At 57.9% G+C, this 57,671-nt stretch carries 48 protein-coding genes and 2 pseudogenes (1 of these 50 running past the window's edge); 36 read left to right on the top strand and 14 right to left on the bottom strand.

Translation table 11 applies throughout. The features are described from left to right. Positions 1–898, bottom strand: a pseudogene (locus tag BUB54_RS12030) (IS5 family transposase); it reaches 268 nt to the left of the window's first position. 526 nt (positions 899–1,424) lie between these two features. Here BUB54_RS12030 and BUB54_RS12025 point away from each other — a divergent pair. The 10 genes from BUB54_RS12025 (at position 1,425) to BUB54_RS11980 (ending at position 13,558) form a co-directional block, all read left to right on the top strand. Beyond that, complete coding sequence (locus BUB54_RS12025) at positions 1,425–2,633, top strand: aminopeptidase P family protein (protein ID WP_048880062.1); 1,209 nt, start codon at positions 1,425–1,427, stop codon at positions 2,631–2,633. A gap of 84 nt (positions 2,634–2,717) precedes the next feature. Continuing rightward, positions 2,718–4,040, top strand: a complete 1,323-nt coding sequence (glyA, locus tag BUB54_RS12020) for a serine hydroxymethyltransferase (protein ID WP_139284887.1) — start codon at positions 2,718–2,720, stop codon at positions 4,038–4,040. Positions 4,041–4,110: 70 nt separating this feature from the next. Continuing rightward, positions 4,111–5,364 (top strand): sarcosine oxidase subunit beta family protein, encoded by a 1,254-nt coding sequence (locus BUB54_RS12015; RefSeq protein WP_048880061.1) that lies wholly within the window; start codon positions 4,111–4,113, stop codon positions 5,362–5,364. A 13-nt stretch (positions 5,365–5,377) separates the two neighbouring features. After that, positions 5,378–5,647, top strand: a complete 270-nt coding sequence (locus tag BUB54_RS12010) for a sarcosine oxidase subunit delta (RefSeq protein WP_048880060.1) — start codon at positions 5,378–5,380, stop codon at positions 5,645–5,647. Further along, a complete protein-coding gene (locus BUB54_RS12005; RefSeq protein WP_048880059.1) occupies positions 5,644–8,622 on the top strand; it encodes a sarcosine oxidase subunit alpha family protein in 2,979 nt (992 codons plus the stop codon). The genes BUB54_RS12010 and BUB54_RS12005 overlap by 4 nt, the downstream gene beginning before the upstream one ends. Next, entirely contained in the window at positions 8,615–9,181 is a 567-nt protein-coding gene (locus tag BUB54_RS12000; protein WP_048880058.1) for a sarcosine oxidase subunit gamma, read from the top strand. Before BUB54_RS12005 ends, BUB54_RS12000 begins: the two co-directional genes overlap by 8 nt. Before the next feature lie 3 nt (positions 9,182–9,184). Beyond that, positions 9,185–10,552, top strand: coding sequence for an L-serine ammonia-lyase (locus BUB54_RS11995; protein WP_048880057.1), 1,368 nt, complete (start codon positions 9,185–9,187; stop codon positions 10,550–10,552). Positions 10,553–10,593: 41 nt separating this feature from the next. Continuing rightward, the gene (locus BUB54_RS11990; RefSeq protein WP_199444740.1) at positions 10,594–11,481 is read left to right on the top strand and encodes a methylenetetrahydrofolate reductase; all 888 of its coding nucleotides are present in this window, start codon (positions 10,594–10,596) and stop codon (positions 11,479–11,481) included. Then, complete coding sequence (purU, locus tag BUB54_RS11985; RefSeq protein ID WP_048880056.1) at positions 11,478–12,329, top strand: formyltetrahydrofolate deformylase; 852 nt, start codon at positions 11,478–11,480, stop codon at positions 12,327–12,329. The genes BUB54_RS11990 and purU overlap by 4 nt, the downstream gene beginning before the upstream one ends. Before the next feature lie 32 nt (positions 12,330–12,361). Continuing rightward, entirely contained in the window at positions 12,362–13,558 is a 1,197-nt protein-coding gene (locus tag BUB54_RS11980; RefSeq protein WP_048880055.1) for a YbfB/YjiJ family MFS transporter, read from the top strand. On the opposite strand, the gene BUB54_RS11975 is transcribed toward BUB54_RS11980, so the two are convergent. The 3 genes and pseudogenes from BUB54_RS11975 to BUB54_RS11960 form a co-directional block, all read right to left on the bottom strand. After that, a complete protein-coding gene (locus BUB54_RS11975; protein WP_048880054.1) occupies positions 13,524–13,940 on the bottom strand; it encodes a DUF488 domain-containing protein in 417 nt (138 codons plus the stop codon). The two genes, BUB54_RS11980 and BUB54_RS11975, sit on opposite strands and share 35 nt — an antisense overlap. A 361-nt stretch (positions 13,941–14,301) precedes the next feature. Beyond that, positions 14,302–15,084 (bottom strand): annotated as a pseudogene (locus BUB54_RS11965) (IS5 family transposase); the annotation flags it as partial. A gap of 804 nt (positions 15,085–15,888) precedes the next feature. Next, the gene (locus tag BUB54_RS11960) at positions 15,889–16,644 is read right to left on the bottom strand and encodes a helix-turn-helix transcriptional regulator (RefSeq protein WP_048879972.1); all 756 of its coding nucleotides are present in this window, start codon (positions 16,642–16,644) and stop codon (positions 15,889–15,891) included. 82 nt (positions 16,645–16,726) lie between these two features. On the opposite strand from BUB54_RS11960, the gene BUB54_RS11955 reads away from it, so the two are divergent. The 4 genes from BUB54_RS11955 (at position 16,727) to BUB54_RS11940 (ending at position 20,146) form a co-directional block, all read left to right on the top strand. Continuing rightward, positions 16,727–17,482 (top strand): SDR family oxidoreductase, encoded by a 756-nt coding sequence (locus BUB54_RS11955; protein WP_048879977.1) that lies wholly within the window; start codon positions 16,727–16,729, stop codon positions 17,480–17,482. An 11-nt stretch (positions 17,483–17,493) separates the two neighbouring features. Then, positions 17,494–17,937, top strand: a complete 444-nt coding sequence (locus tag BUB54_RS11950; RefSeq protein ID WP_048879973.1) for a lipocalin-like domain-containing protein — start codon at positions 17,494–17,496, stop codon at positions 17,935–17,937. Between the two features lie 266 nt (positions 17,938–18,203). Next, positions 18,204–19,499, top strand: coding sequence for an amidohydrolase (locus tag BUB54_RS11945; protein WP_199444735.1), 1,296 nt, complete (start codon positions 18,204–18,206; stop codon positions 19,497–19,499). Between the two features lie 5 nt (positions 19,500–19,504). Next, positions 19,505–20,146 carry a trimeric intracellular cation channel family protein gene (locus BUB54_RS11940; protein ID WP_048879975.1) on the top strand — a complete coding sequence of 214 codons (642 nt, stop codon included), beginning with the start codon at positions 19,505–19,507 and terminating at the stop codon, positions 20,144–20,146. Between the two features lie 273 nt (positions 20,147–20,419). Here BUB54_RS11940 and BUB54_RS11935 read toward each other — a convergent pair whose 3' ends face one another. Genes BUB54_RS11935 through BUB54_RS11925 form a run of 3 tightly spaced genes read right to left on the bottom strand, consistent with a single transcriptional unit; the run spans position 20,420 to position 22,420 of the window. After that, complete coding sequence (locus tag BUB54_RS11935) at positions 20,420–20,854, bottom strand: hypothetical protein (RefSeq protein ID WP_244890778.1); 435 nt, start codon at positions 20,852–20,854, stop codon at positions 20,420–20,422. Continuing rightward, on the bottom strand, positions 20,829–21,533 hold the full coding sequence (locus BUB54_RS11930) for a hypothetical protein (protein WP_244890777.1): 705 nt from the start codon (positions 21,531–21,533) through the stop codon (positions 20,829–20,831). The genes BUB54_RS11935 and BUB54_RS11930 overlap by 26 nt, the downstream gene beginning before the upstream one ends. After that, positions 21,530–22,420 (bottom strand): P-loop NTPase family protein, encoded by an 891-nt coding sequence (locus tag BUB54_RS11925; protein ID WP_073211665.1) that lies wholly within the window; start codon positions 22,418–22,420, stop codon positions 21,530–21,532. Before BUB54_RS11925 ends, BUB54_RS11930 begins: the two co-directional genes overlap by 4 nt. 919 nt (positions 22,421–23,339) lie before the next feature. Between BUB54_RS11925 and kdpF the strand changes: the two genes are divergently transcribed. The 7 genes from kdpF (at position 23,340) to BUB54_RS11885 (ending at position 31,683) form a co-directional block, all read left to right on the top strand. Beyond that, positions 23,340–23,426, top strand: a complete 87-nt coding sequence (gene kdpF / locus BUB54_RS22090) for a K(+)-transporting ATPase subunit F (protein WP_073211661.1) — start codon at positions 23,340–23,342, stop codon at positions 23,424–23,426. Positions 23,427–23,430: 4 nt separating this feature from the next. After that, positions 23,431–25,125: a potassium-transporting ATPase subunit KdpA gene (gene kdpA / locus BUB54_RS11910; RefSeq protein ID WP_048879420.1), complete on the top strand. Its 1,695-nt coding sequence runs from the start codon at positions 23,431–23,433 to the stop codon at positions 25,123–25,125. Between the two features lies 1 nt (position 25,126). After that, entirely contained in the window at positions 25,127–27,160 is a 2,034-nt protein-coding gene (gene kdpB / locus BUB54_RS11905) for a potassium-transporting ATPase subunit KdpB (RefSeq protein ID WP_048879421.1), read from the top strand. Between the two features lie 12 nt (positions 27,161–27,172). Then, complete coding sequence (gene kdpC / locus BUB54_RS11900) at positions 27,173–27,748, top strand: potassium-transporting ATPase subunit KdpC (RefSeq protein WP_048879422.1); 576 nt, start codon at positions 27,173–27,175, stop codon at positions 27,746–27,748. A gap of 6 nt (positions 27,749–27,754) precedes the next feature. Then, positions 27,755–30,370 carry a sensor histidine kinase gene (locus BUB54_RS11895; protein WP_048879423.1) on the top strand — a complete coding sequence of 872 codons (2,616 nt, stop codon included), beginning with the start codon at positions 27,755–27,757 and terminating at the stop codon, positions 30,368–30,370. Further along, positions 30,367–31,044 carry a response regulator gene (locus BUB54_RS11890; protein ID WP_048879424.1) on the top strand — a complete coding sequence of 226 codons (678 nt, stop codon included), beginning with the start codon at positions 30,367–30,369 and terminating at the stop codon, positions 31,042–31,044. The genes BUB54_RS11895 and BUB54_RS11890 overlap by 4 nt, the downstream gene beginning before the upstream one ends. Positions 31,045–31,155: 111 nt before the next feature. Then, on the top strand, positions 31,156–31,683 hold the full coding sequence (locus BUB54_RS11885; protein ID WP_048879425.1) for a DUF1003 domain-containing protein: 528 nt from the start codon (positions 31,156–31,158) through the stop codon (positions 31,681–31,683). 212 nt (positions 31,684–31,895) lie between these two features. On the opposite strand, the gene BUB54_RS11880 is transcribed toward BUB54_RS11885, so the two are convergent. Further along, on the bottom strand, positions 31,896–32,621 hold the full coding sequence (locus tag BUB54_RS11880) for a hypothetical protein (protein ID WP_048879426.1): 726 nt from the start codon (positions 32,619–32,621) through the stop codon (positions 31,896–31,898). Positions 32,622–34,667: 2,046 nt separating this feature from the next. Between BUB54_RS11880 and BUB54_RS11870 the strand changes: the two genes are divergently transcribed. From BUB54_RS11870 to BUB54_RS11810, 13 genes are all read left to right on the top strand, one after another. Then, complete coding sequence (locus BUB54_RS11870) at positions 34,668–35,876, top strand: ABC transporter substrate-binding protein (protein ID WP_048879428.1); 1,209 nt, start codon at positions 34,668–34,670, stop codon at positions 35,874–35,876. A gap of 22 nt (positions 35,877–35,898) precedes the next feature. Then, positions 35,899–37,752: an ABC transporter permease gene (locus tag BUB54_RS11865; protein WP_048879429.1), complete on the top strand. Its 1,854-nt coding sequence runs from the start codon at positions 35,899–35,901 to the stop codon at positions 37,750–37,752. Between the two features lie 3 nt (positions 37,753–37,755). Further along, a complete protein-coding gene (locus BUB54_RS11860; RefSeq protein ID WP_456303989.1) occupies positions 37,756–38,541 on the top strand; it encodes an ABC transporter ATP-binding protein in 786 nt (261 codons plus the stop codon). Beyond that, positions 38,541–39,239: an ABC transporter ATP-binding protein gene (locus tag BUB54_RS11855; protein WP_048879430.1), complete on the top strand. Its 699-nt coding sequence runs from the start codon at positions 38,541–38,543 to the stop codon at positions 39,237–39,239. Before BUB54_RS11860 ends, BUB54_RS11855 begins: the two co-directional genes overlap by 1 nt. A 25-nt stretch (positions 39,240–39,264) precedes the next feature. Beyond that, positions 39,265–39,732 carry a MarR family winged helix-turn-helix transcriptional regulator gene (locus BUB54_RS11850; RefSeq protein ID WP_048879431.1) on the top strand — a complete coding sequence of 156 codons (468 nt, stop codon included), beginning with the start codon at positions 39,265–39,267 and terminating at the stop codon, positions 39,730–39,732. Positions 39,733–40,061: 329 nt separating this feature from the next. After that, positions 40,062–41,207 (top strand): FAD-dependent monooxygenase, encoded by a 1,146-nt coding sequence (locus BUB54_RS11845; protein ID WP_048879432.1) that lies wholly within the window; start codon positions 40,062–40,064, stop codon positions 41,205–41,207. Positions 41,208–41,249: 42 nt separating this feature from the next. Continuing rightward, positions 41,250–41,735: a (2Fe-2S)-binding protein gene (locus BUB54_RS11840; RefSeq protein WP_048879433.1), complete on the top strand. Its 486-nt coding sequence runs from the start codon at positions 41,250–41,252 to the stop codon at positions 41,733–41,735. Continuing rightward, a complete protein-coding gene (locus BUB54_RS11835; RefSeq protein WP_048879434.1) occupies positions 41,732–45,316 on the top strand; it encodes a molybdopterin cofactor-binding domain-containing protein in 3,585 nt (1,194 codons plus the stop codon). Before BUB54_RS11840 ends, BUB54_RS11835 begins: the two co-directional genes overlap by 4 nt. A gap of 21 nt (positions 45,317–45,337) precedes the next feature. Continuing rightward, entirely contained in the window at positions 45,338–46,387 is a 1,050-nt protein-coding gene (locus BUB54_RS11830) for a 2,5-dihydroxypyridine 5,6-dioxygenase (RefSeq protein ID WP_048879435.1), read from the top strand. 4 nt (positions 46,388–46,391) lie between these two features. After that, complete coding sequence (locus BUB54_RS11825) at positions 46,392–47,006, top strand: isochorismatase family protein (protein WP_048879436.1); 615 nt, start codon at positions 46,392–46,394, stop codon at positions 47,004–47,006. Positions 47,007–47,058: 52 nt separating this feature from the next. Further along, positions 47,059–47,811: a maleate cis-trans isomerase family protein gene (locus tag BUB54_RS11820; protein WP_048879437.1), complete on the top strand. Its 753-nt coding sequence runs from the start codon at positions 47,059–47,061 to the stop codon at positions 47,809–47,811. A 1-nt stretch (position 47,812) separates the two neighbouring features. Beyond that, positions 47,813–48,616, top strand: coding sequence for an alpha/beta fold hydrolase (locus tag BUB54_RS11815; RefSeq protein ID WP_048879438.1), 804 nt, complete (start codon positions 47,813–47,815; stop codon positions 48,614–48,616). A gap of 5 nt (positions 48,617–48,621) precedes the next feature. Continuing rightward, a complete protein-coding gene (locus BUB54_RS11810; protein ID WP_048879439.1) occupies positions 48,622–49,602 on the top strand; it encodes an XdhC family protein in 981 nt (326 codons plus the stop codon). 389 nt (positions 49,603–49,991) lie between these two features. On the opposite strand, the gene BUB54_RS11805 is transcribed toward BUB54_RS11810, so the two are convergent. The 5 genes from BUB54_RS11805 to BUB54_RS11785 all read right to left on the bottom strand — a co-directional run bounded on the left by BUB54_RS11805 (position 49,992) and on the right by BUB54_RS11785 (position 54,798). After that, positions 49,992–51,278, bottom strand: coding sequence for an NAD(P)/FAD-dependent oxidoreductase (locus tag BUB54_RS11805; protein ID WP_048879440.1), 1,287 nt, complete (start codon positions 51,276–51,278; stop codon positions 49,992–49,994). 68 nt (positions 51,279–51,346) lie between these two features. Then, complete coding sequence (locus BUB54_RS11800) at positions 51,347–52,051, bottom strand: gamma-glutamyl-gamma-aminobutyrate hydrolase family protein (RefSeq protein WP_048879441.1); 705 nt, start codon at positions 52,049–52,051, stop codon at positions 51,347–51,349. 31 nt (positions 52,052–52,082) lie between these two features. Then, positions 52,083–52,823: an amino acid ABC transporter ATP-binding protein gene (locus BUB54_RS11795; protein WP_048879442.1), complete on the bottom strand. Its 741-nt coding sequence runs from the start codon at positions 52,821–52,823 to the stop codon at positions 52,083–52,085. Positions 52,824–52,825: 2 nt separating this feature from the next. Continuing rightward, positions 52,826–53,932, bottom strand: coding sequence for an amino acid ABC transporter permease (locus BUB54_RS11790; RefSeq protein WP_199444715.1), 1,107 nt, complete (start codon positions 53,930–53,932; stop codon positions 52,826–52,828). After that, complete coding sequence (locus tag BUB54_RS11785; RefSeq protein WP_048879443.1) at positions 53,929–54,798, bottom strand: ABC transporter substrate-binding protein; 870 nt, start codon at positions 54,796–54,798, stop codon at positions 53,929–53,931. The genes BUB54_RS11790 and BUB54_RS11785 overlap by 4 nt, the downstream gene beginning before the upstream one ends. A 142-nt stretch (positions 54,799–54,940) precedes the next feature. Between BUB54_RS11785 and BUB54_RS11780 the strand changes: the two genes are divergently transcribed. Beyond that, positions 54,941–55,357 carry an Lrp/AsnC family transcriptional regulator gene (locus BUB54_RS11780; RefSeq protein ID WP_048879444.1) on the top strand — a complete coding sequence of 139 codons (417 nt, stop codon included), beginning with the start codon at positions 54,941–54,943 and terminating at the stop codon, positions 55,355–55,357. Between the two features lie 276 nt (positions 55,358–55,633). Here the strand turns inward: BUB54_RS11780 and BUB54_RS11775 are convergent, their stop codons facing one another. Next, the gene (locus BUB54_RS11775; RefSeq protein WP_048879445.1) at positions 55,634–57,109 is read right to left on the bottom strand and encodes a sensor domain-containing diguanylate cyclase; all 1,476 of its coding nucleotides are present in this window, start codon (positions 57,107–57,109) and stop codon (positions 55,634–55,636) included. A gap of 223 nt (positions 57,110–57,332) precedes the next feature. Between BUB54_RS11775 and BUB54_RS20295 the strand changes: the two genes are divergently transcribed. Continuing rightward, positions 57,333–57,671, top strand: a 339-nt coding sequence (locus BUB54_RS20295; protein ID WP_175556505.1) for a transposase, incomplete at its 3' end; no start/stop codon positions are given.

Raw genomic sequence — 57,671 nt, 5'->3', positions numbered from 1 at the left:
GGTGTCACCTTGCGGGTGCTTAGTTCACCCATGAAATCGGCAACATCATAGGCTTTATCGGCCCCCAGCGTGATGCGCTGGCGTGAGGTGCGGCGGTCCAGCATGGTCAGCGTGGCGTCGCGCTCGGCGGTGCCGGTTGCATGGGCGAAGCCTGCCAAGGTTCCAGCGATACGATATATCGCTGGAAAGCAGGCGTCGGGGAGCGTGCTGTCCAGCACCAGGTCGTTACGGTTCTCCATCAGCACATGCCCCATATAGCACAGCCCGGCGGGCTGGCCCTGGCTCTTGCGGTACAGCCTCGCGTCCGGGCCGGTGGTTGAGGCATGGGTCTCGTTCGAACGTGTCTCGCCCCGGAAATCACGCTCTGCATTGCGCCCTGCGGGCGGTGCCGGAGGCTCGTCCCCTTTGTTCTTGGGCACAAAGCTCTTCATGCTGCACCACGCATCGATCAGCGTGCCATCGACCGAAAAATGCTCAGACGAGAGCAGCCGCTTGACCTGCTTCAGCGCCAGCAAGCCCTGCAGAAACGCCCGCGCCACATCGGCCTGCAGCAGCCGGTCGCGGTTATGTGTGAAACCCGTCGAGTGCCACACGGACGCGTCCATCGAGAGCTCGACAAACCAGCGATACAGCAGGTTGTAGTTGATCTGCTCCATCAGCATCCGCTCTGAGCGCACAGAATACAGCGCTTGCAAAAGCGTCGCCCGCTACAGCATCTCAGGCGGGATCGAGGGCCGGCCGGTATGCGCATAAAGCTTGGAAAAACTGTAGCTCAAGCCCACCAGAACCTCATCCGCAAGCCCCGGATTACCCGCAGAGGATGATCCGAAGGCACACGCTCCTCAAGACGCACAAAACTGAAAAGCTCGTCACCAGAACCAGAACGACCACGCTTCACATCCCCCCATAAGGAGAAAAGAATCGGTCAATCCAGCCAAATGCAAGGGTTTTGCAGCGGCCTTTTAGCCGACTGTCTTTGGTGGAGATGGATAGATCTGCGAATGATCGTTCGTCTTTCATGGCAGAGATCGGCTGACTATAGACGATAATCAATCGTGCCCCGACACGGGGTATGAAAAGGTGATCGAGCAGTCGAGTCGTCGATATCAGCTTGATTTTTGCAGCCGGACACGGTGTGTTCGGCTGCTCTTTATTTGATCGCGGTAAAATGATCCGAAGATTAAAACGCAAACATTTCACGAGTTTGATCGCCTGGTAATGTAAAGACCAATCGAGATATTCAGAATTTAATCGTCATTTACTTGTGATTTCAGTGCTGAATGTCGTAGCGATTAATGTGCTCTGAAAAGAGAAAAACTCATCTTGTCGATGAGAACTTATCATTTGACGTTTTCCAGAATACCTAACAATTTAAGCCTAGGCGGATGCGCCAGAGATGAAAAAAACTAACGGAGAAAATGGTTATGGAACGGGAGCGTTTACAGGATTTCACGAATAATGGCGCGAAGGTGCAGCCAACCTTCTCGGCGGGTGAGATGACCAGGCGTCTGACCTCAATTCGCAACCATATGGCGGCGAATAAGATCGATGCGGCTTTGTTCACGTCGTATCACAATATCTGCTATTATTCCGATTTCACGTATTGCTATTTTGGCCGCCGTTATGGCCTGCTCGTCGATCACAATAAATCGACCAGCATCTCGGCAGGCATTGATGGTGGCCAGCCCTGGCGCCGCACCTTTGGCGGTAATGTCACCTATACGGACTGGCAGAAGGATAATTATTTCCATGCCGTTCGCCAGTTGGTTGGTGGCGCCAAGCGTCTCGGCATTGAATTCGACCACGTCAACATTGACCTGCTGAACCTGCTCAAGGTCGAGTTCCCGACCATCGAATTTGTTGACATTGCCTATCCTGCACAGCGTCTGCGTATGATCAAGTCGGCCGAGGAAATTGAGCACATCACCAAGATGGCGAAGATTGCTGATATCGGCGGTGCAGCTTGCGTTGAGGCGACCAAGGTTGGCGCGCCGGAGCATGAGGTGGCGCTGCACTCGACCGCGAAGATGGTGCGTGAAATCGCGAAGACCTGGCCGCATGCGGAATTGATGGACACCTGGACTTGGTTCCAGTCTGGCATCAACACCGACGGCGCGCATAATCCGGTCACGAGCCGTAAGATCAAGCGCGGCGACATCCTCAGCCTGAACTGCTTCCCGATGGTGGCTGGCTACTACGTGGCTCTGGAGCGCACGCTGTTCGCGGAGACGGCGACCGACGAGCATATCCGGCTGTGGGATTTCAACTGCCGTGTGCATGACCGCGGCAAAGAGCTTCTGGTGCCGGGCAACAAATGCTCTGATGTGGCGAAAGAACTGAATGAGATGTACGCCTCCGAGGGGCTGCTGCAATACCGCTCGTTCGGCTATGGCCACTCCTTCGGTGTGCTTTGCCACTACTACGGCCGCGAAGGCGCGCTGGAACTGCGCGAGGATTGCGACACCGTGCTGGAGCCGGGCATGGTCGTGTCGATGGAGCCGATGATCACCATCCCCGAGGATAAGCCGGGGGCTGGTGGTTATCGCGAGCACGACATTCTCGTGGTTACCGAGGATGGCAACCGTAACATCACGGGTTTCCCCTACGGTCCTGAGCACCTGATTGTGAAGTAATGTTCTGCTGCGTGGTGGGATTAAGGCTTCGTCGCGCAGCATTGCTTTAAGTTTAGAAAACGACGGATGGGAAGGGGCGGGCTCATGGATGTTGTTGCAAGCATCAAGACCGAGCAGGTTATCGCATCGCAGGATGTGCGAGATTTTTTTGACCTTGATTTGGCGCGCAGCGATGCTGCGATCGCGGATGCCCTTCGGCACGAGCTTGTGCGCCAGCGTCACGGGTTGGAGCTGATTGCGAGTGAGAACATCGTTTCGCGTGCGGTGTTGCAGGCGCAGGGCAGCATTCTGACGAACAAATACGCCGAGGGTTATCCGGGCAAGCGCTATTATGGCGGCTGCGAATATGTCGATGTCATCGAGCAGCTCGCGATTGACCGTGCCAAGCGACTGTTCGGTTGTGAATTCGCCAACGTGCAGCCGCATTCAGGGGCGCAGGCCAATGGCGCGGTGCTGTTCGCGCTGTTGCAGCCGGGCGACACCATCATGGGCATGAGCCTGGCCCATGGCGGGCATCTCACGCATGGCGCCGCGCCGACGCTTTCCGGCAAATGGCTGCATGCGGTGCAATATGGCGTGAGCGCGGAGACTCAGGCCATTGACTACGACCAGGTGGCGGCGCTGGCGCGCGAGCATCGGCCGCAGCTGATCATTGCCGGCGGCTCGGCGATTCCCCGCATCATTGATTTCGCCCGCTTCCGGGCGATTGCCGATGAGGTTGGCGCGTATCTGATGGTCGATATCGCCCATATCGCTGGCCTGGTGGCGGCGGGGGGGCACCCCAGCCCGTTCCCGCACGCGCATGTGGTGACCAGCACCACCCACAAAACGCTGCGCGGCCCGCGCGGCGGCCTCATCCTCACCAATGACGAGGCACTCGCCAAAAAATTGAACTCGGCGGTGTTTCCTGGCCTGCAGGGCGGGCCACTGGAGCATGTGATTGCGGCCAAGGCGGTGGCCTTTGGCGAGGCGCTGAGCCCCAAATTCAAGACCTACGCGAAGGCGGTGGTCGCCAACGCCGCCGTGCTGGCCGAGCGTCTGGCGGGCCATGGCTGCGGCATCGTCTCGGGCGGCACCGACACGCATCTCGTGCTGGTGGATTTGCGGCCCAAGAGGCTGACCGGTAAGGCGGCGGAGCAAGCGCTCGACCGCGCCGGCATCATCTGTAACAAGAACGGCATCCCGTTCGATCCGGAGAAGCCGATGGTCACCTCCGGCATCCGCCTTGGTACGCCGGCCTGCACCACGCGCGGCTTCGGCACGGCGGAGTTCGCGCAGGTGGCGGACCTGATCGTGGAAATGCTCGACGTGATCGGCAAACCCGACGAAGAGGCGGTAACCGCGGCGGTGCGGCGGAAGGTCAACACGCTGTGTGAAGCCTTCCCGCTTTATCCGTCGCTCAGCTGAGAGATCCCCGCGGCAGCGGGATTTCCAAAACCAACACAAACCAACCCGAAGCTTAAGGCGTCATCATCTCATGCAACGCTACTCCGCTCTCGCGCTGATCAAGCAGTCGCTGAACGGCCACAAAGGCTGGAAGCCTCAATGGCGCGATCCCGAACCCAAATCGTCTTACGACGTGATCATCATCGGTGGTGGTGGTCACGGCCTTGGCGCCGCCTATTACCTGGCCCAGAAGCATGGCATCCGCAATGTCGCGGTGCTGGAGAAAGGCTGGATCGGTGGCGGCAATACCGGCCGCAACACCACCATCATCCGTTCGAACTATCTGTTCGACGAGAGCGCCGCGCTCTACGATCACGCGCTGCAGATGTGGGAGGGCCTGTCTCAGGACCTCAACTACAACGTTATGTTCTCGCAGCGCGGCGTGCTAATGGTGGCGCATAATGTACACGACGAGCAGAGCTTCAAGCGCCATGTTTATGCCAACCGCCTGAACGGCGTTGACAATGAATGGCTGACGCCGGAGCAGGCCAAGGCCTTCTGCCCGCCGCTGAACATTGCGCCCGGCATGCGCCATGCCGTCACCGGCGCGGCGCTGCAGCGCCGCGCCGGCACGGCGCGCCACGACGCCGTGGCCTGGGGTTACGCCCGCGGCGCCGACGCGCTGGGGGTCGATATCATCCAGAATTGCGAGGTCACCGGCATTGAGCGCGACGCCACCGGCCGCGTGACGGGTGTGCAGACCACGCGCGGGCGCATCGGCGCGCGCAAGATCGGAGTCAGCGCCGCGGGCAGTACCTCGCTGGTGATGGAGATGGCCGGGCTGCGCATGCCGTTGGAGAGTTATCCGCTGCAGGCGCTGGTGTCGGAGCCGGTGAAGCCGATCTTCCCCTGCGTGGTGATGTCCAACACCATCCACGCCTATATCAGCCAGTCCGACAAGGGTGAGCTGGTGATCGGCGCGGGCACGGATTCCTATGTCTCCTACAGCCAGCGCGGCGCGCTGCATATTCCGATGCACACGCTGGAGGCGATCTGCGAGCTGTTCCCGATCTTCCGGCGCATGCGGATGATGCGCAACTGGGGCGGCATCGTCGATGTCACGCCGGACCGCTCGCCGATCCTGGGCAAGACCCCGGTGCCGGGCCTGTATGTAAATTGCGGTTGGGGCACGGGCGGCTTCAAGGCCACCCCTGGCGCGGCGGATCTGCTCGCCTACACCATCGCCAAGGACGAGCCGCACCCGATCAACGCCCCGTTCAACCTCGAGCGCTTTGGCGCTGGCCGGCTGATCGACGAAGCCGCCGCCGCCGCGGTCGCCCATTGAAGGACGCCAAGCAATGCTCCTGATTCCCTGCCCCTATTGCGGCAACCGGCCCGAGATCGAGTTCGCCTATGGCGGCGAGGCGCATGTTGTGCGCGCCGCCGACCCCCGTAAGGAGGACGACGCGGCCTGGACCGAGTTCCTCTACTTCCGGAAGAACCCGCGCGGCGACCATGCCGAGCGCTGGCGCCACGCGTTTGGCTGTGGCCGATTTTTCAACGTCAAGCGCAACACCTATACTGACCATATCGAGGCGAGTTATCGCATCGGGGAGATGCTCCCATGACGCAATCTTATCGGCTTTCCGCAGGCGGCCGGATAGACCGCACCCGCACGCTCACTTTCAGCTTCGACGGCAAGCTCTACCTTGGTCATCCCGGTGACACGCTGGCCTCGGCCCTACTCGCCAATGGCGTGCATCTCGTCGGCCGCTCGTTCAAATATCACCGCCCCCGCGGCATCCTCACCGCCGGCGGCGAGGAGCCCAATGCGCTGGTCGGCGTCGGGCGCGATGATGCGCATTTCACGCCCAATCTGCGCGCCACCCAGGTCGAACTCTATGACGGCCTGACCTCCGAGAGCCAGAACCGCGCGCCTTCGCTGGAGCGCGATTACGGCGCGATCAACGATGTGTTCTGGCGCTTCTTTCCGGCCGGGTTCTACTACAAGACCTTCATGTGGCCGCGGAAGGCGTGGACGAAATTCTTCGAGCCGCGCATCCGCGAGATGGCCGGCCTTGGCCGCTCGCCCCAAACCCCGGATGCCGCCCGCTACGCCCAGCGCTTCGCGCATTGCGACGTGCTGGTGGTCGGCGCTGGCCCGGCCGGCCTAGCTGCCGCCCTGGCCGCCGCCAAGACCGGCGCGCGGGTGATCCTGTGCGATGAGCAATCCGAGGCGGGCGGGTCGCTGCTGGCCGAACCCGATGCGCAGATCGACGGCCTGCCCGCCGCCGAATGGCTGAAGACCGCGCTGGCCCAGTTCGTCGCCTATCCGCAGGTAAAGCTGCTCACCCGTACCACCGCCTTCGGCTACTTCCCGCACAACATGATCGGCCTGGCTCAGGCGCTTACCGACCATGAGGGCGAGCGCAACGACGCGCAGCCGCGCGGCCGACTGTGGCAGGTACGCGCCAAGCGCGTGGTCATCGCCGCGGGCGCCATCGAGCGGCCTCTGGTGTTCCCGGATAATGACCGGCCCGGCATCATGCTGGCCGAGGCTGCGCGCCTCTACCTGGAGCGCTACGGCGTGCTGCCCGGCCGCCGGGCGCTGATCTTCACCGCGCATGACGGCGCCTACCGCACGGCGCTGGCGCTGCAACGCGCCGGCTGCGCGATCGCCGGCATCGTCGATCTGCGGCCGAATGCGGGCGGGCCCTGGGTGGCCGCCGCGCAAAAGGCGGGGCTGGCCATATACCCGGCCTCGACCATCGCTACCACGGATGGGCGCCTGCGCATCACCGGCGCTACCGTCAAGCCGATCGCCGGCGGCAGCGGGCAGCGCCTTAGCTGCGACACGCTGCTGATGTCTGGAGGCTTCACCCCGAGCGTGCATCTGTTCTCGCAGAGCCGCGGCAAGCTGGTGTTCGATGCCACGCTGGACGCCTTCCTTCCCGGCGCGCCGGCCGAGGCGTGCAGCGTCGCCGGCAGCGCCGCGGGCGTGGCCGCCCTGGCCGAAGTGATGGCTTCGGGCGCCGAGGCGGGGGCCGAAGCCGCGGGTGGCAGCGCTTTCAGCTATCAGGTGACCAACGCGCCGGAGGCGCAAGGCGGCTTCATCGGAGCCGTGCCCTATCATGGCGATCCCGGTTCGGTCCGCGCCTTCCTCGACTACCAGAACGATGTCACCGCCAAGGATATCGCGCTGGCGATGCGTGAGGGCATGAAGTCGGTCGAGCATGTCAAGCGCTTCACCACCAACGGCATGGCCACTGATCAGGGCAAGCTGTCGAACATGAACGCGCTCGGCATCATGTCGCCGGTGCTGGGCAAGCCGGTCCCCGCTATCGGCACCACCACCTTCCGCATGCCCTACACGCCGGTGCCGTTCGGCTATTTCGCGGGCTATGCGCGCGGAGAGCTGTTCGATCCCGAGCGCCACACCGCGATCCATGGCTGGGCCGAGGCCCAGGGCGCGGTGTTCGAGGATGTCAGCCTGTGGAAGCGCGCGCGTTACTTCCCGCGCGGCTCCGAGGACATGCACAAGGCGGTGGCGCGCGAATGCCGCGCCGTGCGCAACGGGGTTGGCATTTTCGATGCCTCTACCCTAGGCAAGATCGAGGTCGTCGGCCCGGATGCGGCGGAGTTCCTCAACCGCATGTACATCAACGCCTGGACCAAGCTGCAGCCTGGCAAGCTGCGCTACGGCATCCTGCTGCGCGAGGACGGCTTCGTCATCGATGACGGCGTCATCGGCCGCATCACCGATACGCGGTTCCACGTCACCACCACCACCGGCGGCGCGGCGCGCGTGCTGACGATGATGGAGGATTACCTGCAGACCGAGTTCCCCGAACTCAATGTCTGGCTGACCTCGACCACCGAGCAATACGCGGTGATTGCGGTGCAGGGGCCGATGGCGCGCAAGGTCGTAGCGCCGCTGATCACGGGGGCGGATATCTCCGCCGAGGCGCTGCCGCATATGAGCATGGTGGAATGCAAGATCGCCGGTGTCCCGGCACGCCTGTTCCGCGTCAGCTTCACCGGCGAGCTCGGCTTCGAGATCAACGTGCCCGCCGATTACGGCCGCGCCGTGTGGGAGGCGCTGATGGCCAGCGGCAAGCCGTATGACATCACGCCCTATGGCACCGAGACCATGCACGTGCTGCGCGCCGAGAAGGGCTACATCATCGTCGGCCAGGAGACCGACGGCACGGTGACTCCGGATGATGTCGGCTATGCTGGCATGATCGGCAAGGCCAAGCCGGACTTCGTCGGCAAACGCGCTCTGGCCCGCAAGGCCTTTGCCGAGCAGACCAACCGCAAGCAGCTCGTTGGCCTGCTCACCGACGACCCCGCGCTGGTGCTCGACGAGGGCGCGCATATCGTCGCCGATCCCGCGCAGCCCAAGCCGATGACCATGCTTGGCCATATCACCTCCTCGTATTGGAGCGAGACGCTTGGCCGCTCCGTCGCGCTGGCCCTGCTGCGCGATGGCCGGGCGCGCACCGGCGAGCAGCTCTACGTACCGCTCGCCACCGGCAATGCCCGCGTCAGCGTCGTCGCGCCCGTCTTCTATGATCCGGAAGGAACCAGGCTCAATGGATAATCTTGCAGAGACGACCTCGCTGTCGCGGCTGTTTGCGCTCAGCGGCCAGGCCGGAGACAGGCATTGCCGCCCCGTTACCGGCGGCGCCCGCTTCTCGCTGCGCGTGCCGCAGGCATCGCTCGGCGCGGCGGGCGAGGCCCTGGGCCTCGACCTCACCGGCCCGATCAACCGCGCGGTCAGTGCGGGCCAGCGCACCGCGCTGCGCCTCGGCCCCGATGAGTGGCTGCTGCTGCTCGCAGAGACCGATGCCGCCACCGTCGCCGCCAGCCTCTCGCAACGGCTGACGGACGGGCTGTATTCGCTCGCCGATATCAGCCACCGGCAGACGGGCATCGCGCTTGAAGGCGTAGCGGTCACCGACATCCTCAACGGTGGTTGCCCGCTCGATTTCGACCCCGCCGCCTTTCCGGTCGGCATGGCCACGCGCACCATCTTCTTCAAGGCCGAGATCGTGCTGTGGCGTCAGGATTTGACACGCTTCCACATGGAAGTCTGGCGTTCCTTCGCGCCCTATGTGTGGTCGCTGTTGGCCAATGTCGGCTGTGAATACGCGGATTAACCGATGATCAGCGCCTTTGATCTGTTCAAAATCGGCATCGGCCCCTCCTCATCGCATACCGTCGGGCCGATGCGCGCCGCCCATCTCTTCACCGGCGGAATGAAGCAGGCGGGGCAGTTGTCCAGCGTTGCCCGGCTGCGGGTGACGCTGTATGGCTCCCTGGCCTGGACAGGCAAAGGCCACGCCACGGATAAAGCCGTGGTCCTCGGCCTGGCGGGTGAGTTGCCGGAGACGGTCGATCCCGACCACGCCGACACCCTGGTCGCCGAGATTTCCACGTGCGGCGCGCTTAAGCTGGAGGGCAGGAACATCGCCTTTGCCCCAGCCGAAGACATCGTGTTCGACCGTGAGACCGCGCCGCCGCGCCACCCCAACACCCTGGCCTTCGAGGCTTTCAATGCCGTCGGCGCCCTGGTGGCCGCCGAGCGCTGGTGCTCGGTCGGCGGCGGCTTCGTCACCCGCGAGGATGAACCCGCCGCGCTCGGCGCAATCACCACGCAAGTGCCCTATCTATTCGCCAACGCGGTCGATCTGCTGCGCATCAGCCAGGAGACCGGGCTAACCATCGCCGAGATCGTGCGCGCGAACGAGGTGGCGTTGCGCCCGGCTGCCGAGGTGCTGGCGCATGTCGACCGCGTGATCGCCACCATGATGGCGGCGATCGACCGCGGCCTGCAGGGCGAAGGCGTGCTCCCCGGCGCGCTCAAAGTACCCCGCCGAGCGCGCGCGTTGCGTAAGCGGCTGGAGGCCGATACCAGCCGCAACGACCTCGCCCCGCATGAGAAGATGGACTGGGTCAGCCTGTTCGCCATGGCGGTGAACGAGGAGAACGCCGCTGGCGGGCGCGTCGTCACCGCGCCGACTAACGGCGCAGCCGGCGTCATTCCCGCGGTGCTGCGGTATTACAGCGACATGTGCCCCGGTGCCTCACATGAGGGCATGCGCAATTTCATCTTCACCGCCACCGCCATTGGCGGCCTATTCAAAACCAATGCCTCGATTTCCGGCGCCGAGGTCGGCTGCCAGGGCGAGGTCGGCGTCGCCTCCTCGATGGCGGCGGCGGGGCTGGCGGCGGCGCGCGGCTGCACCAACGCGCAGGTCGAAAACGCCGCCGAAATCGCCATGGAACACCACCTCGGCATGACCTGCGACCCCGTCGGCGGGCTGGTGCAAATTCCTTGCATTGAGCGCAACGCCTTCGGCGCGATCAAGGCGATCAGCGCCGCTTCGCTCGCTCGCCGCGGCGATGGCTCGCACATCGTCTCGCTTGACCAGGTGATCGCCACCATGCGCCAGACCGGCGCCGATATGAACACCAAGTACAAGGAAACCTCGCTCGGCGGCCTCGCCGCCAATTTCATCGAGTGCTGAGCACTCCGGCCCGCCCGCAACCGCAAACGGATTTGAACGAGATGCACGAGGAGATGACGGCGGCGATGCAATGGAACTGTCTGGACGGGTGGTCGATGGAGGCCACGGCCCGCGATATCCCGAACCTCGCGGCGATGGCGTCCCGCTTCGCGCCCGGCACCATCATCGCCATTCCCTACCTGGCCAGTGAGTCCGATGCCGACCGGCTCGACGCCGCCGCCGCCATCCGCGAATTGGGTTTCACGCCTATGCCCCACATCGCCGCGCGCCGCCTGAGCAGCTGCGGCGCGTTAGAGCGCCTGCTGGAAGGTTGGGCGGCGCGGGCCAAGGTCGAGCGGATGTTGGTGCTGGCGGGCGATTGCGCGCGTCCGGCGGGCCCGTTCGAGGATGCGCTGGCGTTGCTGCAAACCGGCCTGCTCCGCCGCCATGGCGTGCATACCGCCGTGATCTCCGGCTACCCGGAAGGCCACCCCAAAATCCCCGACCCGCGCCTCGCGCGCGCCATGCGCGACAAACTCGCCGCCATCGCCGATCAGGGACTCACGGCCGAAATCGCCACCCAATTCTGCTTCTCCGCCACGCCGCTGCTGGACTGGCTGGAGGAACTGCGCGCCGGGGGCATACTGGTCCCGGTCCGCCTGGGCGTGCCGGGACCCGCCAATTTGCGCACTCTGCTGCGCTACGCCGCCCTGTGCGGCGTCAGCGCCTCCGCCGCCGTACTCGCCCGCTACGGCTTCTCCCTGACCAAGCTGCGCAGCCATGCCGGCCCTGACCAACTCGTGCACGCGCTGGTCAGCGGCCTCGCGCTAGAGCGCCACGGCCAGGTCTTCGCGCATTTCTATCCATACGGCGGCATGTCGAGCCTCGGCGCCTGGCTCGAGCGCCAGCGCTTCGTGCATGCGCCTCTCGTCAAGGTGAGAATTTCATGACCGTCTCCTACACGCTCAGCTTCTCCTGTCCCGACCGCGCGGGCATCATCGCCCAGGTCAGCGGCGCCATCTTCGAGCATCGCGGTAATATCCGCGTGCTCAACCAGTTCAACGACCCCGATACCGGCCTGTTCTTCATGCGCATGGCGTTCGTCACCGATTGCACGCGGGCCGAGCTGGAGCGCACCCTGGGCGCTCTCGCCCAGAGCCTGCAGATGAAATGGGAGCTGCGCTCGAAAGACGAGCGCCAGCGCGTGCTGCTGCTGGTCTCCAAATTCGACCATTGCCTCGCCGATCTGCTCTACCGGACCCGCATCGGCGAGCTGGACATGGAGATTTGCGGCATCGTCTCCAACCATCCCAAAACCGCGCTCAAGGTCACCGAACTCGGCGCCGTTCCGTTCCACCATTTGTCGGTGGGGGCGGAGAACAGAGCGGCGCAGGAAGCGCAAATCCTCGGCCTGGTCAAAGACCTCAACATCGATCTCGTGATCCTCGCCCGCTACATGCAGATCTTGTCGGATTCCTTCGCAGCGGCGCTCAGCGGGCGCTGCATCAACATTCATCACAGTTTCTTGCCCAGCTTCAAGGGCGCCAAACCCTATCACCAGGCCTATGCCAATGGCGTGAAGATGATCGGCGCCACCGCCCATTACGTCACCGCCGATCTCGATGAAGGCCCGATCATCTACCAGGATGTGGAAGCCGTCAGCCATGCTGACATGCCGGACGACCTCGTGCGCAAGGGCCGCAATATCGAACAGCGCGTGCTCTCCCGCGCCGTCTCTTGGCACCTCGCCCAGCGTGTGCTGATGAATGGCAATAAAACCGTCGTATTCTGGAGTTAAGGGGATGATCCTGGCATGAGGACCGGAGCGCCATGGGCGCGACCATGACGCCAAGCCGCGTCGTGGCGCACAGGATGCCGGGGTTTCCGGTCATCCGCACGGCTCTCAGCGGCTTGCTGGCTATGTTTGTGGGCATTGGCGTGGCGCGTTTCAGCTTCGCCCCCTTGGTGCCGGCGCTGGTCAAGGCGCAATGGTATAGCGCGTCCAGCGCCTTCTGGTTCGCAACGGTCAATCTCGCGGGTTATTTCATCGGCGTCGCCGCCATCCGCGCGTGGCGCGGCGCTTATCCGGCCAAACCGGCGATGGTGCTGGCCATGGGCCTCACCGCCGCCGCCACCCTGTGCTGCGCGCTGAACTGGGGGACAGCCTGGTTCGGGTTCTGGCGGCTGGTGTCGGGGCTCACCGGCGGGGTGCTGATGGTCCTCATGGCCTCAGCCGTCGTCGGGCGCGCACCGCCCGCTTCCCGCGGACGGGTCAGTGGGTTCGCCTTTTCAGGGATGGGCGCGGGCATGACCTTCAGCTCCCTGGCGATCCCGCATCTGCTGCTCTACGGGCTGGTGTTCACCTGGGCGGCGCTCGGCGCGCTCTGCGCGGGCGCCACGCTGATTGTGGCGCTGATCATGCCGCCCGCGCGCATCGAGCCGCCGCAACGGCATGCGGCCAAGGGCTCGCCGCCGCTCGTGGTGCTGTTGCTGATCTCAGCCTATGCGTTTTCGGCCCTTGGTTTCATGCCGCATATGTTGTTCTGGTCGAGCTTCATCGCGATCGGGCTGGGGCGCGGCGTCGCCGCTGGCGCGGTGATGGCTGCCTGGATCGGGCTGGCCGCCACGCTGGGGCCGCCATTATTGGGCCGCGCGGCCGATCGCTTCGGCTTTCTGCCAACGCTGGCGGCGGGGTTTGTGGTCATGGGCGGGGCCGTCGCCATCCCCCTGTTCACCGATGCCGTTCCGGCCCTGGTTGTTTCGGCCCTCTGCGTGGGGGCGGTGGCATTGGGCACGGTCATGCTGGTCGCCGGCGCTATTGCCGGGATGGTGCCGCCCGCGCGTCTCTCCACGGATTGGGGTTTGGCGGCGATGACTTACGCGATCACGCAGATCTCCGCCGCCGCCTTGCTCTCGCATTTATTCCGGCTGACGGGGAGTTACGGCATTCTGTTCCGGTTCGGTGTCGGCGCGCAGGCGCTGGGCTTGCTGTTCATCTCGCTGGCCGCGTGGATGGCGCGGCGCTGAGGGCTGAGCCACGCCGGTGCTGCGCGTCTGCGATGAATGAGGCCAGAACTAGCGCGTGATTATGCGCTGTGTCACGGGCGCCATAGAGCAATGTCACGCGGCCTTGCCGCAGCAGCGCCGCCAGCGCCTTCAACGGTTCGTCCTTCGTTTTGAGTTCCTCGCGGTAAAGCGCCTGGAATTCCGCCCAGCGCGCCGGATCATGGCCAAACCACTGGCGCAGCGCCGTGCTGGCCGCGATCTCCTTCAGCCAAAGCGTCAGCGCCGCATCCTCCTTGCGCAAGCCGCGCGGCCATAGCCGGTCCACCAGCACGCGCGCGCCGTCGCTGGTTGCGGGCGGGTCATAGACCCGTTTGACGTGCAGATCGGGAGTCGCGTTTGTCATTCTCACGCCGCCTCATGTGGCTGAAATCATGAACAATATGGAGATAGGCGACCATGTCAGGATTGCGAGCCCAGCACCCGCCGGAGATTGACATGTAAAAGGAAAAATTGATTAAATATGCGTTCAATATGAAGGTTTTTTGGCTCAAAGCCAAGGCGGCCGCGTGTCGGCCTGCGCAAGGGGGATGGTTTGGATATCAACGCGGTGCGGACATTTCTGTAAATCGTGAAGACCGGCAGCTTTGTTAGCGCGGCGGCCAATCTCAACCTCACCCAGACCGCGGTAAGCGCGCGGGTGCGCTGCTCACACGCGAGGGGCAGGAGTTCTAGCGTTACGCCGCGGCACTGGTGCAGGTGTGGGAGCGCGCGTTCCTGGCTTTCTCGGCCTCGTCGACGACGCCCTTGACCTTGCAGCACCGGTTGGTGAAGTCCTTGGCGCGCGGCGCATGTTCGCGAACGACATCGCGCTGGCCGCGATAAGCCTGGTCGCCCCAGACGCGGGTTTCCTTTCCATGCAGCAGATCGCCCAGAACTGCGCTGTCATGCACATTCGCCGCCGTCGCCACCACCGCGTGAATGATCTTGGTTTTGCTGTCCACGCCCACATGCGCCTTCATGCCGAAATACCATTGCTGCCCTTTGCGGGTCTGGTACATCTCCGGATCGCGCCGGCCAGACGCATTCTTGGTCGAAGATGGTGCCGCGATAATCGTCGCGTCCACGATCGTGCCCGTGGATATCTTGATCCCGCGCGCTTCAAGGTGCGCATGAACCTGCTCAAACAGCACCCGCCCGAAATCGTGCGCCTCAAGCAAGTGGCGGAATTTGCAGACGGTCGTCTCGTCAGGGACCGGCTCCTGACCCAGGTCAATGCCAACAAAACGGCGCATCGAGGCTGATTCGTAAAGCGCTTCCTCAACCGCGGGGTCAGACAGGTTGAACCCGTGCTGGAGAAAGTGAATGCGCAACATCCGCTCAAGCCCAACAGGCCGGTGGCCCCTCCCGGCCTTCGGGTACACAGGCTCAATCAACGCGTGGAGATCGCCCCAGGGGATGACCTGCTCCATCTCCGCCAAAAATGCCGCGCGCCGCGTCGTCTAGCCGTAACGCTCAAAGCCAACTCCGGCAAAGCTCGACTGACGCATGCAAACGCCCCCCGCAAAAAACAGAGTTTAAGAAATGCCGTCGTTGCCATTCAAGGCGACTTATTCAGAGATGCCTTAACTGAGACAGGTGTGTGTAGCGTTTGGAGCAGATCCGTAGCTATTCTCAGTTGAGCTGCGGCCCCCCGAGGGGAGGCGTCGAACATTGCCGGGTGGCTAGCATGCACTAGATGATCGAGATCAGAAAAAATGATCCAGATCCACTCGCGCGAAATAATAAGTTAATTTTTATTTCGGATTTATTTATGTTACGATATATTTATGACGACGAAAACAAAGCTATTCAATGTGGACGACCTTTACTTGGAATATAGGCTCCTTAGGTCAGGAAAAATTATCCCCGACACGGGAACCCGTGAAGCCCGCATTCAGCAGATAGAATTAGATTTGTTTCCAGACGATAAGGAAAAAATCAAATTGCCAAAAATAAAATAGTTCAACTCGAATCGGTCTGTTACTAAAATAATCGATTCTAGTAGGGTCGCTGAACGTTACCTTCTTCGCTTAATCAGGTAATGCGTTGGTCTTTACCACGCACTCTGCTAGTGCTGCGTCCAATTCCAAGTTCTCGGGTGTGCTTTTGCTAACATGATGCTTTTGCAATTTCGGACAGTCGTTTGCAAAAAAGAGGTTGCGTGGGGCATTAGAAACCTCTGAAAAAACTCATTTTAGCAAGGCAAACCAATTTAATTTAATGGGTTAATTGTGGGTCGGGAGACTTAATCAGAGACTCACTAAGTCCCGAAGCGTGAGGCAAAACTTACCTTCAGCGACTCAGACCCGGCGCTACCTTGACGGGTCTGAACGGATGATACCGGCCATGACAGCTCTCAGCACAAGCTGTGCACGGGAGTTCGCATCCAGCTTGTACTTGGCGGACTCAACATGCCCGTGGACCGTGTTGGCGGAGAGCCCAAGGATCATACCAATTTGCTGGTCGCTGCGGCCGACGGCAACCCAGTTCAGGCATTCGACCTCTCGTCGGGTTAGCGCGCGCGGCTCTGGCTCGGCTGGCACCAGCGCCAAGCCCGCCCGAGCATAGGTTTCGCACATACCGTGAATCAGGAAGCGCTCCCGGTCGCTCGGTTCGATGGAGGTCGCAGAGCTAAGCAGGACGAAGCCTACCTCATCATAGCCCGCGCGGATTGGAGAAACGAAGCCGTCAAAGAGGCCGAGAGTTCTGCTTTCAGAAAGAATCCGTATGCCTTTGTCCGAACGTCCAGCAACTTCGATCAGGGTAAACGCGGCTGTGCTTCGGCAGCACTGCGCAAAAACGGGGTCGTCAACCCAGAAGCGCTGCTGTTGATAGCGTTCCGACCATCCTGGTGTCGTTCCGCCGAACAGATATTTCGCTCCGTGGAACTGCCGCGCGCCGAAAATGCGAAGGTAGCCTGCATTCAGAAAGCCCAGAGGCGAGATACGGGCGGCGAACATCTCGCCAAGTGAGGCAAGGTCCTTCGCTCGGGCAAGTTCTTCTACAATGCCAGTGGCTGAGGCATTTACGGCATCAACCCTGGCTTTAGTACCCGCAGAGGTTGTCATGCTCATTCCTCCCCTAATTAGGTCGGTTGCATGGCGCATTAGTAGAGCAGACATTCATCTTACAAGCAAACACGAGGATGACATGCGCAAAGTATTGGTAACAGCCGGTGCCAGCGGAATTGGCAAGGAGATCGCAGCCGCTTTCATCTCGGCCGGCGACACCGTATATGTGTGCGACATCGACGAGAAGGCTCTCGCAGCGGCAACCAACGAACTCCCCGGCCTTAAAACCGGTCGGTATGACGTGGGTGATCGCGCACAGGTCGTGGCGATGGTCGAAGAGGCTACATCGCAGCTTGGTGGCCTCGACATTCTCGTGAATAACGCCGGTATCGGCGGCCCAACCGCCCCAGTCGTCGAACTAGCCCCAGATCAATGGGAGGCCGTCCTGAAGATCGACTTGACTGGCACCTTTCTGGTTACAAAGGCTGCAATTCCCCATCTCATCAAGGCAGGCAAGGGCGTCATCATCAATATGTCGTCGGCCGGAGGACGCTTCGGCTATCCAAGTCGCAGCCCTTATGCGACCGCCAAGTGGGGCATCATAGGATTTACCAAGACTCTATCGATGGAGCTTGGTGAACACGACATCCGGGTGAATGCGATCGCGCCGGGTGCAGTGGATGGCGATCGCATCCAACGCGTCTTTCAGGGCCGAGCCGAGGCTACCGGGCAATCTCTTGATGAGGTGAAGAGAATTTCTATGGCCAACCAATCGATCAAGCGTCTGGTCGATCCCGCTGATATCGCCGCGCTTGCTGTCTTCCTCGCTTCCGACGCCGCAAAGTCGATCTCGGGTCAGGTGCTGCCGATCGACGGCGACTATCAGCGCAACTAAGGAGATCAAGCATGAATCTACGTGAGAAGCTTATTGGCGCTTGGATCCTCGAATCCTACGTCGAGCACCCAGTTGACGGATCGGCTCCGTTTTATCCACTTGGGGAAAACGCCAAAGGCATCATTCTCTATACGCCAGATGGCTACATGTCGGCGCAGCTCATGCGGGTCGGGCGGCCAGAATTCGCGTCGGGCGACTGGTTCAGGGGCACACTCGACGAGTATCGTGCTGCGGCTGGCTACATTGCCTATTCGGGTCAATTCCACGTCGACGAGACCAAGGGAGAGCTCACCCACAGTATGTTCGTCTCCTTTTACCCGAATTGGCTCGACCAAACCCAAGTCAGGACGGTTGAACTGAATAATGATGAACTGCATCTTGGACCCGCGGCACCGATACAGTCGGGCGGCAAGATGGTCATCTCACGTCTCAGGTGGCGGCGAGCTCCTTGCTGAGAGATATGATATTTCCACTCAAAACGTGTGAGAGGATGGGATGTGCATTCTATGTGCAACTGACACGGTCGGTTACGACAGCTTTCGACGCGTTAAGGCACTCCAGCTTTTGGCGTTGGTCGAAGATGATAGCGCCCTCCCGGTGGATGCGGCGCTGCGGATAGCTCGTGAGATTCTCGTCCTAACCGAATCAGAGCGATCGGTCCTATCCTGCGATACGGTAAATCCCCCTGACGAATATCGGATATATTCGCTTAAGGAGCCAGATGATGATTGTTGATTCCGATAAAAATCCCCTGCCACCGGCTCTGTTGCCCGGCCCGTCCGATAAGCTGCTGTTCGAACTGGAGGAAATTTACAAAGACCTACATGCTAACCCGGAATTGTCCATGCGGGAGTACCGAACCGCGGACATTGCCGCTGCGTGGCTGAAGCAGCATGGTTTTGAGGTTACCGAGAAGGTCGGGGGCACTGGTGTCGTTGGACTGCTCCGCAATGGAGAAGGCTCAACCGTCATGTTGCGTGCCGACATGGATGCTCTGCCGATCAAGGAAAGCACTGATCTGCCCTATGCCAGCCAGGCAACGGGCACTGACCGCTTTGATCAGCCCACCTCGATTGCGCATTCGTGCGGCCACGATATGCATGTGGCTTGGCTAATGGGAGCTACAAGGATTTTAGCTGAAAACCGCAGCGCTTGGCGCGGCACGGTGATGGCGGTGTTCCAACCTGGCGAAGAAACCGCTCAGGGCGCCCGTGCCATGATCGCAGATGGCATGGTGACGCGATTTCCCAGGCCCGATGTAACACTAGCACAGCATGTAATGCCGCTTAGCGCGGGAGAGATAGGTTGGCGGACTGGTACGATGCTCTCGGCCGGAGACAGTTGGGAGGTAACCCTCTTCGGACGCGGCGCGCATGGCTCGATGCCGCAGAAAAGCATTGATCCCGTTGTTATGGCGGCCTCCGCCGTCATGCGGCTGCAGAGCGTGGTGTCACGGGAAGTGGCTATGACAGATAGCGCGGTGGTCACGGTCGGGACCCTAAAGGCGGGGTTAAGCGAGAATGTAATTCCAGACCAAGCCATGCTACGGCTTAATGTCAGAACCTTTAAAGAACAGGTACGTAACCGGGTACTCGCCGCAGTAAAGCGGATATTGGAGGCGGAGGCAGCAGCCTCGGGAGCATCAAAGCCGCCCGCATTTTCCGTTCTTAGCGAGTATCCTGTAACGCGTAACGACGAGGCGGCAACACGGGCCGTCGCCGCCGCCCTAGAAGAGCATTTTGGGACCGCCCGCGTACATGAAGTTCAACCAGCCACCGCCAGTGAGGATTTCGGCTTGTTCGGAGCGGCCTGGGGCGTGCCGGTCGTATTTTGGGTGGTTGGCGGAATCGATCCTGACAAGTTCGCAGCCGCTGAAATCGCCGGCAAAGTAGATGAGCTGCCTGCAAACCACGCACCGGATTTTGCACCCGTGATCCATCCGACGCTGAGTACCGGCATTGAAGCGATGCTCGTCGCCGCAAGCAATTGGCTGGCACCGAATATAACAAAGGCCTAACCGGGATGAATTCGGCAATTTTATTGGTCAAGATCCTTGATCTGATTGGCACGTTTGTGTTCGCGATCAGCGGTGCGGCACTAGGTGTCGAACGCGACATGGATTTATTCGGCGTTCTTGTCTTGGCCTTTGTGACCGCCGTTGCAGGTGGAATCGCTCGCGACGAACTCATCGGGGCGATTCCACCCGAATCAATTGCGAATTGGCATAATTTGGCACTCGCTGTCGTCGCCGGATTGCTGGTTTTCCGCTTCTCTAAATCATTTTATCGTCTTCAGCACCCCGTGCAGTTCTTTGATGCAGCCGGGCTTGGTGTCTTTGCTGTAGCTGGAACACAAAAGGCTTTGGATTATGGCATTAACTGGCCAATGGCGGCCGTTCTCGGGATGATCAGTGGGATTGGCGGCGGCATGGTACGCGATATGTTAACCGCACAAGTTCCTACAGTGTTGCGCGCAGATGTTTATGCTGTGGCTGCACTCGCAGGCGCGTTGGTCGTGGTTGTCGGGAGTTCGGTTGGGTTGCAACCTATACTTTGTGCCTTAGTGGGGATTTCATTATGCGTGTTCCTACGTCTGATGGCACTCTATCGGGGCTGGAAGCTACCTGTGGCTTCATCACGTCCGCCGGGATCAAAGCAAGATTGAAATCCACCAAATGATGAATATTTCTCATGTCTGCTAAATTTAGTGACCTCATCAACCGCCTTTGATCGACATGTGAATTTCAACTGAGATCTAACGGGGAAGATGCCGGCTCCCGACTTTATCGCGATGCGCCAGTTTGCGCGCGCGTGCAGACTCAATGCGCCACTTTCGGAACTGGTGGACTGGATTGTATCGATTTAGGCATTACCAACATGAAAACATGTTTACATGTACTCATCCGGCTTCTGGTTAGGCATTAAGCGGCCAGCTCCATCAACGCCGAGGGGGCAAAACGGTGAACGCATACCGCTTCACCGGCCAGCCCTGCGCCCATGCATGGAGTTGCAGTTGCCAGCAACGCAGCCGGTCATTGAGGAGCAGGCTGGCGCGTGAGAGCGCCATCATGAGGATGCCAGCGCCGAGTGCGAAGGCGGCCAAGCGGAGCTTGTGGACCTCATAATTCAAAATGCAGGATAGAGCGGAGAAGAAGCCCAGCCAGAACAGGAGGCGGCGGAACCAGAGCACGAACCGCACCGCGAGAATGAGCACGTCGAGCACAACTACCACCAGAAAGCGCAAGGCGCCCCGGAGCAGGCCGAGCAAAGCGCGGCCGAGCTGGGAGGCGAAGCCAGCCGAGCGGCCCGGCGCATCCGGGGGAGGGGTAAAATCCTCCTCCATCCCGCTACCCGTGCGCGGCCGAGGCGACATTTGGCGTGGTCCATAGCCAGAGATGGCAAGCCGTGCGGCCGTCCTGATGCGCCACGTTCTTGCCGGTGCAATCGGATTTCATCGTGTCGATGATGGCGTTATCGCGCATGAGCTGGTGCCATTGCGCCAAGCCAGCCGGGCCTTGCGAGGCGAGGACGGATTGCCCAACGGCCCCGGTAGCGTGAATCGTCCCGGCGGCCTGGCTGTACCCGGCCGCGTTGCCGCGCCAGTAGCCTAGGCCGAACCCAAGGGCGAGGATCACGATTGCCAGCGCCGCGCACGAGGCGAGCGTTCGCCACCATACCCACCGCGACATGCCCTTGAGGCGCTGTTCAGCCGCTTGAGCAAAGGAGGCTACGAACTGGCGCGACAAATCCGCATGCGCCGCCTCTGCCTGGGCTTTCGCGGCCTTGAAGGCTTGATCGATGGTTTGCGCCAAGCCGTCCCGCGCCTGGCGCACGGCGCTGAAATCCCGATCGACATGCAAGCTGTGCTCAGCCATAGCGCGGCGCTGATCGGCGGTAATGGCGGCGGTCGAGCCCAGGAACACCCGGAGCGCGAGGAGCGTTTGAGTGGTGGGGTCATTGTCGAGCCGGGCAAGCTGTTCGGCCCGGTCCAGCTCCGCTTGAGCGGCGCGGATCGCGGCCTCTGTCTCGCTCTGATCGAGGGCCTCGCTCATGGCATCCACGATTTCACGCCGGCGAATTGTGCATCCATCGCCTTGAGCCAGTGGCCTACCCGCGAGCGGTTGAACACCCCGAGCGGCGGTTCGGTCTGACCGTCCCGTGCGGCGACGAAACTCGCGGTGCGAGCCTCGACCGCCTCGGCCGCGTGCAGGCGCGGCATCCAGAGGGTGAGGGCACCGTCCGCTGTTTCATCGCGATAGACGTTGGAGGAGATCACGCGGCTGAATACCTGATCGCGCGATTGCCCCGGCGGTGTCACGCCTTCATTGAGCACGAACGCGCGAGCGCGAGGCTTGAAGCCCAATGCGCCGAGCGTGGCGGCCGGGGTTAAATCCTCGGGATGCGGGCCGGCGAGGTAGAACATCACCATGGCCAGGCCCGCCTCCTCAATCATTGCATCGAAGCCGGGCATTTCTGCGGCTATGGTGCGCAGGATCGTATCTCCACCCCCCAGATCGATGACGGCGGTTTGCTTTTCCTTGATGGCATATTCCATGAAGTCTTGCAGCCAGTCGCGGACAGCGGTCTGGTTGAATGTATCTGGTCTGGAAACATCCTCGAAAAAAGTCGAGAAGGTTGCATTGGTTGGATCGATATCGGCCAAAAGTGGGGCTTTATTTTCCATAGTTGCCATCTCGACGATCCAGCGCAGGAAGGTGGTTTTGCCGGTTTTGCCCCGGCCGGCCGTCAGGATGATCTTGGGTCGATCGGCGAGATCGAGGCCCTGAGCCACGGGTTCGGAGCGGGTTTGCTCGCTGGTCAGCAGTGGCTTGATTTCCGCCGGCTTGAGCCTGGCGGTCGAGCTACCGGCGCGGAATACGGGGGGTGCGGGTTTTTGCGTGCCGATGGGCTTCTTTTCTGATGAGGGGGCCTCAGTCATCAAATTCTCCTATCGGGATTTATCGCCACTCCATTTCGGATCGTCAGGATTGGCGGGAGCAGTTGGATCGCCGAGGGGCTGGCGTTCTGCTGCGGAAACACCCCGGTCCTCATTTCTCATCCATGATGGTTGAAATTTAGATGCTGCCGGTGCCGCCGGCTCTGTTGGCGCGGCGGGGCCGCCGAGGGCCTGACATTCGTCTGTGGTGGCTGGTTGATCGTGTTCCCTGGCTCGTCGCTGGGCGATGAGTTTCCGCGCCCGCCCCCAATAGGACCGCACGGTTCTTGGGGTCAGAGGTTGCCCGCCGGCACCGGCATAACCGTTTTCTGAGAAAAAAGCGGCGATCCGGTTCCAATTGACGCCCTGCCGGTCGAGGAGGGCGGCGAACTCGTCGTGGCGCTCGCACATCCAGATCACGAGCGGCGCGCGGGTTCAGCGCCCTGTAGAGGCGGCTTGAGCAAGGGCGTCAAGGCCGATTTCCGGGAGCATGACGCAGCGATTCTAGCGATCCTGCCAATTGAACGTCAATGTTCTGGCATGAAATGCGACGATATTTCGACAATGATCAGACATATTACCGTCTATTGTTCGCTATGATTTCGTCATTAGTCCGTCGTGAATCTCGTTATGTATCCGTCAATGAAGCGGCATGAATGTAACGGATAAATGTTTTCCGGTCATAAGGTGGATTGAATAGCCTCTTTGACCGCTATGACTACGTTGATATTCCCGGAACGGCTGCTCCAATTTTATGCCGTCTTTATGCTGCTGGTCAGCTTTACATATATAATTTTTATCCCTTCCCACGCAGGCTGACAGGCTGAAAGGAGCCTGTCATGGGTGATTTTATTTCCGTATTCGCAGGAGTGATCATTTTCGCTCTGTTACTTCTCTACGTTCCGGCTTGTGAGCGTGTGTGATGCCCAATCTCATCGCCGGGGGCGTCATTTCCGCTCTGCTTCTCGTTTACCTCGTCTGGGCCTTGTTACGGCCTGAGGATTTCTAATCCCATGACAATAGATGGTCTCCTCTATATCGCCCTGCTGTTCGCGCTGGTGCTGGGTGCAGCCTTTCCGCTTGGTAGCTATATGGCTGCCATTTTCGAAGGCCGTGTAGCCTGGCTGCGCCCCCTGGAAATGGGTTTCTATCGCCTAGCCGGCATTAACGAGGCGCGCCAGATGGGCTGGCAATCCTATGCCATCGCCTTGCTGCTGCTCAGCGTCATCCATTTCGGGTTGCTCTACGCCATTTTGCGGCTGCAATATTATCTGCCCTTCAACCCGCTGCATATCGCGGGCATGTCGCCACGCTTGGCCTTCAACACGGCGGCCAGCTTCTCAACCAACACCAACTGGCAGGCTTATGTGCCGGAGCAGCAGATTTCCAATGGCGCGCAGATGCTGGGGCTCTGTGTGCATATGTTCCTCTCCGCCGCTGCAGGTATTGCTGCCGCTGCGGCCGTTATGCGCGCCTTTACCGGCGGCGGGTTGAAGACGCTTGGCAATTTCTACACCGACCTCACGCGCATCACGCTGTATCTGCTTATACCCGGCGCGCTGATTGCCGCCACGCTGCTGGTTCTGGCGGGTGCGCCGCAAACATTCGCGCAGGCCGTGCAACTGCACACGCTGCAATCGGGCGCGCAGCCGTTGGCCATTGGGCCTGTTGCGTTCCAAGAGGCCATAAAAGAGTTGGGTACAAATGGTGGGGGGTTCTTCAACGCCAATTCCGCGCATCCGTTCGAGAACCCCAGTGCTTGGACGAATTTACTCGAAAACTGGCTGCTACTCGTCATCGGGTTCGCGCTGCCCATCGCCTTCGGCCATATGGTGAAGGACAAGCTGCAGGGGCGCACGTTGATGGCTGCCATGGCCATCATCCTCGCGCTTGGCTGCGTGGGCGCTTACGCGGCGGAGGCCGCGGGCAACCCGCAGCAGATTGCCGCGGGTGTGCAGGCCAACGGCAATTGGGAAGGCAAGGAGATGCGCTTCGGCATTGCCGCAAGCACCACATTCAATGTTTCCGCCACCGGCACCTCCACCGGCGCGGTGGACAGCTTTACCGACAGTTATACGCCCCTAGGCGGGGAAGTGCCGCTATTCCTGATGCAGCTTGGCGAGGTTACACCCGGCGGAGTGGGCTCGGGCTTCTACACTGTCATCGTCTTTGCCTTGCTCTCCGTGTTTGTCGCGGGCCTCATGGTGGGGCGCACACCGGAATATTTGGGCAAGAAGGTGCAGGCCAAGGAGATCAAGCTCGCCATGCTGGGCGTGCTTATTCTAACCTTTTTTATCCTGGCTGGTGCCGGCTTCTCGTTAGTCACGCCTTCAGGTGTTGCTTCGCTCGCCAATGGTGGCCCCCATGGTCTCTCGGAAATGCTCTATGGCTGGACATCGGCCACCGAGAATAACGGCTCCGCCTTTGCGGGGCTCTCGGCAGATACGCCGCTGCTGGATTACGGGCTGGGCGCCGCTATGCTGTTCGGCCGTTTCGCCTTCATGGTGCCTGTTCTCGCCATTGCCGGGTCTCTTGCCGCCAAGCCAAAGCTGGCGGAAAGCGCAGGAACCTTCCCTACCACCGGCCCGCTTTTTACCTTCTTGCTCATCGGCGTCATCATCATTCTGGGCGGGCTGCAATTCATGCCGGCTGACACGCTCGGGCCGATCGCCGAGCATTTTCTCCTTTACGCTGGAAAGAGCTTCTGAAATGTCAAAAGCTGAAACCATCTCCATGTTCGACGCCGGCATTATCCGCCGCGCCGCGTTGGAGGCACTCGCAAAACTGAATCCGGTAACGTTGGCGCGTAATCCGGTCATTTTTGTAACGGAAATCGTCGCGGCACTGGTCACCGTCACGGGTATCGAGGCGCTGCTTGCTCACCGACCGGCAGGTTTCTCCATCACCATCGCCGTCTGGCTGTGGCTTACAGTCATCTTCGCCACCTTTGCCGAGGCCGTGGCGGAAGGCCGTGGCCGCGCCCGCGCCGAGAGCCTTCGCCGCGCCCGCTCTGACACGATGGCTAAACTGCTAGTGGACCCGCGTGACCGCGCGATTTTCAAACTCGCCCCGGCGCCGGATCTGAGGTGTGGCGATATGGTGCTGGTGGAGGCGGGCGATCTCATCCCCTCGGATGGTGAGGTGATAGACGGTGTGGCCAGCGTGAATGAAAGCGCGGTAACGGGCGAATCCGCTCCCGTGGTGCGCGAGGCCGGGGGCGACCGCTCCGCTGTTACCGGCGGCACGCATCTTGTGTCCGACTGGCTGGTGGTACGCATCACCGCCGATGCCGGGGCTACTTTTCTCGACCGCATGATCGCGCTCGTGGAAGGTGCCGAGCGCCGCAAAACGCCGAATGAGATCGCGTTGAACATATTGCTTGCTGGTCTTACCATCGTGTTTCTCATCGCCGTGGTCACGCTGGTCGGGTTCGGCCAATATTCCGGCACGCGCTTCTCCATTCCGGTGCTGGCTGCCTTGCTGGTCTGCCTCATCCCCACCACCATTGGCGGGCTGCTCTCGGCCATCGGCATTGCAGGCATGGACCGCCTGGTGCGCTTCAACGTTGTTGCCACATCAGGCCGCGCGGTAGAGGCTGCAGGCGATGTGGATGCACTGCTACTGGATAAAACCGGCACCATCACCTTCGGCAACCGCATGGCCGCGGGTTTCTACCCCGTGCTGGGCGTGAATGAGCGTGCTTTGGCGGAGGCTTGCGTCATGGCCAGCTTGGGCGATGACACGCCGGAGGGCCGCTCCATCCTGTCCTTCGCAAGAGACCGTTACGACATCAGTCTGGCCACGCCGGATGATGCCGCCATCATTCCCTTCTCGGCCAATACCCGTATGTCGGGCATTGATACGGGCGGTAAATCCTACCGCAAGGGCGCGGTGGACTCTGTCCTCGCCGCGCTTGGCGTTGCGCCGGACCCCGCCTTTACCGAAAGTATTGCCCGCATTGCCCGGGCTGGTTCCACGCCGCTTGCCGTCACTGCGGATGGTAAGCTGCTTGGCGCAATCGAGTTGAAAGACATCGTCAAGCCCGGCATAAAAGAGCGCTTTGCGGCGCTGCGCGCCATGGGCATACGCACCATCATGGTGACGGGCGATAACCGCATCACCGCCGCCACGATCGCGGCGGAAGCCGGAGTGGATGACTATATCGCCGAGGCCAATCCGCAGAACAAGCTTGATTATATCAGGAAGGTGCAAAGCGAAGGCCGCCTTGTGGCCATGTGCGGCGATGGTACGAACGACGCACCCGCACTGGCCCAGGCCGATGTGGGCGTGGCGATGCAAACCGGCACCCAGGCTGCGCGCGAGGCGGGCAACATGGTCGATCTCGACAGCGACCCAACGAAGCTGATCGAGATCGTGGAAATCGGCAAACAGTTGCTCATCACCCGCGGCGCGCTCACCACTTTCTCCATCGCCAACGATATTTCCAAATATTTCGCTATTCTTCCCGCCATCTTCATAACTACCTACCCGCAGCTCGGCGCTCTCAACATCATGCGCCTCAATACGCCCGAGAGCGCCATTCTCTCGGCTGTTATTTTCAACGCGCTCATCATCGTGGTGCTGGTACCGCTGGCGCTGCGCGGCGTAAAATTCCGCGCCATCGGCGCTGCCGCTTTGCTCAAGCGCAACCTGCTTATTTACGGGCTGGGTGGCATCATAGCGCCTTTCGTCGGGATTAAGCTCATCGACATGATCCTCGGCCTATTCCACATCTTCTCGTAACGGACGCAGAAAATGATCCTCCGCGAACTCCGCCCGGCCTTTTCCCTGGTCGTGCTTTTCACCCTCCTTATAGGTTTTATTCTGCCCGGCATTTTTACCGGTGCTATGCAGGCCGTGCTGCCCTGGCAGGCCAATGGTTCGCTCATAAGGCAGAATGGTCAGACAATCGGTTCCGCGCTCATCGGCCAGAATTTCGAAGGTCCGCAATATTTCATTCCGCGTCCTTCGGCGCTTAGCCCCCGCCCTTACACGCAGGATACTTCCGGTGCTTCGAACCTTGGACCCACCAACAAGACATTGCTCGCCAATGTGAAGCAACGGGTTGCCGCTTATTTGAAGGCTTATGGTCCTGGCCCTGTTCCCGCTGATGCTGTCACCGCTTCAGGTTCGGGGTTGGACCCGGATATCTCGCTGGAGAACGCGCTACGCCAAGCGCCCGCCGTAGCTAACGCACGGCATTTATCGGCCGTCACAGTAATCGCTCTGGTAGAGAATATGGCACACCATCCTTTCCTCGGCATTATCGGCACGGCCCATGTGAATGTGCTGAAACTCAACCTTGCGCTGGAACATCTACCAGCCTCATAAAGCTGTATGGCAAATCAAAATGATGGCCGCCCGGATCCGGATGCGTTGCTGGCAAATGCGCAACGTAGCGAACGCGGCCATTTAAAAATCTTTCTCGGGGCTGCTCCCGGCGTTGGCAAAACCTGGGAGATGCTTACCGCCGCCCACGCTAAACGCCAGAAAGGGGTGGATGTCGTAGCGGGGCTGATCGAGACCCATGGACGTGCTGGCACGATAGAGGTGATTGGTGAGCTTGAGCAACTCCCCCGCCTCAATGTTCCTTATCGTGGTCAAACATTGGCGGAGTTCGATCTAGACGCTGCGTTGCTGCGTCGCCCTGCCTTGTTACTGGTGGACGAACTGGCCCATACCAATGCCCCTGGACTGCGTCATGCTAAACGTTGGCAAGATGTGCTGGATGTACTGGATGCAGGTATCGACGTTTGGACCACTGTGAATGTCCAGCATCTGGAAAGTCTCAACGATCAAATCACCCGCATAACCGGCGTACGAGTTGGAGAGACAGTTCCAGATACGGTGCTGGATATCGCAGATGAGATCGAACTGATTGATCTGCCCCCTGCTGAATTACGCGCCCGGCTGCAGGAAGGTTTTGTATACCGCCCCGACGTTGCCGCAAGAGCCTTGGAAGGCTTTTTCCGAGAAGGCAACCTTGGAGCTTTACGTGAAATTGCCTTGCGTCGCGCAGCACAGCGGATTGACAAGGACGTAACGCGCTATATGCGTTCGTCTGCGATCCCTGGTCCCTGGCCCGTCGCGGAGAAGGTGCTGGCACTTATTGGGCCGGATGACGCTGCCTCCAACGTTGTGCGTCATGCTGCACGCTTGGCGGAGGCCCTGCGCGCCCCGCTTACCAGTTTCTACATTGAACGTACGGATGATAATTCAAAAGTCCAGGCTGCATTGGACCTTACCGTGCAGCTTGGAGGCAATGTGGTCACGCAATCAGCACCGGATATGGTGCGCGCTGTGATGGACTACGCAGCGGCGCAGAACATCACCCATATCGTTGTGGGCCGCGCCGCGCGGGGACGCTGGCCGAGACGGCGTTTTTCCGAAGCGCTGACCCGCCAAGCCTTGGCCTATACGCTGCATTTCGTGCCCGTTCCCGCCGCAGCGCCGCAACGTCCTGATCCCCTCCCACAGGGCAACTGGACTACTTATCTTTGGGCAGCGGCTCTGCTTGCCGCCATTACCTTCAGCGGCTCGGCGTTAAAGGATATCCTACCGCAAGAAGCCATGGGACTGATCTTCACGGGGCTCATTGCCGCCATGGCCAGTCGAGAGGGGCGCGGGCCAGGATTATTCACTGCCATAGTTGGCTTCTTCTTATGGAATTTCTTCTTCCTGCCGCCGCTGTATACTTTTTCAGTGGCCGACCCGCGCGATGTGGTTGCCCTTGCCGTATTCCTTCTGGTGGGAATTGTCACCGGCACTTTGGCAGGGCGCGTCCGCAAGGAGGCTGCCACTGCCTCCGCAAGAGTAGAGGCGCTACGCCGCATCTCGCTCTTCGGACAGCGCCTTTCACGTGCCGTCACATTATCCGATATTCTTAACACGGCCATCGAGGAAACCACTGCTATCACTGGCGCGGGCATTGTACTGTTGGCACATAATGGCGCACTTACGCCTGAGGCAAGCCGCCCTGCCGGTACTGAGTTAGACGAAACCGCTGAGGCTGCTGCTGAATGGTGCCTAACGCATGATATGGAAACCGGGACCGGTACCGCTACCTTGCCATCCGTGCCCTGGCGCTTCTTCCCGCTTCGCGGCCATGGTACAGTCGTGGGGGTACTAGGCGCCCGCGCAGATACGCCACCGCCCGCACCTACTGTGCAAACCCTGGTGACATTGGCCGATCAAACCGCCCTGGCTCTGGAACGCGCCCGACTGGCATTGCAAACCGCCCGTACAGAGGCGCATCAGGACAGCCAGAAGCTTCGTAACGCCTTGCTCTCGTCGCTCAGTCATGATCTGCGCACCCCCCTCACTGCCATACGCGGGGCGGCCGAAACACTTGCAGCCTCTGGCGAAGTGCTGAGCGAGGCAACTCGCGCCGACCTGCTGGCCGCCATAATTCAGGATGCTGCCCGAATGGGCAAATTCCTAGCCAATATTATCGACATGGCTCGGGTTGAAGCAGGAGCGCTGGACATAAAGCATGAGAGGTTGTCACTAGAGGCCATAGCAGAGGCCGCTATTGCCCGTGTGCCGGGTGCACTTTATACAGCCCTCAATGTCGCGCGTGACGCCACCCATGTACGGGCCGACCCCACGCTGCTTGAACAGGTTCTGGTCAACTTGCTGGACAATGCAGTTAAATATGCTCCACCTGGCAGCCGAATTAGCATTTCCACCCAACGCGAGGGTAGTAATGTGCGCTTAAGCGTGGCCGACGAAGGGGTGGGTATAGTCCCGACTGAGTTGCAAGCTGTTTTCGATAGCTTCTTCCGTGCCAGCCGAGGTGATCGTGTCGCACCGGGTACAGGGCTTGGCCTCGCTATTGCCAAAGCATTTACGGAAGCCATGGATGGACGCATCTCGGCACAAAGCCCGCGACTGGATCTACCCGCAGATGGTTTGCCAGGTACGGTCATCACATTGGAACTTCCTGCAGCATGATCTCCGGCCGCATTCTGGTTGTCGATGACGAACCGCAGATCCACCGGTTCCTGACACCTGCCCTTACCGCTGCGGGTTACGAGCCGCTGCGTGCGGAGAATGCCGTCGAAGCTCTACGCCAGGCTGCTGCCCAGGCACCTGACTTGGTGCTTCTGGACCTTGGGTTGCCAGATATGGACGGGCAAGAGGTGCTGCGCCGTTTGCGTGCATTCTCGTCTGTGCCTGTGATCGTCCTCTCGGCCCGAGACCGCGAAGCGGAGAAGATTGCGGCGCTTGATAACGGCGCCGATGATTATGTAGAAAAACCTTTTGCGCTGGGCGAATTGTTGGCCCGCATCCGGACGGCTCTGCGCCGCACTGGAGCCTCTACACCGCCAGCCGAAGCGCTGCATGTGGCAGATCTCACCATCATGCACGATGCCACACATCGCGGTGATGCTCCTTTGCCGCTCACCAAGAAAGAGCATGCGCTTCTGCTTCTGCTAGTCCGCAACCGTGGCCGGGTGCTCACTCATCGCCAGCTTCTTACTGCTCTATGGGGGCCAGCCCATACCGAGGACGTTGCGTATTTGCGCGTCTATATTGGTCAGCTCCGGAAGCATCTGGGCGAAGGAGCAGCAAAACTGATCGTCACCGAACCAGGGGTAGGCTACCGCCTCCTCGACGATACCTGACCTTCGTCACAGAGCCGTTCATGCAGCCAAAACCATCCAACTGAGACTGTCGAAAACGGCACCGCTGTTGAGAAGGGATACTGGCGAACAGTAACAAGGGAGATCGAATGCATGACAGATGAAACTCGCGGAAAGCCATTACTTCCCAAACCAAGCAGACATTTTCACTGGCCGACGCATCATGCATCTTCAGTATTCGGTGACGACTGGTTCGGGCAACGTGCCGAGACCTTTGCGCGCTTCTTTGGTACTCCGACCTTCCTGATTGCTCAGACCGCCGTCGTGGCCCTGTGGATTCTCATTAACATGATGGGTTGGACAAAATTCGATCCATATCCGTTCATTCTTTTGAACCTAATGTTTAGTCTTCAGGCCGCCTATGCCGCGCCCCTGATCCTTCTTGCCCAAACGCGTCAAGCTGACCGGGACAAGCTGGATTCGGCAGCAGAAGCCCATCATCGCGAGGCACTGGCCGACGCTTCAGAGCAACGTCAGGCCATCGCTGCACAGCAGACGGCACAGCTTATAGAGTTGTTGAAGCAGAATACTGAACTAACAGAACTTGTACATGAGCTAAGTGAAAGAATAGAGAAAATGACGATAGAGTTGCACCACAAAGTTGTCAGTAGCAACGGCTGAGGGACATTTATATAAATCTGTAGAAAATGTGACGAAGCAATCAAAGTAATGGAAATGTCGTTATGGAAAGCCTTGCGTCTGCAACGAGGTATTAGCTCGGTACCCGATTGACGATGAATAGTGGCCAATTCTTTGCGTTTCAACAAAAGCGGCCGCTTCGTTTTGGCCGACTTTCCCCAAAACCAGTTTGCCGATTGCTTCCGTAGCGGAACTTAATGTCGTGTTGCTGGGCGCAAGTACTGGTCCGTTCCTAGTTTTAAGGCAGCCGGCCAAAGTGATGTTTTGGTGTAGACCGCTCGTTTGCTAAAGCCCTCACCAACCTCATGCTCGGCCAACAAACCTACCCAGCATAAGGGCCGCAAGATATTGAGATAGAATGTGGAAGCCAGCCTGTAATCCGCGATCCAAATATCAGTTTCTGTAGAGCCAAACAATAGCTTAAATAGCCGCTCTTCGCTCACCGCATGGTCTGCTTCGACGTTGATAACATTCAGGAAGACATCCCAGTTACCAATTATGGCGTCGTCGAAGCCGGTATATTGGCGGTGATCAATGGTATAGAGCAGCGTAGTGGCTAAAACTTCCCATAATTCGCCCGGCTTTTCACGCAAGAGTTTGGCCTTGGCCGTCATTCGCATTGTGTCTTTGTAGTGCCTTGCTAGCTTAGCCGCGAGCAGGACGTCATGTAACACGCTCAGTGGCGGAAAATCTGCCTCGTTTAGCACCTTGTTGACGGCATATAGCTCAGCGGCCGTGTAATTTGGCCAGGCAAAAGCCTCTGCAGCCCATTGCACGAAATATCGTTTCAAGGCTTTGGTGGCGGTTAAACCGATCGGGCCGTGCTGCTCGATATAATCGAAGGTAAGAAGCGTCGCTTTGAGGATCAGCGCGTTTGCGAGTGCCGGGTCTTTGTCGAGGATTGGCTTGAACGGGACCATGAGGGGTTTGTGTACCATCCTCGTTGGGATGCCAAGACCTGAACCTAGCTTGGCAAAGATGCGCGTTCTCGTCGCATCGGCCAGAATCTGCCATGATGTCCAGAGCAACTTCGCTATACTTTCCTAGTTAGCGTCAATCTGCGATGGGCGATGTTCAAATAGATATCCCTCATGCTGGTTGGCCGCTTGACGACGTTTTAGTGTTAACATGGCATACAATCTTTGCGTGTGTATTGTTGTCCGATGTCTCGAAATACAGCCACACTGAGGTCAAGATGGCAGGCATCAGGAGGTTACGAGACGAGGCAGCCATGACGACGGCGTAGTCATCATTATAATATATTTGCTGCCCCAGGCGATGGCCGCGGCCGCCCCTGCTTTTGTGGTAGCCGAGGCAAATGTGAGACGCCTTCTTCCCTGATCCGCCTGGTATTCAGACCGTTGCAAGGACGAAGAGGTAGTGGGGCCCCCAACTGCGATAAGTCCTTCTCTTGCCGCCTCTCCTTTATGGATTAGTGCCACCGCGAAGCCTGGGACCTAGAACGAGGCAACTAAGTCAGGCAACTCGGCAACCCTAACATTCTGCAATTGGCTGGGGACGTTGCCGGTTGGGAGGCGCTTTGTCCATACAGAAGGAGACTATGTCTGTGGTGGTGTCACCTCCCGCGGCCAGCGGTGGTTTTTCGTTTGTCAGGGTCTTCCCGGCTAGCCAGCCCATTTGGGCGGCATTGCTGGCTTTGCGCTTGTCGCAGATAATGATCTTTTGAAGCCAGCACAGATCAATCTCAGAAATAAATTGATGGGTTAGCAACATGCTGTGCCGGGCTGGAGCTACCAATAGATTTCATTCCAGGTGTCACGGCGCCCCTCGTCTGGCCCAAAGTATATCCCTGCATGCGGTCTTCCTGCTCAAGCATGGTTTGGATCCATTCGCGGGCAAAGGGGGCTTGGGCTTAAAGTAGCGGTCCTATTTGAAAAAGCGCGCTAAAGTTACATCTTTGGTCTCAGTGTGGAGGCGTTTAAATATAAGCTCTCAAAAATAGCAGGGCGGCGTTTCATCGATTCGGACAGGGCGTGCAAGATTCCATATCAGAGAGTGGTAAATATTTATCTCATTCTTCAGAGCAGTCCCAAGTTTACTCTTGTTGCGGATTTTTGATCTCTAATCCTGAATGTCCTGTGTAGTAATGTTTGTATAGCTGCAAAAAAACAACGAACGCTAGCACATGCACAATTTGAGGATTTAGATCAGTATCCTTTGATTTGCGAAGATTTCAAGGTCCCCTGTCAATGGGACGGCATAGCAGTGCGTCTCCTGTTGCTTAGCTAATCCGTTCATCTTTACGAGGCATTTTCAGTGCGTCGCGGCGCGACAGTGATGCTGCTTCTCGATCTAATAGGACTGGCGGTTCCGGGAGCCAAGCTGCCTGAGGAAAACGCTGAGATACGGCTGTTCAGACGCATAGCTTAATCGTCGCCTTTCTTTGACTGCTCCCTAGGAAGTGGCTGTCTATTAATGCATGTTACACAGATGCCTTTGATAAAAATTTAAGCGTTTTGGCGCCCGTCTGCGCTGCCTTTGCACGCGATTTATGCGTTTTTGGGTTTGGTTGTTAAAAAACTTTCCCAGGCTCGAAATTGATTGTTGACGAAGGCTGGAGGGGGAGCTACTCATTCGTATACAAATAATATGCTCTGGCCGCTCCTTCGAGCGGATAGATAATCTATTGGGTGAGTTCCAGCATTTTTGGGGGCGGTATGGCTGCATATCTTTGGGCTGAGATGTTTATCTCTTGCCGGGTAGTCTCAGTAGAACGTTAATTCGTCTATAAATTGGGCTGGACACATGGCTGATATCATTGTGTCTGCTCAGTCTTCATGTTGAGCATGGTTCTGCAGAAATGCTCGTAAAGAGTAGGACGGGTGTCTCGGTATCTTTGATGCCTTGCGTCCAGATGTGTCCTGCCAGTCTTTCCTCTGGGTGGCGCGAGTGTAAAAACTGAGCGCCGATTTCTCCCGTTTTTTGCTTTTTTTGCGGAGGCTTTTATGGGTTTTACGCGTCGTCATCTTATGGCTGCTTCGGCAGCGTCCCTGGCTGTTCCTTATGTTGCAAGGGCGGCCAGTAGAGATCCAATTCTGATTGGGGAGGTCAATAGCTACGCGGCTTTTCCCACATTCACTATGCCCTATCGCAACGCGATGGTCATGGCAGTTGAGGAAATCAATAGCAAAGGGGGTGTTTCTGGCCGGCCGTTAAAGCTGATCACCAAAGATGATGGTGCCAACCCTCAAGATGCAATCCGTGCGGCGACCGAACTGGTCCGAAGTGATCGCGTAAATGTTCTTGCCGGCGGTTTCCTTTCAAATGTTGGCTTGGCACTTAGCTCCTTTGCAAAGCATTCCAACACTCTATACGTTGCCAGCGAGGCTTTGGCTAATGAGCTAACCTGGCAGGATGGCAATGCCAATACGTTCCGTTTGACGCCGTCCATTTATATGCTCGTAGCCATGATGATCGACGATGCAGCCAAGCTTCCAGCGACCAAATGGGCCACGGTGGCACCGAATTATTCCTACGGCACCTCGGCTGTGAAAACCTTCCAGAAATTGCTCAAAGCCAAGCGGCCGGATGTGACTTTCGTGGCCGAGCAATGGCCAACACTCGATCAGATCAATGCTTCGGCAACCGTTGCGGCGCTGGCCGCGGCCGAACCTGACGGGATTTTCAACGCCACTTTCGCGTCGGATCTTGTTGCCTTTGTCCGCCAGGGTAACACGACTGGTCTGTTTAAGAACAGATCCGTTGTTTCTTTGCTGACTGGTGAACCAGAATATTTGGACTCTCTTGGTAGTGACACACCGGACGGATGGATTGTCACGGGCTATCCTAGCGCCGCTTATACCGCGCCCGGTAATGAGGCTTTTGTGACTATGTACAAAAACCATTTCAAGGATGATCCGGATTGGGGGGCGGTAATTGGTTACACGTTGATCCACTCAATCGCTGCCGGTGTTGGGCGTAGCAAGGGGCTGTCTCTGGCGGAACTTGAGCAGGGATTTGCGGGCGTAACTTTCCCGACACCGTTTGGTCAATGCCAGTATCGTGCGATCGACCATCAGAGCACGCTCGGCGCCTTTGTTGGTAAGCTTGCAAAGAAAGGCGGGAAGGGCACAATGGTCGATTTCCGTTATGTCGATGGCGCTTCTGTTCTGCCGCCTGATTCGGTTGTGGAAAAACTGCGCCCGAAGAGCTGAGAGAGGCGAGCGGAAAGCGTCTATGATCCTTTTTCAAATCTTGACCGCATTGGGGACAGCTTCGTCGCTGTTCCTGGTGGCGGCCGGGTTGACCGTGATTTTCGGTGTTACCCGGGTCGTAAATTTTGCCCATGGCAGCCTTTATATGCTGGGCGCCTATGTTGGTTGGGTTGTTCTATCGCATTTGCCGCAGACGATTTTCGGGTTCACTCTTGGCTGCCTCGTCACGGCGGCTATCATCGGCGTTCTCGGTGTTCTTATTGAAATCTGTATTTTGCGCCGCTTGTACAGAGTGCCTGAATTATATCAGCTTCTTGCTACCTTCGGAGTGGTGCTAATCGCGGGGAATGTCGTTCAGCTCCTGTGGGGGACACGCGTTGTCACGCTACCTCGTGCGGCTTGGATGCAGGCGACAATCTCTGTCTCTGGCCATCCTTTTCCGGTTTACTCGGTAGTGATGATGGTGGTTGGCCCGTTGGTGCTGCTGGCGCTGTGGCTGCTATTCTCCCGAACACGCTGGGGCGCCTTGGTGCGCGCCGCGACGGAAGATCGTGAAATGGTCGGGGCGCTTGGCATTCGACAGAATATTCTCTTTACTACGGTATTTGGCTTAGGAGCAGCGTTAGCGGGGCTTTCCGGTGCGCTGTCACTGCCGCAGGTCGCGGCTACGTCGCAGATGGCGCTTTCCGCCGTTTCTGATGCGTTCGTCATCGTAGTGATCGGTGGGCTCGGCAGTGTGACAGGGGCCTTCCTGGCCAGTGTCCTCATTGCGGTTCTCCAAACATTCGGCGCCATCATCATTCCTCAATATGTCATGGTTGCGGTGTTTTCCGTGATGGCTGTGGTGCTTGTTCTCAGGCCCAATGGGTTGTTAGGACGAGCGGGCAAAGGTGGGCGCGCTATGGGCGATCTACCGAAGCTAGTAGAGGGCGCCACCAAGCTGGTTATTGGGCTTGGGGTGATAGCTTTCATCGCCGCCGCGTTGGTGCCAGCCTTTGACACGGGTTATGTATTAAGCATCATGCAGGATGCGCTGATCGCAATGCTGTTTGCTGCCAGCCTCCATTTTGTCATGGGACCTGGGGGTATGCCGAGCTTTGGTCATGCGGCCTGGTTTGGAATTGGAGCATATGGTGCGGCACTTTCGGCTTCTTCCTGGAATTTACCGATGTCGGAGTCTATTGTTTTCGGTGTAGTGACCGCTTCCATTCTGGCTGCGTTGGTGGGAAGCTTCATGATCCGCTTGTCGGGCATCTATCTCGCCATGCTGACATTTGCGTTCGCGCAGGTGATTTGGGCACTGGCCACGCAGATGACCGGCTTCACCGGTGGCGATAATGGCATTCTGAATCTCTGGCCAGACGGCGTTTTTGCTTCTCCCACAGCCTTCTATGCGTTGGTTCTGGCGCTGTGCGCAGGTGGTGTTCTGGTTTTACGGCGTGTATTATTCTCGCCTTTCGGCTTCGCATTACGTGCCACCCGTGATGCATCCGCTCGTGCAGCTGCATCTGGCATTCCGGTCGGACCTGTACGACACGTCGCCTTTACCATTTCCGGCGGCTTTGCAGCACTGTCAGGTGGGCTGTTTGCTTTTGCCAAAGGTAGCGTATTTCCTACCTATATCAACGTGTCTCATTCTATTGATGCGTTAATTATCGTACTGCTTGGTGGTATTCAGACTATGGCGGCTCCTGTGGTTGGCGCGCTGGTTTACACTGGATTGCGCGATTATCTTCAGGCAGCAACAACGATCTGGCCAATGCTGCTGGGGATTGCAATTATTGTTATCGTTAGTCTGTTCCCGCAAGGCATTGGCGGTGCGGCAGAGCATTGGTGGGCCCGCCTCGGCAGCCGTGCTAAGTCGAAGGGAGGCTGAGACATGGCGCAGATGCAAAAGACGCTGGAGGTTAGGAATCTTCGCAAATCCTTCGGTGGCGTGATGGCAGTTGATAGTGTCTCCTTAGAGGTGGCGCAAGGCGAGATGCTGGCGCTCATTGGCCCAAATGGTGCCGGTAAATCGACCTGCTTCAATATGGTCGGCGGACAATTTCCGCCTACTGAGGGTGAGATTCTGCTAAATGGTGGCGATGGCACGGCCGTTCCCATTGCGGGGATTGGTTCGCGTCGGATCTGGCAGTTGGGTGTTGGTCGTACTTTTCAGATTACCGCGACCTTCACCTCCATGAGCGTGCGACAGAATGTGCAGATGGCTTTGCTTTCGCGTCGTCATATGATCTGGAAATTCTGGCCCCGTGCGGATGATCTTTTGAGCGATGAGGCGCTAGCCCTTCTCGAACAGGTCGGGCTACAGGCGCAGGCGGAGCGTGCAGCGGCCGTACTTGCTTATGGGGATCTCAAACGACTTGAACTGGCCATTGCGTTGGCTGGTGCTCCAAAGTTGCTGTTGATGGACGAGCCGACGGCAGGTATGGCCTCGGGTGAGCGTACGGCATTGATGGCGTTGGTGCGGCGACTTGTTTCCACCACCGGTATCTCTGTTCTCTTTACGGAACATGACATGGATGTCGTTTTCGAAGTGTCTGATAGGATTCTTGTTCTCGACCGTGGTCGCCTTATTGCCACCGGGACAGGAGCAGAGATCAAGGCCAATGAACAGGTGCGTGCCATTTATCTTGGTACGGGCCGTACCAGCGGGGGGCATTGATGTTAGAAATTTCAAAGCTCGTTGTGGCATACGGCCAGGCAACTATCTTGCAGGGGGTGGAGTTTCAAGTTCGCCAGGGTGAAGTTCTCGCTCTGCTTGGCCGTAATGGTGCAGGTAAGAGCACAACTCTGAAAACTATCATGGGTTTGCTGCGCCCCGTAAGTGGTCATATTAGCTTCGCCGGCCAGAACATCGACGGCATTGATCCGTTCCGTATCGCTCGTTTGGGGATCGGTTATGTGCCGGAGGAGCGGCGCATTTTTAACGAACTGACGGTTATGGAAAATTTGGAGATTGGCCGTCAACAGGCACGCAATGGCCATGCTTGGAGTGAGGAGGAGCTGTTCGAGATCTTTCCTAATCTTGGTGGCATGCGCGCGCGTCGTGGCGGCGCGATGAGTGGCGGGGAACAGCAGATGCTTACCATCGCACGTACACTTATGGGAAATCCTAGTTTGGTGTTGTTAGACGAACCGAGCGAAGGGCTGTCTCCGTTGATCGTTGAACAGATGGCTGAGGCGATTCAGATTTTGAAGCGTCGTGGCATTACGGTTCTATTGGCCGAACAGAATCTCCATTTCACGGAATATCTGGCAGATGATGCGGTGATTATGGAAAAGGGACGTATCGTTTGGTCAGGAGCGATGAAATCATTAATGGCAGATGCGACGCTGCAAGCGCGATACCTTGCGGTTTGAGTTTGAGTGACAAGGGGCTTGGTTGATGGTAGAGGAGTTGAAGAAATCTTCGCGTCGTGCGGGCACGACCGGGGTACGAAAGTCCCGCTACATTCTGGAAGAGCAGATTGGTTTCGTTTTGCGTCAAGTTACGCAGCGGCACGTCGTGATCTTTGGAAGCTTGATGCCGTCAGGTATTACGCCAACTCAATTTTCGGTGGTAAACATGCTGGACCGCCTGGGGCATTGTTCGCAGAATCAGCTGGGGCGCCTGGTTTCCATGGATGCTGCCACCGTAAAAGGTGTCATCGACAGGCTAAGTGCAAAGGGTATTACGCAGACAGAGCAAGATCAGAATGATGCCCGCCAACTGCTGGTCTCATTAACCGCTGAGGGGCGTGTTCTGGCAGCAGAGTGTCAGAAGGCAGCGATAAAAATTTCTGATGAAACTTTGGCTCCTTTGACAACAGCTGAGCGGAAACGGTTGCTTACTTTACTTAAGAAGGTCGCTTGATTGCGTTAGGCGAGGTCGCTGGAAGAATAACCTTTGGCAAATTTGTCGCGGCGGGGGAGGTGCAGTGGGCCTGATCTATTTTGAAGTTTTCTGCAAATCGGTTTGATACTGACGGCTTGTCGATTCGTTTGATTTAGGTCTATGCGGAATGTATTCAAAGAGTGATTCCAGCGTCCCAGATAAAATGTCGGTCTGAAATAGCTGTCGAGGGTCGGAACATAACACTAGAGTGAATTAAAAAAAATATCATTGGCGGTTGCCAGTATTGTTCGTATACAAATGAATGACGAGCCCTATGAGCTCCAAATCTCAAGCAAAGAAGGTTTATCGTGGAAAACATTGAGGCAATCGATATCGCGGTGATTGGTGCGGGTCTTGGCGGTGCAGCGGCGGCGGCGCTTTTGCATAAAGCTGGCTTTAGTGTCCATGCGTTTGAACAAGCGCCGGTATTCGATCGCCTCGGTGCTGGAATTCACATTGGCCCGAACGTTATGAAAATATTCCGCCATCTTGGTATAGAGAGCAAGCTTGCGGAGATCGGCTCACACCCAGACTTTTGGTTCTCGCGAGATGGGCGTAGTGGTGAATATCTTTCCCGTATCAGGCTGGGGGAATTCGCGCTGAAAGAATATGGCGCACCCTATATCACAATTCATCGTGGAGATATGCATGCGGTGCAAATGAGTTTGCTGCCAAGCAGTCAGGTTCATTTCGATCATCGGCTGATTGGGCTTGAGGAGCGTGAGGAAGGGGTGCTGTTGAAGTTCGAGAATGGTACCCAGTATGTAGCGCGTTTGGTGGTGGGTGCGGACGGAATTAACTCTACCATTCGGGAAGTTTTGCTTGGTGCAGAGAAGCCGCGATATTCCGGTTGGGTTGGGCATCGTGCCCTAGTAAATGTTGAGAAGTTGCGCGCCAGTGGCTTGGAATTTGAAGCTTGTGTAAAGTGGTGGTGGGAGAAGTCCCGCCATATTATGGCCTATGATACCAAGGGTGATGGTTCCGAATATTATTATGTCACTGGTGTACCTGATCAAGCGTGGGACTACGGAACGAGCTTTGTGGATTCGTCCCGGGAAGAGATGGAAGAGGTGTTCGGCGTCAATGCACATCCCGTAGTTTTGGCGCTGATTGATGCCACCACCACCGTCACCAAATGGCCTTTCTATAATCGCGATCCGCTGAGCCTTTGGTCCCGTGGGCGACTTTGTTTGTTGGGCGATGCTTGCCACCCAATGCGACCGCACATGGCACAGGGTGCGTGCATGGCGATTGAGGACGCTATGGTACTCACGCGCTGCCTTTCCGCGCAGGGGCTGGACCATTATATGGATGCCTTTACGCTTTATGAGCATACGCGCCGGGAGCGCGCGACCAAGGTGCAAACGATCTCGAACGCTAACACCTGGTTGAAGAATCCTGAAGACCCCTCTTGGGTTTATGCGTATGATCCGCTCACTGCCCCGCTTGGATGATGTTTGCATGGGTAGGTCTCGGATGATTCTGGGTATTCACGCATGAATGTGGCACAGCCTCTGGAGCTACTGGTGAACGGGCAACTGCATACGCTGGCGGTGCTTCCCACTACTAGCTTGCTGCATGTTTTGCGCAATGATCTGAGGCTGAACGGGCCGAAATATGGCTGCGGGCTGGGGGAGTGTGGCGCCTGCACGGTGCTTATTGGTGATCGTGCGGCGCGAGCTTGCTGCACTCCGGTGTCGCAGGTGGGCGTATTGCCGGTTACTACGTTGGAGGGACTGGAGCAGGATGGCGTGCTGGATGAGGTGCAGCGTGCTTTTGTACAGGAACAGGCTGCCCAATGTGGCTATTGTCTAAACGGCATGATTATGACGATCCGCGCCGCGTTAAATCAGGGCTGCGTGAAAAGTTTTGAGGATGCAAAACAGGCGTTGCGTTTCAATCTGTGCCGCTGCGGTACGCATGTGGAAATTCTGCGGGCGGCCTGTCTGGCCTGCGGAGTGATGCTGGATGACGCGTCATGACTGGGTTTTTGGAGATTGTTCGCGCTGGGCAGGCGCCAAAGGGTCTTTCTGCGAGGTCGGGGCAGAAGCTTGAGAACCTGCCGGATGAGCTGTTCATACGGCTCGATGAAACGGGGACAGCGACGGGCTATTGTGGGCATGTGGATCTTGGCACGGGTATTCGCACGGCGTTGACGCAGATCATCGCTGAGGAGTTGGATTTGCCCTTCGACCAGGTCGGGATGGTTCTGGGCGATACGGAGAAAGCGCCCAATCAGGGCGCCACTATCGCCAGTGAGACGATCCAGGTGAGCGCCGTGCCTTTGCGCAGAGCAGCCGCGCAGGCGCGGCTTGTGCTCCTCACCCTTGCGGCGTCGCGCGCCGGAATCAGGGCTGAGACATTGCGGACCGAGGATGGCCAGGTGCTTGGTCCGGAAGGCAGTAATGTGCGCTTTACCTATGGCGAGTTGCTGGTGGGGCACGAACTGCGAGAACGGTTAGACGAGGCTCAGCCGGTGAAGGATCCGGCCAGTTATAAGCTCGTTGGCACCCGCGTGCCGCGCGTGGATATTCCGGACAAAGCCACAGGCCGGGCCGTTTATGTCCATGATGTAGGTGTGCCCGGCATGCTGCATGCGCGCGTCGTCCGCCCACCTTATGGTGGCTGGGATCATGGGCCATTCTTTGGTTGCTCGCTGCAAAGTGTGGACCGCGATGCGGTGGCGCGGATGCCTGGGTTTGTCGATCTGGTGGTGGTCGGCGATTTCATCGCTGTGGTGGCTGAGCGGGAGGAGCAAGCGGAAGCCATAGCCGAGGCGCTTCCGGTGAAATGGGCCCCTCTACCGCCGGTGCCTGATCTCTCGGATTTAGCCGAAGCGCTGCGCCAGAACCCTGATACGCCGCGTGTTGTGAGTGAGGATGGAGATCTGGGGGCGGCGTTCACCGGTGCGGCCATTGATCTGCAGCGCAGTTATCTCTGGCCCTACCAGATGCACGGCTCGATCGGCCCCTCCTGTTCCGTGGCGGATTGGCGCGAGGGAGTTCTTACCGTGTGGTCCGGCACCCAGAATCCGCACATGCTGCGTGCCGATCTGGCTTTGTTAACTAACCTGCCTGAAGCGTCCATCGAGGTCATCCGACACGAGGCGGCGGGATGTTATGGTCGCAATTGCGCTGACGACGTTTCGGGAGACGCTGCTTTGCTGGCTCTGCGGATCGGCCGTCCGGTACGCGTGCAACTCACCCGTGCTCAAGAGCATGTCTGGGAGCCGAAAGGTGCGGCACAACTCATGGATGTCCGCGGCGCGGCTGACGCGGATGGTAAGTTGCGCGGCTACGAATTCAACACGCGCTATCCATCGAATGTCTCGCCTCTATTAAGCCTTGTGCTTACCGGCATCGTGCCGGCCGCTCCCGTGGCTGTGCCGATGGGCGATCGTACCTCCGTGCCACCATACGATTATGATGCTCGCAAGATCACGGTGCACGATATGGCGCCCATCGCTCGGGCCAGTTGGTTTCGCGGCGTTTCTGCCATGCCCAACAGTTTTGCGCACGATTGCTTTATTGATGAGCTGGCGGTGGCGGCCGGGGAGGATCCAATCGCCTACCGGTTGAAACATCTCCCAGATGAACGCGCAAAAGACCTGCTTTCTGCTGTGGCTGAGCGCGCGGCTTGGCAGCCGCGCCCTGGGCCCGCCCAGCCGAATGTTCAGGCGCGCATATTGCGCGGTCGCGGCGCGGCATATGCTCAATACGTCCATGGCACTTTTCCCGGCGTGCCTGCCGCCTGGAGTGCCTGGATTACCGATGTGGAGGTTGACCGCGCCACCGGTCGGGTTTCCGTCACGCGTGTGGTCGCGGGCCAGGATTCGGGCATGATGGTGAACCCCGCCGGGGTGCAGCACCAGATCGAGGGGAATGTCATTCAATCCGTCAGCCGCGCGCTGAAGGAGGAGGTACCGTTCGATGCCACAGGCGTGGTGGCGAAGGAGTGGGGGGGGTATCCAATCCTGACCTTCCCTGAGCTTCCGAAGATAGACGTGCTGATGGTCCCAAGGCAGGATCAACCGCCAATGGGGGCAGGGGAGTCTGCCTCGGTACCGAGTGCGGCGGCTATTGCCAATGCGCTCTACGATGCCACAGGGGTGCGGTTCTATGAGCTGCCTTTCACGCCCGAGCGCGTGAAGGCAAGGTTGGACGAGGCGCTCTCGCCTTTGTCTCTGCCGGAGATGTCGGCGCCGATGTCGGCGTTGCCGCGGCCGGGCACGCAGGGGCCTGCCAGTGTTGGCTGGGGGCAGCGGATCGGCCGGTTGGTCAAAGTTTCAGGGCTGGCTGGGCTGGCGGCGGGCGGCGCGGCTTTAGGGGCGCTTGCCGCCGGGATGCTGCCGCTGCGCGCTCCGATTGCTCCCGTTTCGAAGCCAGACGCGGCTTTGTTTTCGCAGGCGGCCATCGCGCGTGGGCGGCAAGTGGCTGCGGCGGGGGATTGTGCGGCTTGCCATACTGCCCCCGGCGGCACACCGATGGCGGGTGGATTGAAGCTGGAAACCGCTTTCGGAACTATCGTCACTACGAATATCACACCCGATCTCAAAACCGGTATCGGCGCTTGGTCTTACCCGGCCTTTGCACGTGCGATGCGTGAAGGCATCAGCCGAGACGGCAAACATCTCTATCCGGCCTTTCCGTACACGTCATTTGCGAAGATCGACGAGGACGACATGCAGGCGCTTTACGCCTATTTGATGTCACTTAAGCCTGTTGAGAATGTCGTCCCCTCAAGTCAACTGAAATTTCCCTTTAACCAACGTTGGCTTTTGGCCGGCTGGAATACGCTGTTTGCCAGCTCTGCACCTTTCACACCCGATCCTACGAAAAGCGCGAGTTGGAATCGCGGCGCTTATCTAGTGGAAGGGATCGGTCATTGTAGCGCCTGTCATACGCCGCGCAACGCACTCGGAGCGGAGAAGCTTAAAACCGCCTACCTGGATGGCGGCGAAGCAGAAGGCTGGGACGCGCCGGCCCTCTCCAGCCTATCGCGTTCGCCGCTGCCGTGGACCGAGCAAGATATTTATGATTATCTGCGTACCGGCTTTTCTTCTCGCCACGGCCCCGCAGCCGGGCCAATGGCGCCCGTGGTGGAGGGGATGCAGCATCTGCCGGATTCAGATGTTCGCGCGATAGCGGAGTATATCTCGTCCTTTGATAGTCGGAACGAAGAGGCCAGCGCTACCCGGCTTGATGAAGCTGCAGCCCAGCGCCTCGCCGCTACGGCAGGTACTTCGCTCGGGGCGCGGATTTTCTCCGGTAGCTGTGCTGCTTGCCACGAAGGAGATGCCTCATTCATGTTTGGTAACCGTCCTTCTTTGGCGTTGAACACCAACCTATTCGCGACTAAGCCGGACAATTTAATTCGTATCATTCTGGACGGCTCCACCGCCGCGCTTCCAAGTGGAGGTGCAATGCCTGCTTTCGGGAATGTGCTCAACGACAAGCAGATTGCCGCTCTCGTTGCCTATCTGCGCCGAACGTTCGCCCCCGATGAACCCGCTTGGCACGATCTGCCTAATTATATCGCCAAGATCCGCCAAACGGCACACTGAACCTGTAAGGGAGTTTCCGCTATGCCCGTAAGTGACCACCAACTATATGATGCCTGGCTGCAGGTTCTGAGTCTTTCGGAACTGCAGGCAGGGCAGACAGTGACGATTTTGACGTCGTCGAATACTCATCCGCAGACATTAGCAATGGCCTCGTTGGCGGCACAGGCGAAGGGGGCGATTGTAAATCGATTGGATCTGCCCCCAGTGAATGGCGAGAAGTCCCTGACGCGAGATTTGTTGTCTTACTTCGGCACAACACCGCTTACAGGCAACAAGGCTGCGCTCGCGATGCTTAAGGCAAGCGACCTCGTTCTTGATCTAATGGTTTTGCTCTTCTCCAAGGAGCAGCATGAGATTCTTGCCGGTGGTACGAAGATACTACTCGCCGTTGAACCGCCGGAAGTACTGGTGCGCATGGTGCCGACTACGGAAGATCGCGTGCGCGTGTTGAAGGCGTCGGCCCGCCTACGGGCGGCAAAAGAGATGCATGTCACCTCTAAAGCCGGCACCGATGTACGCTTCGCTCTGGGAGATTTCCCGATCCTAGAAGAGTATGGATTCGTGGATAAACCTGGCCGCTGGGATCATTGGCCGAGTGGCTTCCTCGCCACTTGGTCTAATGAAGGCACAGCGCAGGGGAAGATCGTGTTGGACCGCGGCGACATCCTACTGCCGCAAAAATCTTATGTAACTGAGCCGGTAACGCTGTCTGTCGAAAATGGCTATGTCACAAAGATCGAAGGAGCGCTCGACGCCGAATTGCTCAGCGAATATATGGCGAGTTTTAATGATCCAGAGAGCTATGCAATTTCGCATATAGGTTGGGGGCTACAGGAACGAGCTCACTGGTCGGTGCTATCGCTTTATGACCGTGAGGCAACTACGGGTATGGATGGCCGCGCCTTTGCTGGTAATTTTCTTTGGTCCATGGGTCCAAATAATGAGGCAGGCGGCAAGCGTGAGTGCGCCTGTCATATTGATATCCCGATGCGAAATTGCAGTGTGGCGCTGGATGGTGAGTTGATGGTTCAGGATGGCAAGGTGCTACCCGTCGGTGGCGGAAAGGCGTAAGGCAATGAGCGAGATTGAGATTTATCAGCGGCAAGGTTTTGGCGGGTCTATCGAGATCATAGGCAAGATCGGTCTACTGATCGTCGATTTCGTGAATGGTTTCGCCGATCCCAACGCTTTTGGCGGTGGCAACATTCCACCGGCCATCAAGCGTACGAAAACGTTGTTGTCGGAAGCGCGCCAGCGTGGGTGGAAAGTGGCCCATACCCGCATCGTCTTTGCCGATGACGGAGCGGATGCGAATATATTTTCGCTGAAAGTACCGAGTCTTCTGAAGCTTACTGAGGACAACCCTCAAAGCCACGTGGTGCCCGAGTTGGCCCCGGCTCCTGGTGAGTATGTGGTGCGCAAGACCGTGCCGTCGGCTTTTGCGGGCACTGCGTTGGCGTCCTGGTTGTCTTCGTTCGGGATTCAAAGCTTGGTAGTCGCAGGCTGTGTCACCAGCGGCTGCGTTCGTGCTTCCGTTCTGGATGCGATGCAACTCGGCTTCCGCCCTTTCATTGTCTCCGATTGCGTCGGTGACCGTGCCATCGGTCCGCATGAGGCCAATCTGTTCGACATGGCGCAGAAATGCGGCGAGGTGCTGAGTCTGGACGAACTTCTGACGCGGCTCAATTAGCAAGAATTTTTTCGGCGGTCGTTCGAAACTGTAAAAATGAAACGGGTGAGTGATGACTAAAATCTATAAGATTGGCCAGATCGTGCCATCTTCTAATACGACTATGGAAACGGAAATTCCCGCCATGTTACGCGCGCGTGAACTGGTTCGGCCAGAGCGCTTCACCTTTCATTCAGCACGCATGCGTATGAAGCATGTAAAGAAAGAAGAGCTGGCGGCGATGGACGCGCATAGCGACCGTTGCGCTGAGGAGTTGAGCGATGCGGCGGTGGATGTTTTGGGCTATGCTTGCTTGGTCGCCATCATGTCCATGGGGCTTGGCTATCATCGTGAGTCCCAGGCGCGGCTTAGCAAGGTGACTGCGGCAAACGGTCATCCGGCACCGGTGGTCACCAGTGCCGGCGCGCTGGTGGAGGCGCTAAAGGTGATGGGGGCAAAGAAGATCGCCGTCGTTACCCCCTATATGAAGCCGCTAACCCAACTGGTGGTGGATTATATCGCCCATGAAGGATTCGAGGTTCTGGACTCTATCGCGCTGGAGATTCCCGATAATCTGGATGTCGCGCGCCACGATCCCGGCAAGCTGCCGGAAATTGTTGCGGGACTGAGCTATAAAGATGCGGATGTAATCGTACTGTCCGCCTGCGTACAGATGCCTTCACTGGCCTCTGTCGCGAAGGTTGAGGCGCTTACCGGCAAGCCGGTGATTTCAGCCGCGATCGCTACCACCTATCAGATGCTAAAGGCGCTAAATCTGGAGCCAGTTGTCCCAGGTGCGGGGGCGTTGCTCTCCGGAGCTTATTGAGATGAGCAAATATCTTTATGGTGCCAATATCCACGCCAACGGTATCCGCCAGCATTTTCTGCGCTATGGTGGCAAGGGGCAGCCGTTGCTGCTTATCCCCGGCATCACAAGCCCAGCCATCACCTGGGGGTTTGTGGCGGAGGAACTGGCTGAGCAATTTGATGTATATGTGCTGGACGTGCGTGGCCGCGGCCTTTCTGAATCGGGTCCGCATCTAGCGTATGATCTGGACAGTTACGCTGCAGACGCCGCCGCCATCATCGAAAATTTAGGCTTGAGGGACTGCGTCCTGCTTGGTCATTCCATGGGCGCTCGCATTGCGTTGCGGCTGGGGCACCTTCATCCTGCCAATATCGCCCGTATGATCCTGGTGGACCCGCCGGTTAGCGGTCCTGGCCGACGCGAATATCCCTCCAAGCTACCATGGTATGTGGACTCCATCAGGCAATCGCTAAGGGGCATGAGTGCCGAAGACATGCGCGTCTTCTGCCCGACTTGGACCCAAGAACAGCTGAAACTGCGCGCTGAATGGCTTCATACCTGCGACGAAGCTGCAGTGGTCGAAACGTTCGAACGCTTTCACACTGAGGACATTCACCAGGATGTCCCACATATCCCATGTCCGGCCCTGCTCATCGTCGCCACTCGTGGCGGCGTTATTCTGCCAGAGGACGAGGAGGAGTTGAAAACTCTTTCGTCGCAGATAACCATCGTCAGAATCCCTAATGCGGGACACATGATCCCGTGGGACAACCTCCCAGACTTCGTCACAACCATCATGGAGGCCGTACCAAAAGAAGGCTAAAGTTCATGTACCCAACCTTACAAAATGCGATCAGTTGGGCTGCAAAGGGGGAGGCGGTGGCGCTGGCAACGGTGCTCCGCACCTGGGGCAGCGCTCCTTGTCCTGTGGGGAGCTTCATGGCCATTAGCGTATCCGGGAGCATTGCCGGGGCGGTAAGCGGTGGATGTGTTGAGGGTGCGGTCTACGAAGCCGCCCAGGATGTTCTGAAAAGCGGTATGCCGGTGCGCCTGAGTTTTGGCGTGGAGGATGAGCTGGCGTGGTCCGTGGGGCTGGCCTGTGGCGGGCAGATTGAGATTCATATCGAACTCTTCGCGTCATCTTTGTACACAGCTCTCCTACAATATGTTGAGGCTCGCCGCCCGGCCGTGCTGGCTAGGCAACTGGATGGGAAGGAAGGGTGGCTGCTGCCTTCTCCAGGCGCCCCGGTCGAACTGGCACAGTTAGCCGCTTCCATGCTCGAGAAAGAAAAGCCGGAACTTATAACGTTGCATGGCACCGATATTTTCTTTCAACCGATTACTCCGCCGCCTCGGCTCATCATTGTCGGCGCCGTACAGATCGCTCAGTTTCTGGTGCCTATGGCACAAAGTGCTGGCTATGATTGCGTGGTGGTGGACCCTCGGGGCGCCTTCAGTACGCCGGAACGCTTTCCCGATACGCAATTGGTATGTGAATGGCCTGAAGCGGCTTTCGCCATGTTGGGTCTGGATGCGCGTAGCGCCGTCATTACCCTGACACACGACCCGAAATTCGACGAACCGGCCCTGCGCGCGGCACTCCTGACACCGGCATTCTATATCGGTGCGTTAGGATCGAGGCGGACTCACGCGGCGCGATTAGCACGTTTGCGCGACAGGGGGGCGGATGAAGGGGCATTCGGCCGCATTCAATCCCCCGTTGGCTTGGACATAGGCGCTGTTGGAGCGGGAGAAATCGCTGTGTCCATCCTCGCCGCGGTTATTGCCGCAAGGCGCGGGAAAAGCTGATGCGTCTTGTCACCGGGGCCTTTTGTCCAGGCGAGATTCCTTTTGCTGACCTATATCATGCAGGCCGGACGGAAGCGTTTGCGCAGGGGGTATGCTCACCTGACTGACGCACCAATGGCTGCCCGTAGTGAATTCGAAGGGCTGGCGGTCGTTGAACTCCCTTCGGGCGACCTGCCGGCGGGGGAATCTGGCCGTGCTGTTGTCAGATCACTGATATGTAATCCCCCGTTTTTATGCGAGCCTATTCATAGAACCCATACGGCCAGTTTAGGATTTTGAATGGACGTGAGCCCGTCTAAAGGCCATTGCTGAGCGGGATTATCGTTATACATGAATTAACCGTTGCTCGCTTTCAGCGTATTTCAGCGTTCATTCGCGGAAAAGCATAATCAGCCCAACCAATCACGGAATGCGTACCAGGTCATAGCAAGAAACAGTAATGGGAAGCGCGCTGCCTCGCCGCCAGGAAAAACTCGGCAGGGAAGGCGAGACAAGAACCCGAGGCGAGTGTCATCGCCTTTAATGGCGGAGGCCAAGATACGCCCGGCGATAAGTGATTTATCAAGTCCGTTTCCAGAGTAGCCGCCAGCGGCCAGCACGCCGGAAGTCAGGCGGCGGATCATCGGCAAACGCGGCAATGTGAGGGCGATATTGCCACCCCAAGCATAGTCTATCCTAAGAGCGGCCAGCTGTGGATAAAGTTCAGCCAAGTTTCGGCGGAGTTTTCCAGCGATATCAATGTTTTCGCGCTGATGGTAGCCATCACCTCCACCAAAAAGCAGACGGCCATCATGGGATTGGCGCCAGTAGCGCAGAAAAAACCTGTCGTCAGCCGCAGCCCAGCTGCCGGTCAGTGGCTGCAGGGCCGGCGTTAAAGGCTCTGTGGCGATAATGAAGCTTTTTACGGGTAATATGCGCTTGTGAGCCTCAGGTTCGAGCCCTTCGACATAGCCGTTACAGGCCAGAATCACTTCACGCGCGATGATGGTTGCGTTGCTGGTTTCAACCCGGAAACCCTCTGCGCAGCGTGTAATGCGCTGGGCTGGGCTATTCTCGCAAAGGCATGCCCCAGCGTCTTCTGCCAAGCGGGCGAGGCCAAGACAGAAGCGCAGAGGATGCAGATGGCCTCCATCGGGCTCAAAAATTCCTCCGGCGTAAAAATTAGTACCCAAGCGGGCGGCGGTGTCTTCAGCATTGAGCCAAGTACAGCCGCAGGACGGGGCGGAAGTCAGTCGGTCTTCAACATAGGCTTGGGCAACCGTGTTATGGCGAGGCTTGTGGATAGCTGTGAGCAGCCCTGCGCGCCAGTTACAATCCAGAGTCATCCGTGCCCGTAGATCGTGCAGAAGCGCGCGTGCATCATGTGCGATCTCGCCCAATATGGCGGCAACTTCATTGCCATAATTGCGGCGGAGTTCAATTGGAGATTTGTTGAACCCTGGATGCAGTTGCCCGCCATTGCGTCCAGACGCTCCCCATCCGACCCGTCGCGCTTCGAGTACCAAAGTAGGTACGTTGGCCTCCGCCAAGTGCAACGCTGCTGAAAGGCCGGTAAAGCCGGCGCCAATGATGCAAACGTCGGTACGGAGTTCGCCCTGCGCAGCCGGTGCCAATGGCCTTTCGGGCGCGCTGGCGGCATACCAGGAGTTTGTATGAGAGGCAGGTGCATCAGCCATTGGGCTTGGCCCTTACGATTATAAAAGCGGCCGCTCGGGCAGCCCGCAAACGATAGATAGTTTGCGCCTTATTTAGACGCAGCCTGTACGAGGGCATCGAAGAGACGTTGTTGAACGGGGTCGCTCTCGGCGCTCATTTCCGGATGCCATTGCACGCCGATACACCAGGGATGGTCTTTCAGTTCGACGGCCTCGATAAGACAATCGTCAGCGTAAGCAACGGGTGTAAGGCGGGGGGCAAGTGTGTTTATACCCTGATGGTGCCATGAAACGCCCTCGGTCACGTTATAGCCGGATATCTCGTGTAGCCTGCTCCCCGGTACCAAATACGATGAATGGCGCGCGGGCTTATCCCCGGAGGCACGGTGAGCAACAAGTTCGCCAATGCTTTCTGGCAGATGTTGATGGAGCGTGCCATCGAGGGCGACATTCAGTATCTGAAGGCCGCGGCAAATAGCGAGCATCGGAATGCCGCTCTCGAGCGCAGAGTGGGTCAGGATCATTTCAGATTGATCACGCTCCTGACTGATTTGCTCGGTGGTCGGGTGGCGTTGCTCGCCATAAAGAGCTGGGTCTAGATCATGACCGCCGGTGAACACCAGGCCGTCGAGACAATCGAGCCAGTCCGGCACCGACTGGCCGCTGCCGACTGGCGTCAATACTACCGGTGTGCCGCCGGCGCGGTATACGCATTCTAGATAGTTTGCCGGCAGTTCATAGCGATTCTGCTCGTTTCTTGCGTAAGAAGTCAGTCCAATCAGAGGTTTTGGCATTCATGATCCCTTTTGAAGGTCCGGTATGGCGCTACTGCCGCAGGCGCCCCACGCGGCTGAGAAATGCTCTGGTGTGCGCTTCCTGTGGAGCATCCAGGACTTGGGACGGGGGACCTTGTTCGAGAATGACGCCCTCATGAAGGAAGCAGATCGTGTCGGCGACTTCATGTGCGAACGACATTTCGTGCGTGGCAAGCAACATTGTAAGCCCATCATTCGCGAGTTCACGTACGATATCCAGGACCTCGCCCACGAGAACGGGGTCAAGTGCCGAGGTGATTTCATCGAGAAGCAGCACCTTCGGATCCATAGCCATGGCGCGAACGATTGCGACACGTTGTTGCTGGCCGCCGGAAAGCTGGTCTGGGTAGGCATTCGCCTTGTCGCCAAGTCCGATGCGACGTAAAAGTTCCATGCCTCGTTCGTGGGCTGTTGCTGCGTCAATTCCATGTATTTTAATTGGCGCAAGTGTCACATTTTTAAGAACGCTCATATGAGGAAACAGGTTGAAGCTTTGAAAGACGATGCCGATGTTACGGCGCAGTAGATCAACGTTGATGCCTTCACCAGAAATAATGTCGCCGTCCAGCCTAATTTCACCCTCGTTGATGTCCTCTAGTGCGTTAATACAGCGTAGGAGTGTAGACTTTCCACTGCCTGAGCCGCCGATGAGGCACACCACTTGGTGTCGTTCCACGTTAAGATCGATACCTCGTAGGACCGTGCGTTCGCCATAGGATTTTACAACGCTGTCCAGGGTCAGGAACGCCATGGCTATGATCCTCCCCGAAGCTTGCGCTGGTCACGGTCAATAAGGTGATCGACGAAACGTGTTTGTGGAATAGTCACAATTATGAAAAGTATGGCAACAACTGTTACTGACGACAAATTGAAATAGTTGCTGGCATAGATTTTTGCCTGGTTGAATGCATCGACAGTCCCGATCACCATCACCAGAGCTGTGTCCTTTTGTAAGCCGATAAAGTCGTTGAGAAGAGGCGGGATAACGCGACGAACGGCCTGAGGGACCACGACGTAGCGCATGGTAGCGAGGTGTGAGAAGCCGAGGGAGCGCGCCGCGGCAACTTGGCTGTAATGAACGCTTTGGATGCCGGCCCGATAGACCTCGGCTACATAGGCGCTGTAGGTCAGCGATAGGGCTAGAATTGCGAATTCCATCGGACCGAGTGCGCTTAGTAGCGGGATGTGAGCGAGAGGCAAACCAAAACCAACTAGATAGATCACGATGATTGCCGGAACCGCTCGGAAGATATCGATATAGGCAGTAGCGACCAATGAGATCGGGCGTCCGACTTTTCCCGGTGCAAGTCGGACGAGGGCTAGAAGAAGCCCCAGGACAAGCACGATTATTTCAGAGAGCAGGGCGATCATTACGTTTTCGCCGAAGGCTTTCGTAACGTTCAGCCAGCTTCTTCCAATCATTGCAGGATTAAAGAAGGTTTGCTGGACTGCGTGGTTGTTCGCCATCAGGAAGAGAACGAATAGGGTGATGCAGATCGTGGCAAATGATGAAACTACAGCTAACCAGGCAGCGGTGCGGAACCGAGAGGCATATTTCCGTACCCCCGTAATGTCACCGGCTGCCTGAGCACGTGAAATCTTCGTGCGTATACGCAGCGCATTGCCAAGCGGAATAAACAACGTCAAGGCTGCCAGCACACTACAAATGGCAACGGTTGTCAGGGCGATATGCCAAGGTCCAGACGTCGGAGCAATGCGCCAAAGGCTACGCGCAACCCAAACGACGAAGGCGAAAGTGCCCGCCACGGTCATTGAAGCTGCTAAGAGCAGATGGGCAAGGCTGCGCGGCGTTTGTGACGCCGCGTGCCGTGTCGTAAGACGGTTGGTCAACGCCGTCACTTGGCAGTCCAAACCGGGATTTTTTCAGGATCACCGCCAAAGGCTGGACCAAGATAGGTCGTTGAAAGATACTTCATATAGCCATGTGCTTTGCACCAGGCGAGGATTTTATTAACGGTGGCGATATTGGGCGAGTCTTTCGGAAACATGATTCCGTAAGACTGATCGGTCTCATACCGCCCTACGACTTCAACTTGGCCGCCCGACTGCTTTGCCTGTCCTAGCTCAATTGCGGCATCCTGCAGATAGGCGTCGATTTGTCCTGAGACCACTGCGGCCAGTGCTTCAGCATCGCCCGGATAAACTTTGATTTCCTTTTTCGGCTTCAGGACGGTTTCTGCCCATTGCGCGGCCGTTGTCCCTTCCTTCACGCCGAGTGTTTTGTCTTGGATGTTGGCGGCCGTTACGTTCGCGCCGGAACGGACCATTACGCCGATATAGGAATTATAATAAGGGTCTGAGAAAGAAACGACCTTGGCGCGCGACGGGGTAATTGAGATTTCGTCAAGCGACATGTCATATCCGGTGAGCGTTCCGGAAACGAGTTTATCAAACGAAACATTGTGGAGGCTGATTTTCTTAAGGCCGCTGAGGTAGGCTATTTCTGAGGCTAGGCAGTATTCGTAGCCGCTGTTGATTTGGCTGATGGTATCGCCATTCCACCATCCCGCGCTCGGCAAATCCGCTTTTATAGTGAGGATGTCGGGTGTCACCGTCTTGAGGTGAAACTGCCCAGGCTTGCCTATGAGGTGGCATTCGCCAAATGAGCCCGATCCGGGGGTGGCTGCGTTCGCATTGCTGCTGACGAAGGCTGTACCGGCCGCCAAAGCGACCATCGCGATTGCGATTCTGCCGATTTTTTTCATTTTTTATTCCTTTGGTTTGGTTTGGTTTTGTAGGCTTGATTTGATTGTAGGCTTAAGTAGGAGTTTGAAAAGAACATAAACTATCTATTTTTTCCATAAATTGCTAATATCGTCACTCTAATTGACGGAATCGACTATACCTATGGATGATTTGGATAGAGCCCTTATTGCTGAGCTGCGGATCAACGGGCGTGCTTCTGTGCCTCAGTTGGCCGCTATTCTAGGTGTTGCGCGGGGCACGGTTCAGCGGCGGCTAGACCGGCTGATCGACAGTGGAGAAATCAAAGGATTCACTATACAGCTTCGTGATGACGTCAGTGAGAAGCAAATCCGAGCTTTTATGATCATCGAGATGTCCAACGCACCGTTACGGGCGTCCATCGCAGCGATCAAGCGAGTTCCGGGGTTGGTTGGTGTTTATGATACCAACGGAACCTGGGACCTGATCGCAGAAATCGAGGTCTCTACGATGCCCGAACTAAATCAGGTCATCACTGCCGTACGTGGAGTAAAAGGTGTGCTCAAGAGCCAGACTTTTATTATGCTTGGGCTGGCTTGAAATAGTGGTCGGGCGTTTTCTGGTTGTAATTTCTTGATCACCGTTTTGGGCTTTGCTGAGTTTGAGTGATGGCATGTGTAGCGGTGGCTGAAGCCCGCAGCGCCTGAACCGCGCGACATGCGCACCCTTTTAAAATCCGCTGGATGCTTTGATCAGAACGATAGCTGTGATCTGCACCGGGTCTTGGCGACGCTGTCCGGGATTGGCGAACGGTTGGCTGACGCCGGCGCAAATATAACGCCGCCATGGTGATAAGTTTAAAAATGAAGTTTCGCGTTACGTTTGGCGGCGGTTCATAGTTGGGGAAGAGGCGTAGAAATCTCGTTTATTCTCGTACATGGCAATATCGGCGCGCAGGATAGCGGCCTCAATCTTGCCGCCGGCATCGCAGGTAGCGGCACCGACGGAGAATAGGACCGGCGGTTTGCTGGAATGAAACTGGTTGTTTAGCTCCGCCACCTTCGCGAGATTCTCGAGTACACCCTGCATATCCTGCTCACTATTTGCGGGCAGCAGAATCACGAACTCGTCTCCGCCGATGCGTGCGGCACAGCCAGGGCGGTCCACTACCTGCTTCAGAATCTCACCAGCGCGGCGAAGCATCGCATCGCCTTCGGCATGGCCCAGTTCATCATTTACTGGCTTCAGGCCATTCAGGTCGATGAGGATGATGGCAACGGGAAAAGGCCCCTTGCGGTTCAGCCGGTTGATCTCGTCCGTGTAGTAGGACCGGTTATGTAGGCCAGTGAGCACGTCGTGCTTGCCGAGATACTCCAGATATGCTTCGGCCTTTTTGCGGGCGGTGATATCGGTAAGTGAGACAAGCACCTTCGCCCAGTCGGTCTCTCGGCCAGGCATAACGGAAAATTGTAGAATGAGGTTCAGAGGTTCCCCATCCAGCCGGTAATTCATCACCTCGCGCTCATGGAAAAGCTTGCCATCCCAGAGGGCGATAAGTTGCTCCGCGAAAAAATCACGCATTTCGTCGCGGAATACCTCATCCAGTCGGTTGAGAAGCTCGCCCTTGTTACGCGCACCGAATAGGGAGAGAGTGTGTTGGTTTACGTCTAATACATGGATGTCCCGCATGCAAAGCTCGACGAAGTCTGGGTGTACGTCGATGAATGTGCGGAAGTCGACGATGCCGCGGTTGCGCAGTTCGTCGAGCCTGACCTTAATGAGGTTGAAATTCTCCAGCCAAATGGAAACGGGTGAATCATTAAATAACGCACGTGCCTCGGCTTCACTGATCAACAAGGCACGGCGAGCGGCCTCTTGCTCGGAAATATCTTCAAAGGCAACGATCACGCGAGACCAGCCGCCGTGCCCATCTGGATGGATGGTGCCGTTCACTCGCACATCAATTCGCGAACCATCCAACCGGTAATTCACAGTTGTGGAAGAAAAGTTGGTGTTCCCCTCCCAGATCTGTAATAGCTCCTGCATATAGGGCAGGAGAGCCTCGCCCCGGATAACACGGGACAAGCTATCAGAAAGCTGCTCCAGGCTGTTTGCCCCTAGCATGCTCAGAGCACGCTGGTTGACCCGCTTGATCTGAATGGAGTGGGCGCAGAGGCTCACACGATCCAGGTCCTCTTGGAGAAAACTGTGCAAATCCGTCACGCCCCTGGCACGCCATTCGTCAAAAATGGCTTTCAAGGCGGTGAAATCCTCTTCCCACAACGCCACAGGCATCAATTCAAACAAATCCCCCTGGTCTGGGATGCTTTGCAGGAGAAGTGAAGTGGCCATATATCTATGTCTCAGATCGAGTGAAAGCGGTCAAAGTTACCATATAAATTAATGATTGTTTTCTAACAAAAAGCTTACACCAATAATGAAAAGCAGCAAGCAAAACACAACGATAGGTTGTTTTGCTGCGGTAAGTGCATGACCAAGCATAAGAAAGGACGGAACTATCAAGTTTACGTAGGCGCTAAATAGAGGTAGTGTGACAACCATGAGCCGCCCGTCCATGTCCCTCCGCACCTTCAACGAGATGTTCCCCGACGAGGACGCAGCGCGGGCGTGGTTCGAGAAAGCGCGCTGGCCGCATGGTCCCGAGTGCCCGAAATGCGGGTCTGTCAACCACTCGGCTTGGCTCAAGACGCCACGGCGTTGGAACTGCATGGGCTGCCGCCACCAGTTCAGCGTCACCGTGGGAACGCCGATGCATCGGACACATTTGCCGCTTCTGACATGGGCACATGCCATTTACCTGATCGTGTCCTCGTCGAAAGGTATTTCCGCTGTGAAACTGGGCGAGATGCTTGGCATTTCGTATCCATCGGCATGGCATCTCGGGCATCGCGTG

Origin of the sequence: Acidocella aminolytica 101 = DSM 11237 (assembly GCF_900129125.1) — a bacterium.
GTDB lineage: Bacteria > Pseudomonadota > Alphaproteobacteria > Acetobacterales > Acetobacteraceae > Acidocella > Acidocella aminolytica.
This window is presented reverse-complemented; position numbering and strand designations above follow the sequence as displayed.

Excerpts from the sequence above, each read along its gene's own strand:
- BUB54_RS11815 (WP_048879438.1), top strand. The coding sequence starts at position 47,813 with ATGAGCAAATATCTTTATGGTGCCAATATCCACGCCAACGGTATCCGC.
- BUB54_RS11950 (WP_048879973.1), top strand. The coding sequence starts at position 17,494 with ATGAATCTACGTGAGAAGCTTATTGGCGCTTGGATCCTCGAATCCTAC.
- BUB54_RS11800 (WP_048879441.1), bottom strand. The coding sequence starts at position 52,051 with ATGCCAAAACCTCTGATTGGACTGACTTCTTACGCAAGAAACGAGCAG.
- BUB54_RS11945 (WP_199444735.1), top strand. The coding sequence starts at position 18,204 with ATGATGATTGTTGATTCCGATAAAAATCCCCTGCCACCGGCTCTGTTG.
- BUB54_RS11885 (WP_048879425.1), top strand. The coding sequence starts at position 31,156 with ATGACAGATGAAACTCGCGGAAAGCCATTACTTCCCAAACCAAGCAGA.
- BUB54_RS11955 (WP_048879977.1), top strand. The coding sequence starts at position 16,727 with ATGCGCAAAGTATTGGTAACAGCCGGTGCCAGCGGAATTGGCAAGGAG.
- BUB54_RS11895 (WP_048879423.1), top strand. The coding sequence starts at position 27,755 with ATGGCAAATCAAAATGATGGCCGCCCGGATCCGGATGCGTTGCTGGCA.
- kdpC (WP_048879422.1), top strand. The coding sequence starts at position 27,173 with ATGATCCTCCGCGAACTCCGCCCGGCCTTTTCCCTGGTCGTGCTTTTC.
- BUB54_RS11935 (WP_244890778.1), bottom strand. The coding sequence starts at position 20,854 with ATGTCGCCTCGGCCGCGCACGGGTAGCGGGATGGAGGAGGATTTTACC.
- BUB54_RS11795 (WP_048879442.1), bottom strand. The coding sequence starts at position 52,823 with ATGGCGTTCCTGACCCTGGACAGCGTTGTAAAATCCTATGGCGAACGC.
- BUB54_RS11925 (WP_073211665.1), bottom strand. The coding sequence starts at position 22,420 with ATGACTGAGGCCCCCTCATCAGAAAAGAAGCCCATCGGCACGCAAAAA.
- BUB54_RS11930 (WP_244890777.1), bottom strand. The coding sequence starts at position 21,533 with ATGAGCGAGGCCCTCGATCAGAGCGAGACAGAGGCCGCGATCCGCGCC.
- BUB54_RS11810 (WP_048879439.1), top strand. The coding sequence starts at position 48,622 with ATGTACCCAACCTTACAAAATGCGATCAGTTGGGCTGCAAAGGGGGAG.
- kdpB (WP_048879421.1), top strand. The coding sequence starts at position 25,127 with ATGTCAAAAGCTGAAACCATCTCCATGTTCGACGCCGGCATTATCCGC.
- BUB54_RS11855 (WP_048879430.1), top strand. The coding sequence starts at position 38,541 with ATGTTAGAAATTTCAAAGCTCGTTGTGGCATACGGCCAGGCAACTATC.
- BUB54_RS11870 (WP_048879428.1), top strand. The coding sequence starts at position 34,668 with ATGGGTTTTACGCGTCGTCATCTTATGGCTGCTTCGGCAGCGTCCCTG.
- BUB54_RS11865 (WP_048879429.1), top strand. The coding sequence starts at position 35,899 with ATGATCCTTTTTCAAATCTTGACCGCATTGGGGACAGCTTCGTCGCTG.
- BUB54_RS11805 (WP_048879440.1), bottom strand. The coding sequence starts at position 51,278 with ATGGCTGATGCACCTGCCTCTCATACAAACTCCTGGTATGCCGCCAGC.
- BUB54_RS11860 (WP_456303989.1), top strand. The coding sequence starts at position 37,756 with ATGGCGCAGATGCAAAAGACGCTGGAGGTTAGGAATCTTCGCAAATCC.
- BUB54_RS11775 (WP_048879445.1), bottom strand. The coding sequence starts at position 57,109 with ATGGCCACTTCACTTCTCCTGCAAAGCATCCCAGACCAGGGGGATTTG.
- BUB54_RS12025 (WP_048880062.1), top strand. The coding sequence starts at position 1,425 with ATGGAACGGGAGCGTTTACAGGATTTCACGAATAATGGCGCGAAGGTG.
- glyA (WP_139284887.1), top strand. The coding sequence starts at position 2,718 with ATGGATGTTGTTGCAAGCATCAAGACCGAGCAGGTTATCGCATCGCAG.
- BUB54_RS12015 (WP_048880061.1), top strand. The coding sequence starts at position 4,111 with ATGCAACGCTACTCCGCTCTCGCGCTGATCAAGCAGTCGCTGAACGGC.
- kdpF (WP_073211661.1), top strand. The coding sequence starts at position 23,340 with ATGCCCAATCTCATCGCCGGGGGCGTCATTTCCGCTCTGCTTCTCGTT.
- BUB54_RS12010 (WP_048880060.1), top strand. The coding sequence starts at position 5,378 with ATGCTCCTGATTCCCTGCCCCTATTGCGGCAACCGGCCCGAGATCGAG.
- BUB54_RS11880 (WP_048879426.1), bottom strand. The coding sequence starts at position 32,621 with ATGGTCCCGTTCAAGCCAATCCTCGACAAAGACCCGGCACTCGCAAAC.
- BUB54_RS11960 (WP_048879972.1), bottom strand. The coding sequence starts at position 16,644 with ATGACAACCTCTGCGGGTACTAAAGCCAGGGTTGATGCCGTAAATGCC.
- BUB54_RS11990 (WP_199444740.1), top strand. The coding sequence starts at position 10,594 with ATGCACGAGGAGATGACGGCGGCGATGCAATGGAACTGTCTGGACGGG.
- kdpA (WP_048879420.1), top strand. The coding sequence starts at position 23,431 with ATGACAATAGATGGTCTCCTCTATATCGCCCTGCTGTTCGCGCTGGTG.
- BUB54_RS11825 (WP_048879436.1), top strand. The coding sequence starts at position 46,392 with ATGAGCGAGATTGAGATTTATCAGCGGCAAGGTTTTGGCGGGTCTATC.
- BUB54_RS11785 (WP_048879443.1), bottom strand. The coding sequence starts at position 54,798 with ATGAAAAAAATCGGCAGAATCGCAATCGCGATGGTCGCTTTGGCGGCC.
- purU (WP_048880056.1), top strand. The coding sequence starts at position 11,478 with ATGACCGTCTCCTACACGCTCAGCTTCTCCTGTCCCGACCGCGCGGGC.
- BUB54_RS12005 (WP_048880059.1), top strand. The coding sequence starts at position 5,644 with ATGACGCAATCTTATCGGCTTTCCGCAGGCGGCCGGATAGACCGCACC.
- BUB54_RS11830 (WP_048879435.1), top strand. The coding sequence starts at position 45,338 with ATGCCCGTAAGTGACCACCAACTATATGATGCCTGGCTGCAGGTTCTG.
- BUB54_RS11820 (WP_048879437.1), top strand. The coding sequence starts at position 47,059 with ATGACTAAAATCTATAAGATTGGCCAGATCGTGCCATCTTCTAATACG.
- BUB54_RS11975 (WP_048880054.1), bottom strand. The coding sequence starts at position 13,940 with ATGACAAACGCGACTCCCGATCTGCACGTCAAACGGGTCTATGACCCG.
- BUB54_RS11890 (WP_048879424.1), top strand. The coding sequence starts at position 30,367 with ATGATCTCCGGCCGCATTCTGGTTGTCGATGACGAACCGCAGATCCAC.
- BUB54_RS11980 (WP_048880055.1), top strand. The coding sequence starts at position 12,362 with ATGGGCGCGACCATGACGCCAAGCCGCGTCGTGGCGCACAGGATGCCG.
- BUB54_RS11995 (WP_048880057.1), top strand. The coding sequence starts at position 9,185 with ATGATCAGCGCCTTTGATCTGTTCAAAATCGGCATCGGCCCCTCCTCA.
- BUB54_RS11780 (WP_048879444.1), top strand. The coding sequence starts at position 54,941 with ATGGATGATTTGGATAGAGCCCTTATTGCTGAGCTGCGGATCAACGGG.
- BUB54_RS11850 (WP_048879431.1), top strand. The coding sequence starts at position 39,265 with ATGGTAGAGGAGTTGAAGAAATCTTCGCGTCGTGCGGGCACGACCGGG.
- BUB54_RS11940 (WP_048879975.1), top strand. The coding sequence starts at position 19,505 with ATGAATTCGGCAATTTTATTGGTCAAGATCCTTGATCTGATTGGCACG.
- BUB54_RS12000 (WP_048880058.1), top strand. The coding sequence starts at position 8,615 with ATGGATAATCTTGCAGAGACGACCTCGCTGTCGCGGCTGTTTGCGCTC.
- BUB54_RS11835 (WP_048879434.1), top strand. The coding sequence starts at position 41,732 with ATGACTGGGTTTTTGGAGATTGTTCGCGCTGGGCAGGCGCCAAAGGGT.
- BUB54_RS11840 (WP_048879433.1), top strand. The coding sequence starts at position 41,250 with ATGAATGTGGCACAGCCTCTGGAGCTACTGGTGAACGGGCAACTGCAT.